At 58.4% G+C, this 52095-nt stretch carries 43 protein-coding genes and 1 pseudogene (1 of these 44 only partly in view); 17 read left to right on the top strand and 27 right to left on the bottom strand.

Features of this window, described 5'->3' with window-relative positions; translation table 11 throughout:
- Positions 1 to 89 precede the first annotated feature (89 nt).
- The gene (locus ACMGE0_RS27065) at positions 90 to 1127 is read left to right on the top strand and encodes a zinc-dependent alcohol dehydrogenase family protein (RefSeq protein ID WP_436818987.1); all 1038 of its coding nucleotides are present in this window, start codon (positions 90 to 92) and stop codon (positions 1125 to 1127) included.
- 325 nt (positions 1128 to 1452) lie between these two features.
- Here ACMGE0_RS27065 and ACMGE0_RS27060 read toward each other — a convergent pair whose 3' ends face one another.
- Complete coding sequence (locus ACMGE0_RS27060; protein WP_436818986.1) at positions 1453 to 2352, bottom strand: AraC family transcriptional regulator; 900 nt, start codon at positions 2350 to 2352, stop codon at positions 1453 to 1455.
- Positions 2353 to 2456: 104 nt separating this feature from the next.
- Here ACMGE0_RS27060 and ACMGE0_RS27055 point away from each other — a divergent pair, with 104 nt between their 5' ends.
- Positions 2457 to 3290 (top strand): SDR family oxidoreductase, encoded by an 834-nt coding sequence (locus ACMGE0_RS27055; protein ID WP_436818985.1) that lies wholly within the window; start codon positions 2457 to 2459, stop codon positions 3288 to 3290.
- A 1004-nt stretch (positions 3291 to 4294) separates the two neighbouring features.
- Here ACMGE0_RS27055 and ACMGE0_RS27050 read toward each other — a convergent pair.
- Entirely contained in the window at positions 4295 to 5572 is a 1278-nt protein-coding gene (locus ACMGE0_RS27050) for a LacI family DNA-binding transcriptional regulator (RefSeq protein ID WP_436818984.1), read from the bottom strand.
- Here ACMGE0_RS27050 and ACMGE0_RS27045 point away from each other — a divergent pair.
- The 9 genes from ACMGE0_RS27045 to ACMGE0_RS27005 all read left to right on the top strand — a co-directional run bounded on the left by ACMGE0_RS27045 (position 5493) and on the right by ACMGE0_RS27005 (position 16267).
- Positions 5493 to 7043: a sugar ABC transporter ATP-binding protein gene (locus ACMGE0_RS27045; protein ID WP_436818983.1), complete on the top strand. Its 1551-nt coding sequence runs from the start codon at positions 5493 to 5495 to the stop codon at positions 7041 to 7043. The genes ACMGE0_RS27050 and ACMGE0_RS27045 overlap by 80 nt on opposite strands.
- On the top strand, positions 7043 to 8047 hold the full coding sequence (locus ACMGE0_RS27040; RefSeq protein WP_436818982.1) for an ABC transporter permease: 1005 nt from the start codon (positions 7043 to 7045) through the stop codon (positions 8045 to 8047). Before ACMGE0_RS27045 ends, ACMGE0_RS27040 begins: the two co-directional genes overlap by 1 nt.
- Before the next feature lie 199 nt (positions 8048 to 8246).
- Positions 8247 to 9065 carry a sugar ABC transporter substrate-binding protein gene (locus ACMGE0_RS27035; protein ID WP_436818981.1) on the top strand — a complete coding sequence of 273 codons (819 nt, stop codon included), beginning with the start codon at positions 8247 to 8249 and terminating at the stop codon, positions 9063 to 9065.
- Between the two features lie 87 nt (positions 9066 to 9152).
- Positions 9153 to 10157 (top strand): Gfo/Idh/MocA family oxidoreductase, encoded by a 1005-nt coding sequence (locus ACMGE0_RS27030; RefSeq protein ID WP_436818980.1) that lies wholly within the window; start codon positions 9153 to 9155, stop codon positions 10155 to 10157.
- Positions 10154 to 11113: a sugar phosphate isomerase/epimerase family protein gene (locus ACMGE0_RS27025; RefSeq protein WP_436818979.1), complete on the top strand. Its 960-nt coding sequence runs from the start codon at positions 10154 to 10156 to the stop codon at positions 11111 to 11113. Before ACMGE0_RS27030 ends, ACMGE0_RS27025 begins: the two co-directional genes overlap by 4 nt.
- 105 nt (positions 11114 to 11218) lie before the next feature.
- Positions 11219 to 13138, top strand: coding sequence for a bifunctional 5-dehydro-2-deoxygluconokinase/5-dehydro-2-deoxyphosphogluconate aldolase (locus ACMGE0_RS27020; protein ID WP_436818978.1), 1920 nt, complete (start codon positions 11219 to 11221; stop codon positions 13136 to 13138).
- Between the two features lies 1 nt (position 13139).
- Positions 13140 to 14981: a 3D-(3,5/4)-trihydroxycyclohexane-1,2-dione acylhydrolase (decyclizing) gene (gene iolD, locus ACMGE0_RS27015; RefSeq protein ID WP_436818977.1), complete on the top strand. Its 1842-nt coding sequence runs from the start codon at positions 13140 to 13142 to the stop codon at positions 14979 to 14981.
- A 59-nt stretch (positions 14982 to 15040) separates the two neighbouring features.
- Complete coding sequence (gene iolB / locus ACMGE0_RS27010; protein WP_436818976.1) at positions 15041 to 15847, top strand: 5-deoxy-glucuronate isomerase; 807 nt, start codon at positions 15041 to 15043, stop codon at positions 15845 to 15847.
- 30 nt (positions 15848 to 15877) lie between these two features.
- Complete coding sequence (locus ACMGE0_RS27005) at positions 15878 to 16267, top strand: tautomerase family protein (protein WP_436818975.1); 390 nt, start codon at positions 15878 to 15880, stop codon at positions 16265 to 16267.
- Positions 16268 to 17004: 737 nt separating this feature from the next.
- Here the strand turns inward: ACMGE0_RS27005 and ACMGE0_RS27000 are convergent.
- The 9 genes and pseudogenes from ACMGE0_RS27000 to ACMGE0_RS26960 form a co-directional block, all read right to left on the bottom strand.
- Positions 17005 to 17097, bottom strand: a pseudogene (locus ACMGE0_RS27000) (transposase); the annotation flags it as partial.
- Between the two features lie 45 nt (positions 17098 to 17142).
- On the bottom strand, positions 17143 to 17781 hold the full coding sequence (locus ACMGE0_RS26995; protein WP_436818974.1) for an RraA family protein: 639 nt from the start codon (positions 17779 to 17781) through the stop codon (positions 17143 to 17145).
- Positions 17778 to 18392: a glutathione S-transferase N-terminal domain-containing protein gene (locus ACMGE0_RS26990; RefSeq protein WP_436818973.1), complete on the bottom strand. Its 615-nt coding sequence runs from the start codon at positions 18390 to 18392 to the stop codon at positions 17778 to 17780. The genes ACMGE0_RS26995 and ACMGE0_RS26990 overlap by 4 nt, the downstream gene beginning before the upstream one ends.
- Positions 18393 to 18406: 14 nt before the next feature.
- Positions 18407 to 19282 (bottom strand): SMP-30/gluconolactonase/LRE family protein, encoded by an 876-nt coding sequence (locus ACMGE0_RS26985; protein ID WP_436818972.1) that lies wholly within the window; start codon positions 19280 to 19282, stop codon positions 18407 to 18409.
- A gap of 90 nt (positions 19283 to 19372) precedes the next feature.
- The gene (locus ACMGE0_RS26980; RefSeq protein ID WP_436818971.1) at positions 19373 to 20860 is read right to left on the bottom strand and encodes an NAD-dependent succinate-semialdehyde dehydrogenase; all 1488 of its coding nucleotides are present in this window, start codon (positions 20858 to 20860) and stop codon (positions 19373 to 19375) included.
- 72 nt (positions 20861 to 20932) lie between these two features.
- Positions 20933 to 22438, bottom strand: a complete 1506-nt coding sequence (locus ACMGE0_RS26975) for a tripartite tricarboxylate transporter permease (protein WP_436818970.1) — start codon at positions 22436 to 22438, stop codon at positions 20933 to 20935.
- Between the two features lie 4 nt (positions 22439 to 22442).
- Complete coding sequence (locus tag ACMGE0_RS26970) at positions 22443 to 22892, bottom strand: tripartite tricarboxylate transporter TctB family protein (RefSeq protein WP_436818969.1); 450 nt, start codon at positions 22890 to 22892, stop codon at positions 22443 to 22445.
- A gap of 46 nt (positions 22893 to 22938) precedes the next feature.
- Positions 22939 to 24357 carry an MmgE/PrpD family protein gene (locus ACMGE0_RS26965; RefSeq protein ID WP_436818968.1) on the bottom strand — a complete coding sequence of 473 codons (1419 nt, stop codon included), beginning with the start codon at positions 24355 to 24357 and terminating at the stop codon, positions 22939 to 22941.
- Positions 24358 to 24417: 60 nt separating this feature from the next.
- Positions 24418 to 25293, bottom strand: coding sequence for a tripartite tricarboxylate transporter substrate binding protein (locus ACMGE0_RS26960; RefSeq protein WP_436818967.1), 876 nt, complete (start codon positions 25291 to 25293; stop codon positions 24418 to 24420).
- Positions 25294 to 25542: 249 nt separating this feature from the next.
- Between ACMGE0_RS26960 and ACMGE0_RS26955 the strand changes: the two genes are divergently transcribed.
- Positions 25543 to 26385 carry an IclR family transcriptional regulator gene (locus ACMGE0_RS26955; RefSeq protein WP_436818966.1) on the top strand — a complete coding sequence of 281 codons (843 nt, stop codon included), beginning with the start codon at positions 25543 to 25545 and terminating at the stop codon, positions 26383 to 26385.
- A gap of 370 nt (positions 26386 to 26755) precedes the next feature.
- Here ACMGE0_RS26955 and ACMGE0_RS26950 read toward each other — a convergent pair whose 3' ends face one another.
- The 16 genes from ACMGE0_RS26950 to ACMGE0_RS26875 form a co-directional block, all read right to left on the bottom strand.
- Positions 26756 to 27688, bottom strand: a complete 933-nt coding sequence (locus tag ACMGE0_RS26950; RefSeq protein ID WP_436818965.1) for a cucumopine synthase-related protein — start codon at positions 27686 to 27688, stop codon at positions 26756 to 26758.
- A 46-nt stretch (positions 27689 to 27734) separates the two neighbouring features.
- Entirely contained in the window at positions 27735 to 29723 is a 1989-nt protein-coding gene (locus ACMGE0_RS26945; RefSeq protein WP_436818964.1) for a hydantoinase B/oxoprolinase family protein, read from the bottom strand.
- 5 nt (positions 29724 to 29728) lie between these two features.
- Positions 29729 to 31768 (bottom strand): hydantoinase/oxoprolinase family protein, encoded by a 2040-nt coding sequence (locus ACMGE0_RS26940; protein WP_436818963.1) that lies wholly within the window; start codon positions 31766 to 31768, stop codon positions 29729 to 29731.
- Between the two features lie 40 nt (positions 31769 to 31808).
- Positions 31809 to 32699 (bottom strand): ABC transporter ATP-binding protein, encoded by an 891-nt coding sequence (locus ACMGE0_RS26935; RefSeq protein ID WP_436818962.1) that lies wholly within the window; start codon positions 32697 to 32699, stop codon positions 31809 to 31811.
- Positions 32696 to 33703: an ABC transporter ATP-binding protein gene (locus ACMGE0_RS26930; RefSeq protein ID WP_436818961.1), complete on the bottom strand. Its 1008-nt coding sequence runs from the start codon at positions 33701 to 33703 to the stop codon at positions 32696 to 32698. Before ACMGE0_RS26930 ends, ACMGE0_RS26935 begins: the two co-directional genes overlap by 4 nt.
- Position 33704: 1 nt before the next feature.
- Positions 33705 to 34541, bottom strand: coding sequence for an ABC transporter permease (locus tag ACMGE0_RS26925; protein WP_436818960.1), 837 nt, complete (start codon positions 34539 to 34541; stop codon positions 33705 to 33707).
- 9 nt (positions 34542 to 34550) lie between these two features.
- The gene (locus tag ACMGE0_RS26920) at positions 34551 to 35471 is read right to left on the bottom strand and encodes an ABC transporter permease (protein WP_436818959.1); all 921 of its coding nucleotides are present in this window, start codon (positions 35469 to 35471) and stop codon (positions 34551 to 34553) included.
- Positions 35472 to 35477: 6 nt separating this feature from the next.
- Positions 35478 to 36998 (bottom strand): ABC transporter substrate-binding protein, encoded by a 1521-nt coding sequence (locus tag ACMGE0_RS26915; RefSeq protein WP_436818958.1) that lies wholly within the window; start codon positions 36996 to 36998, stop codon positions 35478 to 35480.
- 185 nt (positions 36999 to 37183) lie between these two features.
- Positions 37184 to 38062 (bottom strand): TrmB family transcriptional regulator, encoded by an 879-nt coding sequence (locus ACMGE0_RS26910; RefSeq protein ID WP_436818957.1) that lies wholly within the window; start codon positions 38060 to 38062, stop codon positions 37184 to 37186.
- A 330-nt stretch (positions 38063 to 38392) separates the two neighbouring features.
- The gene (locus ACMGE0_RS26905) at positions 38393 to 39337 is read right to left on the bottom strand and encodes an ABC transporter ATP-binding protein (protein ID WP_436818956.1); all 945 of its coding nucleotides are present in this window, start codon (positions 39335 to 39337) and stop codon (positions 38393 to 38395) included.
- Positions 39334 to 40344 carry an ABC transporter ATP-binding protein gene (locus tag ACMGE0_RS26900; RefSeq protein WP_436818955.1) on the bottom strand — a complete coding sequence of 337 codons (1011 nt, stop codon included), beginning with the start codon at positions 40342 to 40344 and terminating at the stop codon, positions 39334 to 39336. The genes ACMGE0_RS26905 and ACMGE0_RS26900 overlap by 4 nt, the downstream gene beginning before the upstream one ends.
- A 69-nt stretch (positions 40345 to 40413) precedes the next feature.
- The gene (locus ACMGE0_RS26895) at positions 40414 to 41271 is read right to left on the bottom strand and encodes an ABC transporter permease (protein WP_436818954.1); all 858 of its coding nucleotides are present in this window, start codon (positions 41269 to 41271) and stop codon (positions 40414 to 40416) included.
- Between the two features lie 8 nt (positions 41272 to 41279).
- Positions 41280 to 42197, bottom strand: a complete 918-nt coding sequence (locus tag ACMGE0_RS26890) for an ABC transporter permease (RefSeq protein ID WP_436818953.1) — start codon at positions 42195 to 42197, stop codon at positions 41280 to 41282.
- 93 nt (positions 42198 to 42290) lie between these two features.
- Positions 42291 to 43310 carry an NAD/NADP octopine/nopaline dehydrogenase family protein gene (locus ACMGE0_RS26885; protein ID WP_436818952.1) on the bottom strand — a complete coding sequence of 340 codons (1020 nt, stop codon included), beginning with the start codon at positions 43308 to 43310 and terminating at the stop codon, positions 42291 to 42293.
- Between the two features lie 73 nt (positions 43311 to 43383).
- Complete coding sequence (locus ACMGE0_RS26880; protein ID WP_436818951.1) at positions 43384 to 45045, bottom strand: hydantoinase B/oxoprolinase family protein; 1662 nt, start codon at positions 45043 to 45045, stop codon at positions 43384 to 43386.
- A 5-nt stretch (positions 45046 to 45050) separates the two neighbouring features.
- A complete protein-coding gene (locus tag ACMGE0_RS26875; RefSeq protein ID WP_436818950.1) occupies positions 45051 to 47120 on the bottom strand; it encodes a hydantoinase/oxoprolinase family protein in 2070 nt (689 codons plus the stop codon).
- A 143-nt stretch (positions 47121 to 47263) separates the two neighbouring features.
- Here ACMGE0_RS26875 and ACMGE0_RS26870 point away from each other — a divergent pair, with 143 nt between their 5' ends.
- From ACMGE0_RS26870 to ACMGE0_RS26850, 5 genes are all read left to right on the top strand, one after another.
- Positions 47264 to 47905: a GntR family transcriptional regulator gene (locus ACMGE0_RS26870; protein WP_436818949.1), complete on the top strand. Its 642-nt coding sequence runs from the start codon at positions 47264 to 47266 to the stop codon at positions 47903 to 47905.
- On the top strand, positions 47877 to 48866 hold the full coding sequence (locus ACMGE0_RS26865; RefSeq protein WP_436818948.1) for an alpha/beta fold hydrolase: 990 nt from the start codon (positions 47877 to 47879) through the stop codon (positions 48864 to 48866). The genes ACMGE0_RS26870 and ACMGE0_RS26865 overlap by 29 nt, the downstream gene beginning before the upstream one ends.
- A gap of 37 nt (positions 48867 to 48903) precedes the next feature.
- Positions 48904 to 50409, top strand: a complete 1506-nt coding sequence (locus ACMGE0_RS26860) for an ABC transporter substrate-binding protein (protein WP_436818947.1) — start codon at positions 48904 to 48906, stop codon at positions 50407 to 50409.
- 192 nt (positions 50410 to 50601) lie between these two features.
- Positions 50602 to 52062 (top strand): NAD(P)-binding domain-containing protein, encoded by a 1461-nt coding sequence (locus tag ACMGE0_RS26855; protein ID WP_436818989.1) that lies wholly within the window; start codon positions 50602 to 50604, stop codon positions 52060 to 52062.
- Positions 52059 to 52095, top strand: partial view of a hypothetical protein gene (locus tag ACMGE0_RS26850; RefSeq protein WP_436818946.1) — the start only. The gene runs 446 nt beyond the window's last position; the window shows 37 of its 483 coding nt (coding positions 1-37); it begins with the start codon at positions 52059 to 52061; its stop codon lies off the right edge, out of view. Before ACMGE0_RS26855 ends, ACMGE0_RS26850 begins: the two co-directional genes overlap by 4 nt.

Here is a 52095-nt window from a genome sequence, read left to right as displayed (position 1 = left end):
CAGAAGCGTCCATTTCACAGGTATCGTTCACCTCATCGCAGCAATGATATGGATGCGATGAATGTCGATCCGACCTAAGGGAGGAAACTATGAAGGCTCTAGTATATTACGGACCAGGCAAAAAAGATTGGGTCGAAAAGCCGAAACCTCAAGTTTTGGAGCCCACGGATGTCATCGTGAAAATCACGAAGACCACAATCTGCGGCACGGACCTGCACATTCTCAAGGGCGACGTACCCAACGTGACGGAAGGAAGAGTACTCGGCCACGAGGGGGTCGGCATAGTCGAAGATGTCGGCAGTGCCGTGCGGAATTTCAGGAAGGGCGATTCCGTTCTCATTTCGTGCATCACCTCATGCGGGTCGTGCCCCAATTGCAAACGGCAGCTCTATTCCCACTGCGACGATGGCGGCTGGATCCTAGGTCATCTGATCGATGGCACCCAGGCTGAATATGTCCGCATCCGCCATGGCGACAATTCTCTTTATCCAATCCCGGACGGCGCAGACGAGGAAGCACTCGTGATGCTGTCCGACATCCTCCCGACGGGGTTAGAGATCGGCGTCCAAGCTGGCGGCGTGAAGCCCGGCGATACAATCGCCATCGTGGGTGCCGGGCCTGTCGGCATGTCGGCCCTCCTGACCTCGCAGTTCTATTCCCCCGGGCGCATCATAGTGATCGATAGAGATCCTGCGCGGCTTGGACTTGCACGGCAATTCGGCGCGACCGATACGATCGAGGTGGGAGCACAGGACGCCGTGTCTGAAGTCATGGGCATGACGAACGGAAAGGGTGTCGATGTGGCGATCGAGGCCGTGGGTATTCCAGCGACCTTCGATATCTGCCAGAAGACTGTGTCAGCGGGTGGAAGGATCGCAAATGTCGGCGTTCATGGGAAACCGGTGGATTTGCACATCGAGGACCTATGGATCAAGAACATCAGCATCTCGATGGGACTGGTGAACACCAATACCACGCCCATGCTGCTCAAAACCGTTCAGGCGGGGAAGTTCGACCCTCGCAAGCTCATCACGCACCGCTTCGAGCTTGATGATATTGTCAAAGCATATGAGGTGTTCGGTAATGCCGCGCAGGAGAAAGCCATGAAGATCATCCTGACCGCCTAGGGGCGCTCTGTAGTATCTGTCAGCCTGCACGCCCATGATCGGCCGAAGATCGAGGCCACAGGGTAGGAGCCTGCAGGCCTGCGGTGTGAAGAGGGTCTAGCGGCAGTGCAGCGAGAGAGAAACGACATCGCCCCCGCACTGTCACTCGGCTCATCGAGCGATGCGACCCCAGGTTAGCATTCTCGGCCTCGATATGGTTCAGAATAAAACTGACAGACTCTAGGAGTTGCCGGCGAAGAACTGGTCGCTGTGAAATAACTTCCTGGTGCCTTGTTGCACAGATTGGCGATTTGGCTGCCGAGAGACCTGCTGCCAAAACCGGCTGTCAGGCGCCTGCAGTGATGCGATATTTGCCGGGTGGCACGCCATGATACTTCCTGAAGGCCCGGCTAAACGCGGCCTCTGACTGATACCCGACTTCCGACGCCACAACCCGCAGTGGCAGTTTTCCGCCCTCGAAACGCCGTGCAGCTAAGGTCATGCGCCAAGCTGTAAGATAGCCCAGCGGCGTGTCGCCAACCCGTTCGGTGAACCGCCTTGCAAAGGCCGCCCGAGATAGTCCTGCTTGCCCGGCCATCGCCTCGACGGTCCAATCGGACTGTGGGGCGGCGTGAATGGCGCGGAAGACCCGGGCCAGTTGCGGGTCATGCATCGCAGACAGCCAGCCGGGTCCGTGTCCTTCCTGTGCCGCGGCGTTACGCAGGACGTAAATCAGCAGGCCGTCGGCCAGTCTTTCCACCAGCATTTCGTTGCCCTGGCGATGGCTGTCCAGTTCGGCTGTCAGAAGCTCCGAGAGCGCTACGATTCCGCGGTCGTGCTCGATGTCGGCTGCCTTGAGATGTACAAAGGGCGGCAAGGCCGCTGCACCGATCTGAGCGCGGATCGCATCAGGCCGAAACTGTCCGCAAAAGATTTCCGTCGCTTCACCAAGCTCGGCCGCATCGAAGCTTCGGCGGGCGAACTGCTCGACAGGTTCGGCCAATGTCTGCGGACTGTCGACAACTTCGTGAGCTACGCCATCGCTCAGGACAACCAGGTCACCCTCGTGGAGCTGCGTAGTGGGACGCCCGTCGATCCGCAGCCAGGCTCCGCCTCGCCGGATCAGATGGAAGGCCAGTGCAGAGCCGGCTTCGAGCCGAAAGCCCCAACGGCCGCAGGTCACACTCCGCGCCAGGTGATATTTGGGATGGGCGAACATACGCAGCCAGTCATCGAGCACGCCCACAATGCACCCTCGTTGAGACGATCTGCAATCAGATCGAGCGTTTATACCATTGCGCGTCTACCGACTCCATTGCAAGTTTGAACCACAACATCATGGAGGCCATCATGGCGAAAACAATTTTGGTAACTGCAGCGACTGGCACAGTGGGCCAACACCTGGTCCCGAGACTGCTGGCCCACGGGCATAACGTCAAGGCAGCTTCGCGGAGCGCCTCAAGCAGCCAGGACAATTCGGTCCTGCTCGATTTCGCAAGGCCGGAGACCTTTGAAGGTGCTCTGGCCGGCGTCGACGCCGCATATCTCGTGATTCCTTCCGGAACCGCCGACCCCCTGGCGCTCGCTGGCTTCATCAATGCCGCTGCTGCCGCCAGCGTAAAGCTCGTTATGCAGTCAGCTATGGGCGTCGATGCCAGCGAGGACATACCCTATCGCAAGCTTGAGCGGCTCGTCGAGAAGTCCGGCACGCCCTATGTCTTGCTGCGCCCGAACTGGTTCTTCGACAATTTCCATACCTATTGGCTCAAGGGTATCCTCGGTCACGGCTTGATTGCTTTGCCCGCTGGCGATGCCAGGACGAGCTTGATCGACGCACGTGATATCGCAGACGCCGCGGTCGCCGCCTTGACCACTTCGGACCATGACGGACAGGCGTTCACGCTCACGGGCGCCGAAAGCTTCAGCTATGCCGAGGCAGCAGAAATACTTTCTGCGGTGCTGGGCCGCACCATCCGCTACGAAGCCGTCGACACCACAGGATTCCTCAACCTTGCTGCAAAGTTGGGGCTTTCAGAAATGCATGCACAAATGCTCGCGCCGATCTTTTACCCTGTCGCCCAAGGCTGGGCGAGCGTTGATACAGGGGACACCTCCCGCCTCACGGGGCGCCCGCCTCGCCGATTTGTCGACTATATCGCCGATAACGCCGCGCGCTTCCGCTAAGAGTGTCGCGCGGGTTCATGGCTTTCGGGCGAAAGAGACTGGTGCGCGATGATCTCTCCAGTCTGATGCAGAATTGCTCGGGAGCTTAGTGGACCACGTTTGAACTACTCGCTCTTGATGGGACCCGAACCGGCGGCACCCCACATGATGGCTTAAGCCCTTGAAAGGACGACTTGCGGCGTAACGCCTATTTATGGAACTTTTTGGCTTATCGAGGCAAGGTCCACGTTTACCCTTACCGGCGCCGAAAGCTTCAGCTATGCCGAGGCAGTAGGAATCCTCTCTGCTGTGCTGGGTCGGACCATCCGCTATGAAGCTGTCGACACCACTGGATTCCTCAGTCTTGCTGCCAAGTTAGGGCTTTCGGAACTACACGCACAAATGCTTGCGCCGATTTTTTACCCTGTCGCCCAGGGCTGGGCGAGTGCGGATAGCGGCAACACCGCACGCCTCACCGGACGACCGCCTCGCCGATTTGTTGACTATATTGCCGATAACGCCTGGCGCTTCCGTTGAGACTTCCGTCTGGAGCGCTTTCGGGTAAGGAGACTGGTGAGCGATAATCTCTCCAGTCTCATACCGGAGCACGGAAATCATTTTTCGATAATTCCTGCTGTCACCACCGGAGCTCCGGAGCTAACTGTCGAATAGGCCATTCGCTAGAAGCCGAGGCCGATCCTGAATCGACAACTTGCTTGAGCCGCTGACGACCAGTCCGATTTCCGCCCCTCATCGGTCGTAGCGCGGACCACGCGTAGCAATGGATGAACCGAGGTCCATTCCTGATGCGACGGCTAGAAAATGTCAGAGCAGAGTTGAGCCTGAATGGCGCTCGTTGACTCGGACGCACCATCATCCTCGTCGGCGTTCTCGGTTTCATTGCCGCCGCCAAATCCTGATCCGCTAGATCTGACCGCCAATCGGGTCAGAAGGTCTCAAAGCAGTGTGCCGATCCTGGTGACTTGAACCGGGCGTCCCTGCCGTCACAGCTTGAAGATCAATGCTCAAATGTTTGCGGCGGTATATATGTCAAACGGCAGTAAATTCTGTGCGGTAGCGGTGCGTTCTCCTCTATTCAAAGCAGCGTCACCCATCGAGCGCACCAACGTGTCTGCGAGTTGGCGCGCCGGGTGAGACAGCACGACCTTCAAAAGTCCCTCAGCTAAACCGGCGCGTGTTTCATTGGTTAGCTCGTGGGCTACGACCACCAGTTTCTGGGCTGCGGCACTTCGATCCTCCCGAAGGGCTTGCATTACCCCTGTTACTCCGCCCCCTGCAACATAAAGGCCGACCCAGCGCTCTTGCGACGCTAGAAGTTGCTTTGTCAGCTCGTAGGCAGTCTGTGGCTCCTCCATCGTCGCCAACGTCTCGAGCATCCGAAATTTCGGTGCCGCCTCCCGGAAATACGATCGAAAGCCCATCTCGCAGAGTTCTTGGGCCAAATAGCGATGGCTCCCGACGAATACAGCTACCTCGCCTGGCCTTACGTTGAGGTGAGCAATGAACCAAGCTGCAGTTCTCCCCTTCTTTGCGCAATCATTACCGACGAAGCCTGCTCTTTCGGGGGCCGACACATCCGAAATCATCGTCACGACGGGGATGCCATCAACGGCAAGATCCGCAATCGCATGATTGACCTGTGGGTGGTCCGACGTGATCATCCCGATGACGTCAGCCTCGCGACTTAGCGCATGAATTGCGGCGGCTGCTTTGTCAGGACTGAGGTCGTCCATAAAGCGAACAATCGCTCGTCCGTGAGCATCGGGGTAGGCGTCGACAGCCTTCGTGAGGAGTTCGCTCCACATCTGGTAGAGCTTTCGGTGCTGTTGCTTGAGCAGAAAACCGAATTTGATGACCGGCTTGTCCGCTTCGATGCGCCGTTTGATCGCCGTCAGGCCGTGAAACCCGATGCGCTCAGCGGCCTCAAGAACGAGTTCGGCTGTCTTCGGTCGCACCGGGTGGCGGCCATTGATGACCCTGTCCACCGTTGAAATTCCAACATTTGCTGCCTTTGCCAGATCGGCAATCGTCGGTCGCGACACGCTATAATCTCCCATTTTATGAAAGTGACCATGAACGACTTTGAGAGAAACGTATAGACCTAAATTGACATAATTTGAGGAAGTCGACAAAGAATGGAGCCAGAAAGACGCCGACCGGCGCCGGGCTTGGGAGAGCCTGAATACTGGAGGAATATCTAAAATGACATATGCTGGAGGATCGCCGGCAACGATGGCGGCTGCGCCAAAGAGCGAATATGTCCTCGAAATGCGCGGGATCACCAAGGATTTTCCTGGCGTTAGAGCACTTGATGGGATGAGCCTGAAAGTACGTCGGGGCAGCGCTCATGTCCTCGTTGGGGAAAACGGCGCTGGCAAATCGACGCTGATGAAGATCTTAAGCGGCATTTACGCCATCGACGACGGAGAGATTTTCTTTCAAGGCGAGAAGCTCGACCATCAAAACGCGGCTGCAGCGCTGGATCGCGGCATTTCGATGATCCATCAGGAGCTCAGCCCGGTTCTCGACATGACGATCGCCGAGAACATCTTCCTCGGCCGTGAGCCCACAGTCGGTAAAAAGGGCGTCTTCGCCTCCTTCGTCGACTTCAATCAAATGAACGCCGACACGCAAAAGCTTCTCGACCGACTGGGCCTCAAATATTCGGCCGACACAAAGATGCGTGATCTTTCGATCGCGGCCATGCAGCTGGTCGAGATCGTCAAGGCAATTTCGCGGGAAGCATCCCTCGTCATCATGGACGAACCGACCTCCGCGATCAGCGATACCGAAGTTTTGATGCTGTTTCAACAGATCGCCGACCTGAAGGCAAACGGCGTTGCAATCATCTACATCACCCACAAGATGGACGAAATCTTCCAGATTGCCGATGACATCACGGTCATGCGCGATGGTCAGTTCATCGCCACAGGGCGCTCGAGCGACTACACCGAAGCAAAGCTGATTTCTCAAATGGTCGGTCGAACGATTTCGAGCATCTTTCCCAAGGAAGAGGTGCCGATTGGCGATGTGGTGCTCTCGCTGGACAATGTAGGCCGCGCTGATGTCTTCGAGAAGGTCAGCTTCACGGTGCGCGCTGGTGAGATCGTTGGCCTAGCCGGGTTGATCGGCGCTGGCCGAACGGAGGTTGCCCGGGTGATCTTCGGTCTCGACCAAAGTGATGCCGGCACCATTCGCCTCAATGGGGCGCCGATCAAGGTAGCCTCTCCCACCGATGCGATCCGACAGGGGATCGCCATGGTCTCCGAAGATCGCAAAGCAGAGGGCCTCGTGCTGTGCCGATCGGTCGGCGAAAACATCTCGCTCGCCAATCTGAAGAAATTCGCGTCCGGGCTGTTCATCAACGAGCGGCAGGAGGAAACAGCCGCCCAGCGTATGATCAAGATGCTGCAGATCAAGACCCCGAACACCGAGATGATTGTCGAAAACCTGAGTGGCGGCAATCAGCAGAAGATCGTGCTGGCGAAATGGCTGCTGGGCGATCTCAAGCTCTTGATCCTGGACGAGCCCACGCGCGGCATCGATGTCGGCTCAAAGTCCGAAATCCACAAACTGATGACTGAGTTTGCCCGCCAAGGCCTGGCGATCCTCATGATCTCGTCGGAACTGCCCGAGGTTCTTGGAATGAGCGACCGCGTCGTGGTGATGAGCGAGGGACGGGTTGCCGGCGAACTGACAAGAGGCGAGGCGACGCAGGAAAGCGTCATGCGCCTCGCAACGGGAGGACACTGATGAGCGTCGAAACAGCAACCAAAAGCGCGAAGCAAGGCAAGGCGTCGCCCCTGAGCAACGTGGACTTTGCGCGGATTTACCGCAAGTACGGGACAGTGCTGATCTTCATTGGCATTTGTATTTTGGCGTCACTTCTAAGCCCGACGTTCCTGACCGAAGCCAATTTGACCAATGTGCTGCGCCAGGTCGTGGTCGTCAGTCTTCTTGCCTGCGGCGTCACTTTCATCATCATCCTTGGCCATATCGACGTGTCGCTCGGATCGGTGCTGGCGCTTTGCGGTGTGATCGCCACAAGCGTCATGGCCATGACTGGCAGCGTGGTTCTTGCCGTCTGTGCCGGGACCGCGGTCGGCATCCTTACGGGCCTGATCAATGGCTTTGTCATCACATTCTTCCGGATTCCGTCTTTCATCATGACGCTTGCGATGACGACGGTCGCTCGTGGCGTGGTGCTGCTCTACACTGGCGGCTCGCCCATCACCGGTCTTGGCGATTTCAAGATCATCGGTCAGGGCTCGCTCGGCCCGGTTCCGATTTCCGTGCTCATCCTGGTGGCTTTTGTCACCTTGTCATGGGTTCTTCTCAACAAGACGAAGTTCGGGCGCTACGTCTATGCGGTCGGCGGTAATGAGCGTGCCGCTCGCGCTTCCGGCATCAATCCGGACAGCATCGTCGTGAAGGCCTTCATCTTCAACGGTATCCTGTGCGCCGTCGCGGGCATCGTCCTCATGTCTCGCATCAATTCCGGTCAGCCGGCCGGCGGCGTCGGCTACGAGTTCGATGCGATCACCGCGGTGGTCGTCGGCGGCACCAGCCTGATGGGCGGCACCGGAACCATCACCGGCACAATTATCGGCGCGATGATCATCGGCGTCATCAACAATATGCTCAATCTCCTCAATGTCAGCTCGTACTGGCAGCAGATCATCAAGGGACTGATCATTGCGATCGCTGTCATCCTCGACGTCTGGACAAAATCGGCCCGCAGCAAAAAGAAGGCCTGACGCCGTTCGGGCCGCACCACAAGGGCGGCCGGGACCAACTGTATGTGCGCCTCGCGGCGCTGAACGTAACCTAGTCTCAATTGGGAGGACCCCTATGAAACTTTTTGCTAAACTTGCTCTTGCTTGCGCCGTCTCTATCTCTGCTCTGTCGGCAGGTGCTGCTTTTGCCGCTGACAAATTCGTCGTCGGATATGCGAACATGGCCGATACCGACGTCTTCGTTATGGCACGCAAGAATGCCTTCATCGAGGCAGCCAAGTCCGATCCGGCTGTCGAAGTCAACTTCTCCGACGCTAACAATGACGCCAGCAAGCAGCTTGACCAGATCGACAATTTCATTGCCCAGAAGGTCAATGCCATTGTTGTCGTTCCCGTCGATTACCAGGGCATCGTCCCCGGGGTCGAAAAGGCCAACGCGGCAGGAATTCCCGTCATCGCGCTGGGTATTCAGTCGGCTGGCGGCAAGTACACCTTTGTGGGTTCCAAGAACATCGATGCCGGCCGTCTTCAGGGCGAGTTCATGAAGACGAACCTGCCGAAGGACGCCAAAATCCTCTACCTTGAAGGTACGCCGGGGCTCTCGCACACGCAGGAGCGCAAGAAGGGCTTCGAAGATGCGCTCGGCCGTTCCGATGTGGACACTCTCGCCAGCCTCTCGGCCAACTACGACCGCGCGGAAGGCATGAAGGTCACGGAAGACTGGATCCAAAGCTTTCCGAAGTTCGATGCAATCGTCGCAGCCAACGACCAGATGGCGCTCGGCGCTCTCGAAGCTCTCAAGGGTGCAGACCGCCTCAAGGGCGTCCTTATTTCCGGCGTTGACGGTGTCCCGGATGCATTGACGGCCATCAAGGCCGGTGAGATGTCCCAGACGATCTTCCAGGACGCAGCTGGTCAGGCAAAGGCCGCCTTCGAGGTCGTTGAGGGTATCAAGAAGGGCGAACAGCCGCCAGCCGAGAAGCTGGTTCCCTTCGCCTCCATCACCAAGGAAAACGTCGACCAATTCATCAAGAAGTAATTCCTCCCGGGCGTGTCGGGAATCCGTTCCCGGCACGCCGAACCGCTCACCTCTCCATCAGCCATTCGTCCGAACATAGGAAAAACCATGACAACAAGAATAGCAGTTATCGGCGCGGGCCTGATGGGCGCAGATCACGCGAAGATCGTTGCAGAAGAAATGCAGGGCGCCACGCTGCAGCTCATTTGCGATAGGGATGAAGGCCGCGCTCGCAAGGTGGCCGATTCGTACGGTGCGGCGGATGTCGGAAACGATCCGGAAGCGGCCATCCAACGAGCGGACATCGATGCGGTGATCGTGGCAAGTCCCGATTTCACTCATGCCCCCCTTTCGCTCGCCTGTATCGCAGCCGGAAAGAAGGTTCTTTGCGAAAAGCCCCTGTCACAGTCATCTGACGAATGCCTCAAGGTGATGAATGCCGAGATGGTAGCCGGCGAACGCTTCGTGCAGCTTGGCTTCATGCGCCGGTATGACCAATCTTATGTTGAGATGCAGCAGGCGCTGAAAAGCGGCGCGCTCGGTCGCCCGCTGATGATGCATAATTTTCATCGCAATGTGGAAACGCCTGCATCTGACTTCACGGGCGCGATGGCTATCACCAATTCGGCGCCGCATGAATTCGACGTGGTCCGTCATGTGCTGGGCACAGAATATGTGTCGATCTCGGCGTTTCAGCCGAAGCGTTCGGATGCCATGGTCGCTCCTGTCCTCATGGTTCTCGAGACCGCGGATGGGCAGCTGGTGAATATCGAAATCAATAACAACGCGGCCTATGGCTACGACGTGCGGGCGGAGCTCGTTGGTGAAAAAGCCTCGGTCGCGATGAACCAGGTCGCGTTTACGCGGATCGATCAACGCCTCGGCCAACACACCGGTTATGACGCCGATTGGCGCGGCCGGTACTATGACGCCTATCGTCGCCAGAACCGTGCTTTCCTGCGCTTTGTCGAGACCCGGAAATTCCCAGAGATCGCATCGAGCTGCTGGGACGGCTACTGCGCGGCCATCGTCGCGGAAGCAGGCGTCAAAGCGTTGAACGAGGGGCGCAAAGTCGCAGTAGAAATGATCAATAAGCCGGAGTTCTATGCATGAAACTGGGTTTCGTATCCGACAGCCTTGGCGGCGTCCCAATCGATCAACTGCTTGAGCACGCCAAACGCATTGGCGTATCCGGGGTGGAAGTGAACACCTGCGGATGGTCGACCGCACCGCACTTCAGTCTGAAAGCCATGCTGGGTAACCGCGATGCGCAGAAAGCCTTTCTTGATGGGTTTGCCGACCGCGGCCTGGAGGTGATCAGCCTTAACGCAAACGGCAACCCATTGCATCCGACAGACCCCACGCAAGGTGAAGGCCTGAAGAATACGATCCGGGTCGCCGGCGAAATGGGAATTAAAACCGTCTGCACCATGTCAGGTCTGCCTGCCGGCAGCCCCAGTGACACGATGCCGAACTGGGTCGTCTCGTCCTGGCCGCCGGAGACACAGGCTATCCTTCGCTATCAGTGGGAAGAGAAGTTGCTGCCATTTTGGGAGGAGATTGTCACGCTTGCGAAGGAGAATGGTGTCGAGCGGATCGCTTTGGAGCTTCACGGAAATCAGTGTGTATACAATGTGCCATCGCTCTTGAAGCTGCGTCAGGCCGTCGGCCCGACCGTCGGCGCCAACCTCGATCCCTCTCACCTCTTCTGGATGGGCGCAGATCCATTGATTGCCCCCGAAGCTCTCGGCGACGCGATCTATCACGTCCATGCCAAGGATACTTTCCTCAATGCTCCGAAGCAGGCTGTTACGAGCCTTCTCGAAAACGGAAGCCTGATGGATATCCCTGCTCGCAGCTGGTCCTATATCACGCTGGGCTTTGGGCACGGGGAAGAGTGGTGGCGTCAGTTCTGCTATCGCCTGAAGATGGCCGGATATGACGGCTGGCTTTCGATCGAGCATGAGGACGTGCTTTTGAATTCCTTGGAAGGCTTGGAGAAATCGGTTGCCCTCCTGCAAAGCGTAATGCCCAGCGCGGCAGCTGACTTCAGACCCCAGGCAATCTAGCCCCGGGGCGCGATAGCCCGACTTCAAAGACAAAACACTCGCGGCAATGTCTGACGCGGGCAGGACAGGTGTGGCCAATCCTCACCCCTAACCCATGAGACGCACATGAACAAAACACTTGATGTCATCACAATCGGGCGCTCGTCAGTCGATCTCTATGGCGCCCAGGTCGGCGGCCGGCTGGAAGACATGGGCTCTTTCAACAAATACATCGGCGGAAGTCCCACCAATATCGCTTGTGGGGCTGCGCGTCTCGGTCTGAAGAGCGCTGTGATCACCAAGGTCGGCGACGAGCATATGGGTCGGTTCATTCGCGAGCAGTTGGTCCGCGAGGGCGTCGACGTGCGAGGGGTGGCAACTGATCCTGAACGATTGACGGCCCTTGTCATCCTCGGGATCCGCGACGAGGAGCAGTTCCCACTGATCTTCTATCGGGAAAACTGCGCCGACATGGCGCTTCGCGAAGACGACATAGATGAGGCCTTCGTTGCACAAGCGCGGTCCGTGGTCGCAACCGGAACGCATCTTTCGAATATTCGTACCGAAGCGGCGGTTCTCAAGGCTCTCAGGCTTGCCAGGAAACACGGCGCCAAGACGGCGCTAGATATCGATTATAGACCCAACCTGTGGGGAGTGGCTGGCCATGGCGACGGTGAAAGCCGTTTCGTCGAAAGCCAAGCCGTCACCGCTAAGCTGCAATCAACTCTGCATTACTTCGACCTTATCGTCGGAACGGAGGAAGAGTTTCACATTGCCGGCGGGTCCACCGACACGATTGCGGCCCTTCGGAGAGTGCGCGCTGTTTCGAAGGCAACGCTTGTTTGCAAGCGTGGCGCCAAGGGTGCCGTCGCGTTCGAGAGCGAGATCCCCCACAGTCTCGATCTTGGACAGTCGGGTCCCGGCTTTCCGATCGAAGTCTTCAATGTCCTTGGCGCTGGAGACGGATTCTTTTCCGGATTGCTCAAGGGGTGGCTTGATGAAGAGACATGGCAAAAAGCATTGGAATACGCCAATGCATGTGGCGCCTTCGCCGTCAGCCGACATGGCTGTACGCCCGCCTATCCCAGTCTGAAAGAGTTGTCGTTCTTCCTGAAACGTGGCGTTACGCGTGCTGACCTGCGCAACGACGAGGAACTGGAGCAGATCCACTGGTCGACAAATCGCCACCGGCGTGTGAGCGGAGATTGGTCGACAATGCGGGTATTCGCCTTCGACCATCGGATGCAGTTTGAACAGATGGCCGGATATACCCCGCAAAAGGGCGGTGCATTCAAGAAGCTGTGCCTTGAAGCCGCGCTTTTCGTCCAGGACGGACAAACCGGTTACGGAATTCTTTGCGATAATCGCATCGGCCGGCAGGCTTTGCATGCCGCCACAGGTACGGGTCTATGGGTCGGACGGCCCTGCGAATGGCCGGGTTCGCGTCCGTTGACTCTTGAGCCTGAACTGGGACTCGACTGCGGAGGTCTGGAGGAGTGGGCACGCGATAATGTGGTCAAGGTCTTGTGCTTCTGCCACCCGGAAGATGATGCAGCGCTTCGAGCAAGGCAGGAAGAAACTGTCGGCCGCCTTTATCAAGCCGCGCGTCGCAATGGGTTGGAGTTCCTGCTGGAGATTATCCCGTCGAAAGTTGGCGTGGTCGACGAAATGACCAACGCCAAGTTGATCGAGCAGTTCTACGCGGTGGGCATCTATCCGGACTGGTGGAAACTCGAGCCGATGACATCGTCAGCCGCCTGGCGTAACGCCATCAGGGCGATCGAGGCGCATGACGGCAACACTCGCGGAATCGTCGTGCTTGGGCTCGATGCGCCGGAAGAGGAGCTTGCAGCCTCCTTCAAGATCGCCGCCTCGTTTGATCTGGTAAAGGGTTTTGCCGTTGGTCGAACAATTTTCGGCGACGTGGCACGCCAGTGGATGACCGGTGACACAACCGACGAGGCGGCCGTGTCGGAAATGGCAAGGCGCTTTACTCGGCTCTGCAACATCTGGGACTCTGCTCGTCAATCCGCGAAAGGGAACTGAAATGAATACGATCCGCCTCACAGCTGCCCAGGCGATGGTGCGTTGGTTGTCTCAGCAACTGAACGAAGACGGCGAGCGGTTCATCGACGGCGTCTGGGCAATCTTTGGGCATGGGAATGTCGCAGGCCTCGGTGAGGCCTTGCACGGTATCAAGGACAAGCTCCCGACTTGGCGTGGACAGAATGAGCAGACCATGGCTCACGCGGCGATCGCCTACGCCAAGGCGGCCAAGCGGCGGCGAGCCCACGCCGTGACGTCCTCAATTGGACCGGGTGCAACAAACATGGTAACGGCGGCGGCTCTCGCGCACGTCAACCGCCTTCCGGTTCTGTTGATTCCAGGCGATATTTTCGCAAATCGCCGTCCGGATCCAGTATTACAGCAAGTTGAGGACTTCGAAGACGGAACGGTATCGGCGAACGACTGCTTCCGTCCTGTCAGCCGGTATTTCGACCGCATCATGCGACCAGAACAGTTGCTGACCGCCCTCCCCCGAGCCCTTCGGGTGATGACCGATCCCGCGACGTGCGGCCCCGTCACACTTGCCTTTTGCCAGGACGTGCAAGCCGAGGCCTATGACTGGCCTGAAGAATTCTTTGAAGAAAGAGTATGGGAAATCCGCAGGCCGGAACCCGATGAACGGGAGCTTTACCGTGTCATCGAGCTCATCAGATCCGCGCAATGCCCGGTTCTCGTCTGCGGCGGAGGCGTGATTTATTCTCAAGCAGAGCAGGTGCTGAGCGAGTTCGCTACACGGCACGGCATTCCTGTTGTTGAAACGCAGGCCGGCAAATCCGCTCTGGCACAGGCCCACCCCATGAATTTTGGCGCTGCGGGTGTTGACGGTTCAGCCGCCGCCAACGCACTTTGTGAGCAGGCCGACCTCATTATCGGGATCGGCACCCGCTTTCAGGATTTTACCACCGGTTCTTGGAGTTTGTTCCGGAAACCCGGGCGTAAGCTGGTTTCGATCAATGTACAGGCCTATGATGCCGGCAAACATGACGCTGTCAGCCTTGTAGCCGATGCCCGCGCGGCGCTTGAAAAGCTCAGTGCCGGGTTAGTTGACTACAAGTCCTTCGCTTACGAGCCGAATGTCCGCGAGGACTGGCTGACGCTTGTCGACGCCCATTGCGCCGCGCCCACGGGTGCGACGGACGGCTATTTACCGACAGACGCGCAGGTGATCGGGGCGGTCCAGCGCGTCTCAACCGATCAGACCGTCGCGATGTGTGCCGCCGGCACCATGCCAGGCGCCCTCAAGCTGCTTTGGCAACCTGCGCAAGGCGGTTATCACATGGAATACGGCTACTCCTGCATGGGTTACGAGGTGGCTGGCGCCATGGGTGTAAAGCTCGCAATGCCGGAGCGCGAGATCATCTGCTTTGTCGGCGATGGATCCTACATGATGGCGAATGCGGAGCTGGCGACAGCAGTGATGCGCCGTATTCCCTTTACCGTCGTCCTGACCGACAATCGCGGCTATGGGTGTATCAACCGTCTGCAGATCAGCTGCGGCGGGGAGGAATTCAATAACCTCTACAAGGATTGCGAAATCGAGGCCCAGCCCGAAATTGACTTCGTGGTTCATGCCGCATCGATGGGCGCTTACGCGGAGAAGGCAAAGGATATTGCCGACCTGGAGGCCAGGATTGTTGCGGCCCGCGGGCGCGACCGTCCAAGCGTGATCGTCATCGATACGGACCCGAACCGCGGGCCAGGCGAAGCTGGCGGCAGCTACTGGTGGGATGTGGCGGTTCCTGATGTTGGAGTGACGGAAAAATCACGCAACGCGCGAGCACGCTATGCCGAACGGAAAAGAAGTCAAACCCTCGTCAACTAGACCCTTGAATGGCTTCGGATGCAACATATCGAACTGAACTCGTCCAATGAGGAGCAGAGATGCCCAATTTACTTCACAAGCCTTTTGGCACACACGGCAAGGTCCATGAGATCACGCCGCAAACGGCGGGCTGGCGCTATGTCGGTTTTTCACTTTATCGTCTGCGCCGAGGGGAACGCATAAGCGAATCCACAGAAAGCAACGAAGCGATCCTCGTGATGGTTGAAGGTAAGGCATCGTTTATTGCGGCCGGCCGGGACTGGGGTACGCTCGGAGATCGAATGGATGTCTTCGAAAAGACCCCGCCGCATTGCCTTTACGTGCCGAATGGCTCGACCTGGGAAGCGACCGCTGAGACGGAATGCACGATAGCCGTCTGCTCGGCCCCTGGCGCGGGCGGCCATGAAGCGCGCCGCATCGGGCCGGAAGGAATTTCATTGGCCGAACGGGGCAAAGGGACGAACACGCGGTATATCAACAACATTGCGATGGAGAACGAGGATTACTGTGACGCTCTTCTGGTGACAGAGGTCTTCACCCCGGCAGGACACTGGTCTAGCTACCCGTCTCATCGGCACGACGAAGACGACTTCCCGCGCATCACATACCTTGAGGAAACCTATTATCATCGGCTCAATCCGGCCGACGGTTTTGGCATACAGCGCGTCTATACCGATGATGGCGAGCTTGATGAAACGATGGCCGTGAAGGATGGGGATGTTGTGGTGGTCCCCCGAGGTCACCATCCCTGTGGAGCTCCCTACGGCTTTGAGATGTACTACCTTAATGTCATGGCCGGACCACAACGCAAATGGCGCTTTGTCGCGGATCCCGCGGTCAGCTGGATCATGCAGCGGGACGCCTGAACGAACACGCGACAAGGACGGAAAATCCAGATGCCCCTTATGAAGTTTCATGTCTATGAAGGTCGCTCCGACGCGGAAATCAGTCTCCTCCTCGATACCGCACATGATTCAATGGTGCGCTCATTCGGAGTACCGGAACGCGACCGGTATCAGATACTCAGCGAGCATAGGGCATCACATCTGCGCGCTTTGGATACGGGACTCCAAATTGGTAGAACGCACAAGTTCGTCTTGGTCGAAGTTGTTTCGCGTCCGAGGGACCAAGCGCAGAAAATCGCCTTCTACGACATTCTCTGCAAAGATCTGAGATCTAAGTGCGGAATAGACGCTTCGGACGTAATGATCTCGTTTGTCGAGAATAGCGACGCTGACTGGTCATTCGGTCATGGCAAAGCGCAATTCTTAACCGGCGATCTTTGAACTTCCACCTCACCTCGGCGACCATTGGCCGGGATGCGGTCATTCAGTCCGGTTGAAGGTAGCCGGTCATGCCGAAACATTTGCTCATCCGGTTGAACAAGTCCTTTTCGTGCTCTTGTCGACGCTGCCGTTCGCTAAGTCGCGGGTGGTTCGTTGCAATCTAACTCTGGATCGGACGCCATGGCGAGAACTTTGCGGTCTCGACGTCCAGGATCATCGCACCGGCGGCTTCTGCCTGATAAGCAACCTTGGCGTTGGCGAGACGTCGTGGACGATGTTCTGGGCCCGCAGATCTATCTACTGACGTACGGGCGACAGCCGCACGTCGCCGGTCACCCCTGCTGCTCGCACGCAGAGACCTGCTGATCGACATAACGCTTTAGCCAACCCCTCGTTATCGATGTTGAGGTAACCGAGGATATGAGCGGCCGTCGCGTCGCCTGGATAGAACCACGCTTCCGAACGAAAGCCGATCCGGGGAATGCTAGCTTCGTGATGTCGGCTTACTGTCTCGGTGTGAGCTGACGCCGAAGCCACTGGAACCCGTGTGAGAAATGAACTTTCTATTGGTCGTCGCCGTCCAGGCCAGGGATGACGGTGGCAGTCGTTCGACGGTCTCGTCAGCGTCAACGATGCGCCATGGCCCGCCATAGAGTGACGATTTTGAGATCGGTCGCGTATGGTTGCAAGGTTTCCGTGCTCCCCAACCGGCGGCTTTGCCCCACGACGTGCGAGCCCAGGGTTGATGTCGCGCCACCGACGAGCACGGTGCGCAACTGCTTGCTGTCATGCTTCGATATTTTGCCGAGGCGCTCCTTGCCACCGCTGGAGGCAAGGCTTTGGGCCGGACGATTTGCCGCCATTTCCGACACGATTTATGGTGCCACTGGAGGCTCGATCAGCCGTTGAGACAGTTCTTTGTCTCTTGCCTGTTCAAAAGCAAGGATCTCGCGGGCCTTGGCCAGAACTTGAACTTCATGCTCCTTAGAAACAGCAACGAGCCCATCGACGTTGATCGCGATCAGATCACCGGGAGCAATACGTACACCGGCAATGTCCAGAACTTCGCCGATCGCCGCCGTGTGCAGTCGGCCTTTGCTCCTCACGGGGGCTGTACCGCGGCAAAGGACTGGCATGTCCCATCCCTCCAAAGCCTCGGCATCGCGTGTTGCCCCATGCAGAACAACGCCACGCAGGCCATTGATCATGGCGCGAAGGGTATGTCCCTCGCCCCAGGTGACGATCTCCGTATTGCCGCCGACATCGATGACAAGAATGTCTCCGGGGCTGGCAAGGCTCAACGCCGCCTCCCCGTGTCGGATCGTCGTTTCGCCGCCGGGTTCGGAAACGATCTGGCGCAGGGTGAAGGCCCGGCCGAAAGCGGTGCCTCCTTTTCCACCGAGAAGACGGTAGCCTCCACCTGCGTTGCAGGCCAGGCCAAGCTCGTCCATGGCGTCGCTGATCTGCCCGACACCCAGACCCTCAGCGACCAGACTATCGAGCAGCGCACTCATTTCGGCAGCTTCGGCGCGGTCTGCGCGACGACCGGATTTTCCGAAACCTTGGCGAACCAAGCGGCAAGTCCCGGACGGCCTTCTCGCCAGGTGACACCAGCAAGACGAACGTCAAGCCAGCCAAGTGCGCAGATGAGTGCCACTTCCCCGATGGTGAAGGCGTCGGTCTCGAGCGAACCGGCTTCCACTTCCGCAGCATTGAGGGCATTGTTGACCTTCAGTGTCTGAACGTCGCGCCAGCCGGGCCACTGCTTGTCTTCCGGACGAAGACCTTCGATGCGCACCAACTGACCGGCATCGAGGATGCCGTCGCCCTGAGCGTTCCGGCGCAAAGCCGTCCACTTAGCCGCGCCGGTCGGGAAGAAGCTGGGCACGCCATCGAGCGCATCGAGATATTCCGCAACAACCGTTGATCCGTAAAGAACCGTGCCGTCATCCAGCGTCAGTGCCGGGATCTTGCCGAGCGGATTAACGGCAATGGCGAGATCGAGCGGCTGGAGCGGATTGACTGGTGCCGGAACAAGCTCGAGCTTGTCAGCCACGCCTTTGGTATGCGCGACAATCATGACTTTGCGAACGAAGGGCGAGATCCCGCCATAAAGAAGTTTCATATCGGTTTTTCCTTTCAGCCTCTGAACCTTGGCTCCGGCAGGCCCTTCACATTGACGTCTACGCGGAACAGGCCACCGGCATCCGGCTGGGCTGCCTTCAGTTCGTCGGTCAAGCCCTGCCAGGCAGTAGTGACATAGAGGACATCGCGGTTTGGCCCGGAAAATCCGGCGCAGGTTACGTTGCTGACCGGCATTTCGATCACCCGGTCCACGGAGCCGTTGGGAGCGTAACGGACGATCCGCTTGCCGGCGAATTCGCAATTCCAAATGAATCCCTCGGCATCAACCATCGAACCATCGGGGCGGCCGGGATTGGCGGTCAGATCTGCAAAGACGCGACGATTGGAGATGACGCCATCATCGATGTCGAAATCGAAGGCCCACATCATCCGCTTCGGCGTATCGGCGAAATACATGGTCTTGTCGTCGGGGCTGAAGCAGACGCCGTTCGGCGTATTGATCCCGTCGAAGAATTTTGTCGCGCTCAGATCTGTGCCGATGCGATAGAAACTACCGTCATCCTGACGAACTTTGTCGTTCATGCTGCCGACCCAAAAACGGCCATTGCGATCGCAGCGACCATCGTTGAGGCGGTTGTCGGGCAGGTCTTCTTCGGGATGGAACAGCTTGATGCGTTCGCTGACACCCGGATCGAAGGAATAGATGCCATCATCCTGGGCGAGGATCATCCCGCCGGATTCGCGGATCGCATAGCTGCCGAGCGCCCGTCCGCCTGTGAGGTAGACCTTGTGTTCTCCCGTCGTGGGATCGAAAGACTGTATGCGCGGACGACGCACATCCATCCACCATAATAGATTGGTGCGATCGCACCAGACCGGCACCTCGCCGACCTGGTCACCGGACTTCACCACGCACTCGATCTGCGTCATTTTCTTTTTCTCCTCATTGCCTTTCGGCTTGCTGTTTTTGCCGCCCGAAAGCGACGACGATCAGTTCCTAGCATCCTGCGAGCTGTTGTTTCAGACCTCCTGCCCACCAAGGCAGACGTATTTGATTTCAAGGTAGTCATCGGCCCCGTACCGGGAGCCTTCGCGTCCGAGCCCGGATTGCTTGACGCCGCCAAAGGGCGCGACTTCCGTCGAGATGAGGCCGGTATTGACGCCGACGATGCCGACCTCGAGTGCCTCTGCCACCCTGAAGATGCGGGCCATGTCTCGTGCATAAAAATAACCCGACAGGCCAAATTCCGTGTCGTTGGCGAGCGCAATTACCTCTTCCACTGTCTCGAAACGGAAGACCGGCGCCAGCGGGCCGAAAGTCTCTTCGCGCGATACAGCCATCGTTGCCGTTGCACCACGGATGACGGTCGGTTCGACGAACAGCGGACCCAAATCTGAAACTCCGCCGCCAACGACGATCTCGCCACCCTTGTCGAGTGCATCCGCAATGTGTTCGCGAACCTTGGCAACACTCGCCGCGTTGATCAGCGGACCGATCGTCACCCCGGCATCAAGACCATTGCCGACCTTGAGTTCGCTTACCTTAGCGCTGAATTTCTCGACAAAGGTCTCGTAGATCGCCGACTGGACGTAGATCCGGTTGGCGCAGACGCAGGTCTGGCCAGCGTTACGGTATTTTGCAGCCATCGCACCGTCTACGGCGGCGTCGATATCGGCATCGTCGAACACAATGAATGGCGCATTGCCGCCGAGCTCCAGGCCGAGCTTCTTGATCTGGTCTGCGCCCTGGCGCATCAGGATCCGACCCACTTCGGTCGAGCCGGTAAAGGTGATTTTCGCAACGTCAGGATTGGACGTCATCTCCTTGCCGAACTCCGAACTGCTTCTTGCGGTTATGACGGAGAAGAGACCTTGCGGAATACCCGCGCGATCGGCCAGAACCGCCAGTGCGAGCATGGAAAGCGGCGTCTCGGCTGCGGGCTTCGCGACCATCGCGCAACCGACGGCCAATGCCGGCGCCACCTTGCGGGCAATCATCGCGTTCGGAAAATTCCAGGGGGTGATAGCTCCGACCAAGCCGACAGGTTGCTTCATCACCAGAATTCGAAGATTTTCCGCATGGCTCGGGATGATATCCCCGTAGATCCGTTTGGCTTCCTCGGCAAACCACTCAAGATAGGATGCGCCGTAAAGAATCTCGCCGCGCGCCTCGGCCAATGGCTTACCCTGCTCACAGGTAAGGATCAGGGCAAGATCGTCGGCATTGTCGATCCAAAGCTGATGCCAGCGCTTCAGAACCACGGAGCGGTCCTTGCCGGTTCGCTTTGCCCAGAGCTTCTGCGCCTGTTTCGCGTCGACCACGGCCTGACGAGCATCTTCTGCGGACAACGCCGGCAGGCTCGCCAGAACCTCTCCCGTTGCAGGGTTCACCACATCAAAACGTGTGCCGTCCGCTGCATTCTGGGCCCATTTCGAGCCGACCTTGGCGGCTTCCACAACCAGCGTCTTATCCTTCAATCGTGAGAGCAATGTTTCGTGAACGACCATCGTTGGGGTTCCTTCAGACACAAAATCCATTCATCGGCCGGACGCCAACGGCAACTAAAGCTCGGGCTCAGATCAGGCTTCTTCGGCAAACACCTCTTCGCGCTTTTTGCGGAACTGCGGCAGCACGACCGTCAGCAGCAGGCCAACCGCGATAAGCAGCATCGTCGCAGAGACCGGACGGGTGAAGAATGTCGTGGCATCCCCCTTGGCAAGGAGCATTGCACGCTTGAGGTTCGACTCCAGCATCGGCCCGAGAATGAAGCCGAGAAGAAGCGGCGCCGGTTCACATTTCATCCGCATGAACAGGTAGCCGACGAGGCCAAAGACTGCAGCGGTCATGATCTCGAACGTCTGGCTCTGAATGCTGTAGAGGCCGATCACGCAGAACATCAGGATTGCGGGATAGAGGAAGCGGTAGGGAATGGAGATCAGCTTCACCCAGATACCGACAAGCGGCAGGTTCAGCAGGACCAGCATGACATTGCCGACGAACATCGACGTGATCAGACCCCAAAACAGCACCGGTTGCTGGGTGATGACCTGCGGACCAGGAGCGATGTTGTGGATCATCATTGCACCCATCATCAGCGCCATCGTGCCATTCGAGGGAATGCCGAGCGTCAGCATGGGGATGAACGAGGTCTGCGCCGCCGCGTTGTTGGCCGCCTCGGGACCTGCCACACCCTCGACCGCGCCATTGCCGAAGCGTTCCGGATGCCGCGACACCTTTTTTTCAAGCGTATAGGCCGAGAAGGACGCGAGCGCCGCGCCACCGCCGGGTAGGATGCCGAGAATGGAGCCAAGCAACGTGCCACGCGTGGCGGCAGGCAGTGCCTCGCGGAACTCCTGGCGCGACGGCCAAAGGCTGGAGATCTTGTGTATGAGTGGAGCATTGGTGGTTTTGTCACCAACATTGGCGATGATATCTGCGAAGGCGAACAAGCCCATGGCAACCGAGACAAACTCGATGCCAGTCGTCAGTTCCAGCGAACCGAACGTGAACCGGTAAGCACCACTGTTGTTGTCAATGCCGACGCTGCCCAGCACGAGGCCGACCAGAACCATGCCGATCGCCTTCATAAGCGAGCCGTGAGCAAGGATCACCGCGGCCACAAGGCCGACCACCATCAGCGAGAAATATTCTGCAGGTCCAAAGGACAGCGCTACTCCTGCCAACAAAGGGGAGAACCCGGCGACAAAGAACGTGGAGACAGTACCGGCAAACACGGACGCCAAGGCAGCGATGGCGAGTGCAGCGCCGGCCCGACCGGCATTTGCCATCTTGTGGCCGTCGATTGCCGTGACGACCGAAGAAGCTTCCCCTGGCAAATTGACGAGGATAGCGGTAGTCGATCCACCGTACTGTGCGCCGTAGTAGATGCCCGAGAGCATGATCAGGGCCGCGACAGGATCGAGCGAATAGGTGAGCGGCAAAAGCATGGAAATGGTCGCCAGAGGTCCGAGCCCCGGCAGTACGCCGATGGCAGTTCCGACAACGACACCAATGAAACAGTAGAGAAGGTTTGCCGGTTGCAGCGAGGTTCCAAAGCCGATCATCAGGTTTGAAAAGAGGTCCATGACGTCAGCTCCAGAACAGAGGGATGCGCATGTCGAGACCGACGATGAAGATCAACCATGCTATCAGGGTCAGTCCGATCGCCGACAGGATTACGGAGGTCGCCCGATTGTTTCGCCCGGCCAACGCGGAAACCAGTACCAGAACGGGGATCGACACAAACAATCCGGCCGTCAGCAGGAGCAGTCCCGAAGCGAGGATCGCAGCGGTGATGACAAGAGCGGAGCGCCATTCGAATGGTTCTGCCTGCTCCTGTGCGGAACGGACTGCATGAAAGGTAACGACGAGCCCGACGACCACCAGCAGCGAGCCAAGGCCCAGAGGGAAGAACCCCGGCCCCATCTGGGACAGCCTGCCGAGCGGATAACCGAGCGACTGCCAAGCAACGAATGCTCCGAACAACGTGAAGAAGATCCCCGATTGGCCGTCGGGTGTCCTATAGAATTTCTCTCTCATCGCTTCCTCCCGAAGCGCCGCTTTGTCCAGCGGCTGGAAATCTTTCTTATTCGGCCGCGACAGAGTTGCCGTTTGTCGAAGGCACGAGCGTGCGCAGCAGTGCAGCCACATCCGGAACGGTTTCGAGCGCCTTCAACGCATCAAAGGCCTGTTGGGCAACGCCGGCATCGACCCCGCAGCTTGCAGCGCAGTCGAGGAATTTGTCGTTCAAATCAGACCAGGTCAGCGGGCGCTTGGGGTGACCGGGCGAGATGTCGACGCGCCGGTTGATTGTCCGACCATCAGAAAGCGTGGCCTCGACAACAACGAACCCACGAGTGCCGGCGCTCTTGTTGTGATAATTGGGGTCCTCCGCACCGCAGGCCTCGTCCTCAATCACCTCAATCTTGTCGTAGAGCGCCCAGATTTCCGGACGCATCACTGCCGGGTCCTCAAAGGACGCGATGGTCAGGCGGCGATCGAGCATCGCGACGGCGAGCCCGTAAGGCATGCTGAACTTGCCTTCGAGACCGGTCTTCGGACGGTTGAAACGCAGCGGCAGAAGCGCTCCCGGCACCACGCGGCAGACAAGCTTGTCGAGTTGACCGAGCAGAGGGCCAACTTCCTTTTCGATCTCCGCAACACCGTCGATCGCCCGATGGGTGGCGTAGCAGGTGGGAAACTTCTTCAACGCAATGCCAGGAGAGACGATCGTCCATGGTTGACCAAGGAGCGGAAGAACCTTGCTGGCGTCGCTTTCTTCAGTGCCATATGCAGACAGGTATCCACCCTTGTCTTCAATTGCTGACAGGGATGCGGTGAAACCGGAGCGCACGAGATCAACCGCAATGACCGCCGATTGCGCCGCCCAGCCCGAATGGAACGGCTTGGTCATCGTGCCGAAATTGGCCTGGATGCCCGAAGCAGTCGACGCCGCGAGGCTGAGCGCCATCTGCGTCTGTTCGACGGTCAAATCGAACCGGCGGGCGAGTGCCCCGACCGCGCAGAACAGCGCGATCGTACCTGTCGTGTGATAGCCACGCTGGTAGTGCCGGATCCCGACGCCCTGCGACAGCTTGGCGCCTGCCTCGAGTCCGACGATATAGGCGTCAATGAAATCCTTGCCGGAGATAGGCGTGTCATAGGACTGAGCGATCAGGGCGGGCATGATGACGGCGGCCGGATGGCCCGGCATCATGGACAGCACGTCGTCGAAATCGAGAGCAGCGCCAAAGGTTCCGCCCACGAGCGCTGCGACAGGCGCCGACGCGTGCTCATTGGTCCCGATCAGCGGCACCGACCCCTGCCCCATGCGGGACACGTAGTCCAGCATGGGCGGCGCGACATCGCTGCCGGCGCCCGACATGATGACGGCGACCGTATCGAGGATCACCCGCTTGGCGAGCTCGGCCGCATCCGGCCCGGCATCCGACGTATCGGCATTCTTGATGAACTCGGCAAGGCCGAGCGACAGGGTGACGCTCATGCGTTCGCTCCTTGAGGTGCCGACGCGCGGCTTTGTTCAACTATTTTTCGAGAGTCGATCTTATTGGGTGATCTTAGCGTTCTTAATCACGGTGCCCCACTTCTCGGCATCGGCGTTTACCATGGCCTTGAAGTCGGAAGGGGTGCTGCCGACGATCACGGTCGCTGAATTTGCCCACTTATCGATCAGCGCCTGGTCCTTCAGCGCGACGTTGATTTCGGCACTCAGCTTGTCGATGATCGGCTTGGGCGTGCCTGCAGGTGCGAAGATGCCCCACCACAGACGGACATCGATGCCAGGAAAGCTTTCAGCCAGTGTGGGAGTGTCAGGAAGAACTGCATCACGCTTGGTATCGGTGACCGCAAGCGCCGTGCTCTTGCCGTCCTTCACGTAAGGCAGCATGTTGACCACATTGGAAAAGCCGAGATCAACCTGACCGGAGATCAGGTCAAGGCTGGCTTGAGCGATACCGTCATACGGCACGTGTACGAGCTTGATGCCCGCCGCAGCCTGGAACAGTTCGGCGGCGAGATGCGCAGCACTTCCCTGACCGACGGATGCGTAGGTGATTGAGCCAGGCTCGGCCTTTGCCTTGGCAACGAGATCCGTAATGGTCTTGAGGCCCGTCTTCGGATGGGCGGTGATCAGCATCGGCGTGAAGCCAAGTTGAGTAACCGGCTCAAAAGCCTTCAACGTGTCGAAAGGAAGATCGGGGCGAAGTGCCCGGTTCATCGCATGAGTCGCGACGCTGCCAACGAGGATCGTATAGCCATCCGGCTTTGCGGCCGCGACAAACTGGGTGGCGACAACGCCGTTTGCGCCCGGCTTGTTCTCGACCAAAACCGGCTTGCCCCATTTCTTCGACAGATGCTCGCCGATCGAGCGGGCCAACAGATCCGGTGGGCCGGCCGGCGGAAACGGTACGACGATCGTCACGGGACGATCGGGATAGATGTCTGCCGTCTGGGCATAAGCCGCAAGCGGTGCAAAAGAGCAGGCTGCGGCAAACGCAATGCCGGCCATGAATGTTCTGCGGGTGGTCATATGAATTCTCCTCCTTGGCATCGATTTCCCATGTCGATTTAGCGTTTGTGCCACTATTTGGGAAAAACATCAAGTACGGAATATTGCGATATTGCGACTTTTCTGTATTGTGACCGCAGCATGCACGTCGGGATTGAGTCTATGGAAAAAACGAGTATCGACCGCGCCTTCGCGATTTTGGACCTGCTCGATGAAGACACACCAACGATTTCGCCTGAAGAGATCAGCGCCAGGCTGGATCTGACGCGATCGACGACCTATCGTTATCTGCGCGTTCTGTGTAACGGCGGATTGCTGGTTCAACTAAGCCGCGGCAGCTACTCGCTTGGGCCACGCATCGTCGAGTTGGAGCGCAAGATTCAGATTAGCGACCCAATGACGTCCGTCGGCAACAAGGTCATGCCGGAGTGGGCTAAGCGGGTGCCGGACAGCGTGATGATCTTGTGTGGTCTATGGGGCGACCGAGTCCTGTGCCTTCGCCAGGAGAACAGTAGCCCCTCGGAAACTGCTCCACTTCGTTTGATGCGCGCCAGAGGCCTTCCTTTTTCCCTGTTCAAGGGGGCAGCATCTTTGGCAATCCTTGCCAATCTTCCTCCTACGCGGATCAAGTCACTCTATCTCCGCTTCGGAACCGAGGTTTCAGCGGCGGGCCTCGGAGATAGTTGGAGCGAGTTCAGGCGCCGCATGCAGGGCATCAAGAAGGCTGGCTATAGCATTACGATCGGGACATTCGAGTCAGGGCTCGCTGCGATCGCGGCCCCGATCTTCAACCAGGAAGGAGCGGTGATCGGCAGCCTGACGCGCATTCTCAAGCGAACCCACTCCGAAACAGATGAGCAATTGGCAACGGACATCCGGGAAGCCGCACAACAATTTTCTCGCGGGCTTCAAGCGGGAATGAAAAGTCGAGTAGAGGCTGAGAGCTCCACAAATCCTGGGTATGGAGACGCGGAATTGTTAGGCAGCTTGACGGAACATGTTTGATTCGGCGTTCCGGGTTACCTACGCTTCAGTTCACGCTTTAGGCTGTGAAGTCGACTCGCGAACAACAAGCTCGAAATCAAGTTTCGTGGACGGTAGTTTTCCCAGCCGAGGCATGGCTCAAGATATAACTTCCCGCTAATGGCGATGCCGCGGGGAAGTTGTGTCGGGACTGCGATGATGACACGTCCACCTTCTGCCGCTCGAGCAACGTTTGCAAGCAGGAACAACGCAAAGAGTGATGCCCACGGCTCATCCACGCGGATCGTCTTCACCCAAAGAGCCCGCGTATCCGACATAGAGAAAATATCTTCCAGATCGAAATTAATCGGGACCTCAACGGAGGAAGTTAACTACACATTAGTTTCCAAAACTAGATCCGCTCGACGGTCAACCAGATGGGTTCTTTGCTGCGATAGGATGACTCCCACACGGCAGCGCCGACGGCTGCGAGTTTTGGAACGTCCTCAGCCAGAACGGATCCAATCACCGGTGCGAAAATATCCTCTGTCGTTCTTCCATACTGGACGATAAACTTCTGTCCGGTACGGCCGTTGTATCTCAGTCTTCCGGGAGGAGCTAGGCGGATTTCCTCCTTGAACGGCGTTGGAGCGGTCGACACCAGTGGGGTGTAGGCCATCAGGGATTCGCCGGCGACCATGGCGTGGGTCTGCAGGCAGGTGAACGGCATAGCCGCCAAAAGTTCCTCGCAAAGCTCGGTATTGCCCGAAGTCGCCAGAAAAGCCCGGACTTCTATTCCAATCGGCTCCCATCGCAGGCGGATCAGTGTTTCGGTGGGTTGCAGTGTGTCCACCACGGGTGGAAGTTCGATCTGCTCACCATCCGGATAACGCATCGAATCGCCGATTTCCCAAGGAAACCAGTGGTAGGCCCAGCCATACAGAAGGTTTGAATAGCGAAGGAATTTCGTCAGGGCCTGATCGAATTGTTCCTGATCCAGCGTCGGCGCTACTGTGAGGAGGCCGTGACCCAACACCTTCAACTCCCCGAACCCGCTGTATCCGAGGTAGTTCAAGACCGTCGGAAACATTTCGGCGGCCATTGCACGCGAAGCCTCGACGTCGCGACGCTGCCGATGCAGGATCAGCATGGGATAGACGATATACATCGTAAAGTCCCGCAGCATGCCGTGGGCAATGTCCAGCGTCGTAAAATAGCTTCCTTTTCCACCGGGCCGCGCCTCCAGCTGGCCGGTGCGCAATTTTTTATGTTCATGCGGCTCTTCGCGCGCAACGCGCGCGGTCGCGGCGTCCAGATCGCTCAGAAGTGCTTCAAAGCTGGTCATGTCATATTCCTCGAATTTGTATGTTTTTCCGCAAGGCCGACGCCGATCACTCTGCTGCGACGCGATGCGGCGTGCCGTTCAGATAGTTCTCGGCATCATCGATGGACTGAAGCACGGCGGCTCGGGTAACCTGCTTGCCGGCAAGGGTCAGTTGCTCCCGAACGAACTCGATTGTCTTGTTGCGAACGGACTGAGGCATTGCCAGTATTGTCTGAGCGAGGAACGATCGGATTTCGGGAGTCCAGATCTCATTGTACTCGTCGCGTTCCGGGCCGTACGAAAATGCCTCGATTTCTTTCCTGCCAGCCATCGTCAGCCGCAAGGCATCGGTCGCATCGACGTCGACTTTGCCATCGGCAATTTCGACACCGTATGCGTTGCGTGCAACGGCTGGCGACAAAAGACCCATCCTCACATCGCTGAGAACGAGTTCGGGTGATCTATCCAGCGGGTTGCCGAAGCCGCCACCTGCTGGTGAGATGATCCGCACCACATCTCCGCGATCCATATGCAGGACGCGGATCTTGCCGATCGATTTCTCGTCGGCGCGGCCTGGATTGGTGATGACTTCGCCAAGCTTGCCCGCAAATCCACCGTTGAAACCCCAGGGTCGGAACTTGAACCTGTTCATCCCGCGAACCGTCATGGTCGCCTCGTGGCCGGTATTTTCGATCTCCATTACGAGGGCGGCCCCGCCACGCCACTGACCCGGCGACTGGGTATCCGCGAGTAGATGGCAGCGCCGCATATGCATGACGGTCTCGACCTCAAGAACTTCAGTCGGAATACTTTTAAGTGCGCCTGAACGCCCATCCACACCGTCAATGCCGTCCTTGCCATTGCGTCCCCCGCCGCCGCCGATAATCGGGTTAAGAACGCTGACACGTTGATGCCCAGTCTGGGGATCTCTTGCATTGGCGACGATAATGCCAACCATTCCGGCACCCGCCGCCATCACGCCATGCGGCAAAGCCTGGTTTAGGCAGCCCAGGATTACATCGAACACACGTGTGCCAGCGGCAACACGCGATCCCATTGCTGCAGGATATTCGGCGTTGATGACTGTGCCGCGCGGCGCCTTGGTCTTGATTGGTCGCAACAGACCGGCATTCTTCGGCGCGCTTGGCTCCATGCTCATGATGTAATAGGTCAGAGCTTGGGTCACATAAGGGTGGGTACGATCGCCGATGATGAAGTTATAGGCCGCCGCCACCTGAGGATCGGTGCCTGTGAAATCGATCTCTATCTCGTCCCCGTCCACGGTCATGGTCGCAGTGATATGCGCGTGCTGGTTCTCCTCAATCCCTTCCAGATAGTCGGAAAACGAATAGGTCCCATTTGGGATACCCGAGATCACCTGCCGCGCCTTGAGTTCGGCGAAAGCGATCACCTCGGTCATTCCCTCCTCGACCGCATCGGTGCCATAGCGGTCGCAAAGCTGGTTCAACCGCTTGTCCATGCTTTTCATAGCAGAAAGCATTGCCTGGAAATCTCCCCACATCTCGTTGGGAATACGGCTGTTGTCGAGGAAGATATTCTTGGCGTCGTGGTTGAGTTTGCCGCGTTTGAAAAGCTTGATCGGGCGTACGCGAAGACCTTCCTGGAAGGACTCCGTGAAGGTTGGAGAAATGCTGCCCGGAACCGCACCGCCGATATCGGAGGCATGGACGAAGGACCATCCGAACGCAATCAGCTTGTCTTCGCGGAAGACCGGGTAAATCAGCGTAACGTCCATCATGTGGGTGACGAGACCGTCTGTGAAGAACGGATCGTTGGTGATGTAGCAATCGCCCGGCTCGAAATTCTCGCGGCCGATGCGATCGAGCGTTTCCTGAAGCGGCAGGCCAATGAATACGGTTACGCCGGATTGGCTGGGATAGGCGAAAATATCACCTTCGGGCGTCGCAAGGGCGCACTGATAGTCCTGCACCAGCTTGACGAAAGTTGTGTGAGCGGTTCGATGCAGAACGGTGGAGGCTTCCTCGACAATGGCCGTGAAGCGGTTGTTCATGATGGCGGTACGAACGGGATCCATGAGATTTACTCGCGGGTAAGGATGAGATCGCCAAAGCCGTTGACGGTGGCGCAGAACATCGGAGGAATGAGAATGGTCGTATCGGTTTGCTCGATAATAGCCGGCCCGGGAATCGCTGTGTCGTGGGAAAGCGAAGAGCGATCATACACGGGAGCAGCATGCGACTTGCCACCGATCTGGATGGTACGACTTCCTTTGGCAGCCGCACCTGATGCGGAAGAAGTGACCTGCTCTATCCCCGGCGCCGCCAGCGATCCCGATATGCGAACGCGGATCTGCAGAATTTCGACCACGGCTTCACGATCGCAATGCGTGTAGAGGCGCTGGTGCTCGTCGTGAAAGGCGTCCGCCAGACGCAGAAGCGACCCATCGGAAAGGCTATGCTCGTCGAACTTCACCTGAAGCTGGAAGGACTGGCCGCGGTAACGCATTTCGGCAAAGTGATCGATTTCGATCGCGGCGACCTGATGGGCCTCGACCTGCTGTTGGAGCCATTGCCTTGCCTCGCCTTCCAGTTCGCCCAGCCGAAACGCAAGTTCGGCAGCGTCGATGTTCAATCCCTGCACTGTCATCGCGAGATCGTGGATCAGCTTGGCGACAAGGCCTCCCGATGCGCAAAAAACCGATGGTGTCGGTGGGATGAGGACCCGGCGTATACCCAGTTCGGCAGCGAGAAGTGGTCCATGCAGCGAGCCTGCTCCGCCATAAACGACAAGCGTTACATCTTCCGGATCCACTCCATGACGAGCAAGATAAGGCAGGACGCGCGCCACCATATTTGAGGTGGCGACCGTGAGTGCGGCCTCCGCGCAATCCACTTTTTCCTGATCCATCGTTGCGGCAAGCGCGGAAAACGCTTCCCCGGCTGCGGCAGTATCCAGCTTCATCTTGCCACCCAGAAAATAATCCGGGTCCAGGTAACCGCATAGAAGGTAGGCGTCCGACACGGTGGGCTCCGTGCCGCCATGTCCAAAGCAGGCAGGGCCTGGCCGTGCTCCGGCGGATCGGGGTCCAACCCGCAACACGCGGCCGTCGAGTGAGACGATCGATCCTCCGCCAGCGCCGACGGCCTCAATTTCAGTCACGGGCATGCTCAGCGGAAAATCACCCACTTCGGCGCTGCTTGAAATTGTCGCCTGGTTGTCGCGGATGAGCGCAACGTCGGTGCTTGTACCGCCCATGTCGAATGTCAGATATTGACCACCATTCAGCCGCTCGGAAACCGACAGAGCAGCAGCGACGCCTGATGCAGGGCCCGAAAGCAGCGTTTGAACCGGAAAGTTCTGCGCTTCACCCGCAGCCATCGCACCGCCATTCGAACGGGTAATGAAAAGCCTTGCCTCGGGCAACTTATCGGCAAGATAGCGTTCGATGTCGCCGATATAGGTCTTCATCTTCGGCTTCACATAGGCATTCAAAACGGCAACGATTGCTCGCTCATATTCGCCGATTTGGGGCCAGATCTCGCTGGAGATCGAGACTTCGAAATCACCGAGATCAGCCTGGATCGCTTCACGGGCCGCGATCTCATGAGCGGGATTGCGATAGGCATGATAGAAGGCGATGGCGATGCCCGTCGCACCGTTGTCACGCGCCTGGCGTGCGACGGCTTTCACCTCCTCGATGTCGAGCGGCGTGCGGACGGAGCCGTCCGACATCAGCCTCTCGTTCACTTCGAGTACCAGGTTCCGCGGCACCAGCGGCACGGTACGCTGATTGAAGAAATCGGTTGGCTGCTTGAGGCGCAGCCGCTGCAGATTGAGAATGTCCCGGAAGCCGGCCGTGGTCAGCAGGGCGATCGGAGGCGCAGATCTCTCGATAACGGTATTCGTGCTGACGGTGGTGCCGTGCACGACCGTGATATCCTCGTCGTCGTTGAAGCCTATCCTAGCCAACATCTGGTTGACGCCGTTTTGGAAACCTTCGGCGTAATTCGGTGGGGTCGATGGGACTTTAAGGGAAAGTGTCCGGCTTTCGCCGGCATTGGATCTCCAGGCGATGACATCCGTGAATGTACCGCCGATATCAATTCCAATCCTAAGCATTGGATAGTCCTTTACTGAAGCATGCGTCGTTCAGACGATTTCAAACAAGCAGGAAATGGCCGGGCGTTTTTTCCTCGAGGCGTTCGCCTGGAGGATGCTGGGCGGGATCGTAGAGCAGTCTTTGCCTGGTGCGCTCGGTGTCCGGATCGGGAACGGGAACGGCGGAAAGCAAGGCCTGCGTATAGGCGTGCAGGGGATTGTTGAACACGGATGCGGCGGGGCCGATCTCTACGATCCTGCCACGCAGCATGACTGCGACGCGGTCGCACAGATACCGGACCATGCTAAGGTCGTGGGCGATGAACAGGTAGGATAGCCCCATTCGCTGCTGCAGTTCCTTGAAGAGGTTGACGATCTGAGCCTGAATGGAGACATCAAGCGCCGTGATCGGCTCATCAGCCACGATGAACGACGGTTCGGAGGCGATTGCTCTGGCGATGCAGACGCGCTGCCTTTGCCCGCCGGAAAACTCGTGCGGAAACCGCTTCATCAGCGTTGGATCGAGCCCGACCGTTGAAAACAGTTCGGCGACCCGCTGCTCCCGTTCGAGCCTTCCCGACAAGCCATGAAGACGCAGGGGCTCGGCCACGAAATCCCCTGCCCGCATACGCGGGCTCAAGGCCGCGTAAGGATCCTGAAACACAACCTGCATGGACTTTCGCAGCGGTTTCATTTCGCTGCGTGTGGCGTTTGTAATATCCTGGCCATCGAACGAAAGCTTGCCGCCACTCAGCGTTTCAAGCCGCAGAACCATGCGCCCGAGCGTGCTTTTTCCTGAGCCGGATTCCCCCACGAGACCGACAATTTCGCCCCGACCGATATCGAGGGAAACATCGTTGACCACCGGTACGGGCCGGCTGTTCAGGATGCCGCCCGTATTGTAGATTTTCGTCACGTTCTCTATCCGGACGAGCGGTTGGGAAGTGATCATGTGCGCGTCCTTGTTTCTTCGATCCGCGCTTTCAGGTCGTACCAAGCCGATACCTGGTGACCATCGACATCGCCGACCGGACGCAGGACCGGGCGCTCCTCGAAGCATCGCGCAGTGGCGAACGGATTACGTTCCGCAAAGGGATCGCCCTTGGCCAGTTGAAACGGATTGGGCGGCTGGCCCGGTATCTGGTAAAGCGCCTCTTCCGCCAGTTGATCCGCCCGCGGCAGGGATTTCAGAAGGCTCCACGTATAGGCGTTGGCCGTATTGTAGAACACGGACCGCACCGGGCCTCTTTCCATGATCTGCCCTGCATACATGACCTGAACCGTCTCTGCGAAACCCGCGACCACGCCGATATCGTGGGTAATCCAAAGAACCGACATGCCGAAGCGATCCTTCAGCGAGCGAATGAGATCGATCACCTGCGCCTGGATGGTAACGTCGAGCGCGGTGGTCGCCTCATCGGCGATGAGAAGGCGCGGCCCGCAGGCCAACGCGATGGCGATCATGACGCGCTGGCGCATCCCGCCGGAGAATTGAAATGGAAAACTGCGCATCCGGCGTTCCGCGTCTGGAATGCCGACAAGCTCCAGCAATTCCTTTGCTTTGTTGCGTGCGGACGCCCAGTCGAGTCGCTTGTGCCGAACGAGCACTTCGCTGATTTGGCGACCGATCGTCAGCACCGGATTGAGCGACGTCATCGGATCCTGAAAGACTACGCCTATCTCGTTTCCACGGATATCGCGCTGCTCCTTTTCTTTCATCTTCAGGAGGTCGCGTCCTGCGAATAGTATCTCGCCACTTTCGACCACCAGACCCCGCGGCAAAAGTCCGAGCATCGCGAGAATATGCATGCTCTTGCCACTACCGCTTTCGCCGACGACACCCAGCGTTTCGTTCTCGAAGAGGTCGTAGCTGATATCGTTGACAGGGTAGCCGTACTCATTGCCACGCTGGATACGGATCTTGAGGTTACGGATCTGGAGAAGAGGTTCAGCCATCTCACGTCACCTTCGGATCGAGAAGGTCGCGCAGCCAGTCGCCGGTCAGGTTCACGGCAAGCGCAGTCAGGAAGATTGCAGCGCCGGGAAAGATCGCGATCCAGGGGGCTGTGGACATATAGGCACGACCTTCTGCGAGCATCCGTCCCCAGCTTGGGGACGGCGGTTGGACGCCGAGGCCGAGAAAACTCAGGGCAGCCTCGAGGATGACGACACGCGCGAGTTCGATGGTCGCGATCACCAGAGCGGCTGAAATTACGTTGGGCAAAATATGGGTAAAGATGATCCTGAGATCGCCGAGCCCAATCGCATGAGCAGACTGGATATATTCCCGCTCCCGCACGACAAGAACCTGGCCACGAACCACGCGGGCATATTGAACCCAACTGGTCAGCGCCAATACCAGCACGAGGTTTTGGAGACTGGGGCCGACCGTGCCGACCACGAGAAGTGCAAGCAGGCTGAGCGGAATTGAAAGCTGGATGTCGACGATCCGCATCAGGATCGCATCGACCCACCGCCCGTAATAACCCGCTATCAGGCCGATCACGATACCGATAATGCCGCCGAGAAACACCGCGGTTGCGCCGATCATCAGCGTGACCCGTGCACCATGGATGGTTCTCGAAAGGATATCGCGCCCGAGTTGGTCGGTACCAAAGAGGTGCAGCCCTTTCCCAGTGTCGAATGACGGCGGCAGCATTCGCGCCATCAAGTTATTGGTCGCTGGACTTGCCAAGCCAATATATGGGCCGATCAGCGCAGTCGTGATGAGAAGCACGATCAGCGATACGCCGGCGAGGCCTGCAATACTGCCAAATTTGGAGTGAGATCGCATGAGCTGAGCCTACTTTCCGAGCCGGATGCGCGGATCGAGAACGGTGTAAAGAAGATCGACCAGGAAGTTGATGCCGACAAAAATGGTGGCGATCAGAAAAACGCCGGCCTGGATCACCGGGAAGTCCTTGCTGTCTATCGCCTGAACAAGCAGGCGGCCGACGCCCGGCCAGGAGAAAACCGTTTCCGTGACTGCGGACCCGCCGAGAAGCTCCGCAGCCAGAAGTGCAAGCATGGTGATGACGGGGATCAAGGCATTGCGAGCCGCATGGACTGTAAAGATCGTTCTACTCGTCAACCCCTTCGCCTTTGCAGTCCGGATGTAGTCCTCCGAGAGAGTCTCGATCATGCTGGATCGGAACAGCCTCGTTATGTTGGCCGCAACAAAGATACCAAGCGCTGCGGTTGGCAGTACCAGCGATGCCGCCCCAACCCAGCCGCCCGTGGGAAACCACCCAAGCTCGACGGCAAAGAACATGATCAGCAATATTCCAAGCCAAAAGACCGGAGTGGCCTGCCCTACCAATGCCAGGCACATGATTGGAAACTCGAGGAACCTGCCGCGGGCAAGTGCTGCGCCAAATCCGGTGATTGCGCCCAGAATACTCCCGACCAGCAACGCGCTCCCGGTGAGGGTTATCGTTGCTGGCATTCGCTCCAGCACCACGTGCATTGCCGGGCGGAAATACTGGTACGACAACCCGAAATCGCCCACGATCGCATGACGCAGGAAATCCGCGTATTGAAAGAGCATGGGACGTTCCAGACCCAGGCTGTTTCGAAGTTCCTGGATCTGAGCATCCGGTGTTCCCAGCGGCATCAAAAGAACCGCCGGGTCACCCAGCATGCGCGTCACCACGAAGACGATCGTCACGATACCCCATACAGCGAGCAGCGACTGACCTATGCGAACAAGGAGGTATCGTGACATGTTGGTTTACTTGAGCATGACGTCGGATGCGCGAATCCAGTCGTCTCCACGGGCCTTCCACGTAACGCGCGGAGAGGTGGCATAGGTGAACGGCTGCGCCACCAGAAAGATGACGGGGGCCTCGTTACACATAACCTCCGTCGCCTTCCGGTAATGTGTCAGGCGCTGTTTTGGATCGGTAGTGCCTCGACCTGCTGCCAGAGCGGCATCGTATTCCGCATTGTTGAAGTAGGCGGTCGGGTTTTTCGATCCGTAAAGACCAAGCTGGCCATCGGCATCCAGGGTTGGCCAGGCCTGTCCCATCAGCGCCATTGGTCCCATTTCCCCACGGGAATAAGGCTGCACCCAAGAACTGAAGTCTGATTCACGAATGACCACGTTGAGGCCGACTTCCTGCAACTGGCCGGCCACGACCTGGCTGATCTCGCTTGCCATGAAATAGCGGCCCATCGGTACCTGCAGCTCGATCTGTGTGCCGGCGGCAAGCCCGGATTCTTTAATAAGCTGCTTGGCCTTCGTCGGATCGTAGGCATACGGCTTCAGATCGGAATTATACCCGAAATAAGCTGGCGTCATGATCTGACAGGCACTGATCGTGCCGAGCCCCCCGAGCAAACCATCGACGATGGCCTGCTTATCGATAGCATAGTTCATGGCCTGTCGCAGTTTGACGTTATTGGCGAACGGCGGCTTGTTGGTATTCATGCGAACGACCATCGATCGGCTGCTCGGAACCCATCCCGCGCCCGCCTTCCCACCTTTTTTCAGACGATCGACCTCTTCGAGAGGAATATCGAAAGCGAGATCGGCCTCGCCCGTAGAAACGGCAGCAACACGCGCTGATGGTTCGGGAATGACCTTGAAGACCACGTCACTGAAAGGCGATGCGACGCCCCTATAAGTCTCATTTTTCTCAAGCAGCAGTCGATCGCCGGCAACGAACTGCTTCAGCTTGAATTCACCGGTTCCGTAAACTTCGGTCGCCGGATTATGCCTCTCCATCCATTTGGGAGACAGGAAGAAGATCATCGAGAGCTGGTCGGGCAGTGTCGGATACGCACCTTTCGTGTGGATCTTGACGCGGGTCGGGCTGACAACCTCAACTTCGGAAACCGGGTCAAACCAAGCACGGTTGCGGGACTTTGTTTCAGGATTGCGAATGCGATCGATATTCCACTTGACGACGGCGGCATCGAGCGCCTCTCCGCCTGCGAACGTGACGCCAGCCTTGAGATCGAAAACCCAGGCACTATCGCCTTCCGGATACCACTTTTCGGCAAGCACGCCGACAAGCTTTGAATCTGCGTCACGGGCAACGAGTGACGAATAGAAGTGCGCGGCAATGCTGACGTCAGTGCCAACGACCTGCGCCTGTGTGGGGTCGAGAGTATTGACGGACGACGACAATGCGATCGTCAGAGTTTCCGCGTGAGCAGATAGCGCAGCACTGGATGCCAGGACGGTGCCGGCCGCGACAACGCACCGGCGGACTTGGTGGCCACTTAAGCCACAAGACATATTTATCATTCTCGTTCCCCTTTGCCTTTTCGACTTGGATGCAGCTGGTCGCTTACAAACACCAAAATTATTATTCAGCTTCTGAATAATAGCAAGTCCAAACAATAAGCAGCCGCTGCCTTTTTGGTGAGCAATCAAATCAACCGAATTTGGCTTGCGGAGTGTCGAGCAAAGAATAAGGATACGAGGCCGTATCAGTCGACATTCTGGACTGAGCGTCTCTTGACGCGGCTATCGACGAAACGGCGAATATCATCGTCAACGGAAAGCATGCCATAAGATTCGCGCAGCTTGAAAAGCGCCGGTCCGAAAGCATCTTCGATCTCGGCCTCGAATTTCGTCATGATCTCCGCAAGATAGAGTTCATGACGCAAAAATACGCCGGCAAGATAAACAAATGACCGGTTCTCGGAATAGGCGCCATTCAGCCCGGATGGTTCACGGACGACCGCCCGTTTGAAATCGACGGAAAGCAGAAAGAAGTCTGGCCCGATATTGGCACCATTCCCTTCATGCGGCCACAGACGCACCTTGCCGGTCTCGCGCAGTTTCGGCTTCTCGCCGTAATAGACGAAAAGAATTTCCACACCTCTTTTTGCTGCAGCCTGAAGAGCTTTGTGAATCCTGGATGGCAAGGGCGATGTTGCTTTTAGGAGAATTTGGGATTCGGCGTCTTCGATCGTCGCCATGATGCGTTTGTCGATAGCATCGGGAGTGGACAACATCTCGACATAGTCGTCATTTTCCTCTGACGTGAGGCTACTCATTTTTTCAGTGAGTTCTTCGCAGATACGCGTGGTCCTGTTCGCCATCGCCTCAAGGAATTGCCCCGGGTGAACGGCTATGTAGCGGGCGGGCTGTCCAGACACTTGCGTGGCAGCTCCCTTTTCCGTCAGGGACCGCATCACATTGTACGTGTTGGGAACCGCGAGCTTGGCTTGCTTCCCGAGCTCGTAGGCCGTCGCGGGCCCCACCTGAACCAAGGCTACATATATTCTGGCTTCATGCTCGGAAAACCCGATCAGCCCCAATTTCTCGATAATATCTGTAAAATCCGCCTTGCCTGCACTCATATCAAAATAGCCCTCTAAATCGAGGGGAACATACTAGAATATTGTTCAGCGATTAATTAACAAAAATTCCGGCAAGCGCTTGCTGGAGATTACTCCCAGTCGTCGTGGCCTTCACGCAGTTCCCAGCGGCCGCGAACGTGCTGTCTTCTGTGCTCTCTGATCATCACGGCAAGATGAACGATATCGCTCCCCACCTCTCCGCCACGACCCGGCGCGGCGCTCAAAGTCGATGACCGCGTCGAGGCGATCGGCCATTCGAGAGAGTTTTGCAGGAATCGTCGGGGCAGATTACAATGCGCGGGCTCGAAAGGGTTTTCATCGCCCGCATGGCTAAGCCAACACGAAATGCTGATCGCCCACCGGCCGCAAAACTGCGTCCGCAGGTGTCGGATGACCGGTCACGTCGAAAGCAAGCGGCTTGCGATTGCGCTCGATCTTCGGATCTGGCACCGGGATCGCAGACAGAAGGGCCTGCGTATAAGGATGCTGCGGATTATCGAAGATCGCCTCGCAAGGGCCGATTTCGACAATCCGGCCGCGCAACATGACGGCGACGCGATGGCAGAGGTAGCGGATCATCGACAGGTCATGAGCGATGAAGAGATAAGTCAGCCCGAGCTCGTCCTGAAGATCCTGGAAGAGATTGACGATCTGCGCCTGGATCGAGACATCCAAGGCAGTGATTGGTTCGTCGGCGACGATAAAAGCCGGATCTAGTGCGATCCCGCGAGCAATGCAAACGCGCTGGCGCTGCCCACCCGAAAATTCATGCGGGTAGCGCTTCATGAAAGACGGATCGAGCCCGACTTTGCGGAAAAGCCCCGCGACCTTGTCATTCCGCTCCGATCTGTTTTCTCCAAGGCCATGCACCACGAGTGGCTCGCCGACGAATTCGCCCACCGTCATCCGCGGATTCAGCGACGAATAGGGATCCTGGAAGATGATCTGCATGTCGCGCCGATGAGGCTTCAATAGCGACTTCGACAGGCCGGTAAGATTTTGTCCCTTGAAGATGATGTCGCCGCTGGTGGGCTCTTCGAGTTGCAGCAGAACGCGACCGGTTGTGCTCTTTCCAGAACCGGATTCTCCGACAAGACCAAGGGTTTCGCCCGGAAATATCTCGAAACTGACGTTGTCGACGGCTTTCAATGCCGGCGGGGCTCGACCGAGCAGACTGCGCCCTCCACCGAATGTCTTGCAGAGACGGTCCGCTGTCACGAGCGGCTTTGCTGGCGCCGCCATGTCCTTGTCCGCGACATCCTTGTCCAGGCTCATACCGTGACCTCCTGTCCCTTCAACTCCTTGCGGAGGTCGTACCAGACAGCAGCCGTGTGACCTTGTACGCTATCTTCCACCTGGGCGAGCGGGGGCGTTTCTTTCCGGCAGCGTTCCGTCGCAAACCTATTGCGTGGGGCAAACGGATCGCCAATAGGCTCATCAATCAGATTGGGGGGGGTGCCGGGTATCTGGTAAAGGCGCGTCGTGCCTCGTTTTCCGCCATGGGGCAGCGATTTCAGCAGTCCCCAGGTATAGGCGCTGCGCGGATCCTCGAAGACCGCGTCCACTGGTCCGCGTTCCATGATCCTCCCGCCATACATCACCTGGATCGTATCTGCGAGGCCTGCGACAACGCCCATATCGTGGGTGATCCAGATAACCGTCGTACCCATCTTCTTCTTCAGGTCCTTCACGAGATCGAGGATCTGCGCCTGTACCGTCACGTCAAGTGCGGTTGTCGCCTCATCGGCGATGAGCAGTTTCGGATTGCAGGAAATGCCGATCGCGATCATCACCCGTTGGCGCATGCCTCCGGAAAACTCGTGCGGGTACTGGCTTATGCGCGCACGGGCGTTGGGGATACCAACAAGATCGAGCAATTCCACGACACGCTCGCGTGCCTGGTTTTTCGACAAGTTGAAGTGCCGCCGCAGCGGTTCGGCGATCTGCCGTTCGACTGTCAGAACCGGGTTCAGAGAGGTCATCGGATCCTGGAAGACAAAGCCGATTTCTTTGCCACGCAGACTATAGAGGTCCCGCTCCGGCATCTTCAGCAGGTCACGGCCGTTAAAAAAGACCTCGCCGCTGACGATGCGACCGGGGGGACGAGCGATCAGCCCGACCATGGAGAGGGCATGAACGCTCTTGCCCGAGCCCGACTCACCCACGATACCAAGGGTCTCGCCTTCTTCTATCGTGTAGGAGACGTTGTTGACAGCATGCACGGTGCCAGCCGGCGTGTCGAAGGCGACAGTGAGGTTGCGGATATCGAGAAGCGGTGCCATGGCGTCAGACCTCCGAACAACCGTTAAGGGCATGAGCGGCCGACAAGGGCGGGCGTTGAGTAATTGCATTCATCGCACGGTCCTCAGTTTCGGGTCAAAATAGTCACGTAGCCAGTCGCCGAGGAGGTTCACGCTCAAGACGGTGAACAGAATGGCGAGCCCCGGGAAAGTGACAATCCACCACGCAGTGGTGATATAGACACGGCCGTCCGCCAGCATCCGACCCCAACTTGGGTTCGGCGGCTGCACACCCAGACCGAGGAAGGAGAGCGCGGCATCCATGATGATGATGCGCGCCAGTTCAAGCGTGGCGATGACCAGCACTGGCGTCATGACGTTCGGCAACAGGTGCTTGAGCATGATCCGCCAGGTACCGGCACCGATCGCGTGGGCGGAGAGGATGAACTCGCGTTCGCGCAAGGCAAGCACCTGACCGCGAATGATGCGGGCGTAACGCAGCCAACTCGTCAGAGCCAGAACGATGACGAGGTTCTGTGTCGATGGGCCGACGGCGGCCACCACCAGCAGCGCCAGCAGCATCAACGGCAGCGCAAGCTGGATGTCGACGACGCGCATGAGGACGCGATCGACCGTGCCGCGGAAATAGCCGGCGACGATCCCGAGAAGAGTTCCGACCACACCGCCCAAGATGACCGCGCCGGTCGCAATCAGCAGCGTCGTGTGGCTGCCGTATAGGATGCGGGACAAGATGTCGCGTCCTAGTTCATCCGTGCCGAGCGGGTGCGCGCCGGGTGACACGATGCCGGTCCAGGTCGGTGCGACCATGCGCGACGTCAGGCTCGAACGGGTGGGCGATGACAGCCCCAAATACGGCGCCAGAATTGCTCCAGCGATGAAGAGCAGGACGAGCACGAACCCGAATAATCCGGCGCGGCTTCTAAAAAGGGCGGAAAAGAAAGATCTCATGACCGCGCTCATCCTCGACGAATACGGGGATCGAGCACGCCGTAAAGCAGATCGACCAGCAGGTTGACGAAAACGAAGATGGCGGCGACGAGCGTGACGCCGGCCTGGATGACGGGGAAATCCTGCGCCTGGATCGCTTGCACGATCACGCGCCCGACCCCCGGCCAGGCGAAAACCGTCTCGATCACCACCGAACCGCCCAGCAGCTCTCCGGCGATAATGCCGATCATCGTGACGACAGGTATCAGCGCATTACGAGCGATATGCCAGAAGAACACAGTGTGCGGCAACAGGCCCTTCGAGCGAGCGGTGCGGACATAGTCTTCCCGCATGATATCCAGAAGCGACGAGCGCAGCAGGCGCGCGATGGAGGCGGAGACGAACACCGAAAGCGTCAGCCCGGGCAGTATGTAATGCAGCCAGGTGCCGGCCCCACCGGTCGGGAGAAGACCAAGCTCCACCGAGAACAGCAGAATCAGCATGATGCCGAGCCAGAAGGTCGGAGTTGCCTGACCGAGCAATGCCGCGATCATGACGACGAGTTCAGCCACGGTGCCACGCATCAACGCGGCAACGGCGCCTGCCGCTGCACCGATGAGCGTGCCGAAAATCAATGCCAAGCCGGCAAGTGACGCCGTTGCCGGCATACGCTCCAGAACGACGGCTAGCGCCGGACGCGTGTGTTGAAAGGAGATGCCGAAGTCACCCTTCAGCATAGACACGAGCGAATGGAAATATTGTTCGAGCAGTGGGCGATCGAGACCCAATGCGACGCGCAGGTTGTCGATCTCCAGCTGACCCGCGCCCACCGGAACAAGCAGCAGGGCGGGATCGCCGAGAATACGGCTGACGAAAAAGACGATCGTCACGACGCCCCAGATCGCAATGAAAGCCTCAATGAGCTTGCTTAGCAGATAACGCGTCATGTGCGTCCCCCGGCTCGTGCGGTGGCGAAGAGCGATCTTGCCTGTTGTTTGTGAATCATCGTCATGCTCTTCCAGAGATACGAGGCCGGAAAGTTAAGCTACCCATGAAAGAAGATCATTCTCATCTTCGAATTTTCTTCCGTACAGCGCGTTGACGACCACGAGGCCCGCCTTGTGGAGGGGCACGGCGACGCCGCGCTTTTCCGCGAGCGTAATCACCGGTACTATGCCGAACGGCACGTCCTCGGTGATGAAGCGCGTGTCGGTCGTCACCGGGCCTGGCGGCCCCTTGCGCTTTTCGTGAACCGCAGCGGCCATCTGCGCAAGCGACATGCCCGGCTCGAAACCGAAGGTAAGATGGTAGTGGTCGTATACCGTGCGCACCTTCACGCCATACGCTTCGGCCACAGCCAGCCTCTCGGCATCAAGCGCCTCGATCATGCGTGCCACCGACGGCGTGATCGCGTCGTAGTTGGCCCAGTATTCGGCCTTTTCGATGCGGGTGAAGTTGCAGAGCGCGCTGGCCAGATGGATTGGCGGGTTGAGGTTGCTGAGCGCAATCGCCGTGATATCGTCAACTTCTGTGAATCGATCGCCGAACAGCTCCCGGCAGATGCCAATCCCGGAACCATCACCGCCGGCAGGCAGAGCCGCTGCTTCCAGCCTGGAGCGGACACCGCCGATGGCAACACTTCGCGGACCGGCTCGACGGGACATCAGCGCCGTCGTCGCCCATGCCACCACGCTTGCGGAAACTTCCCCAGCCTTCAGCCGCTCCCAAAGATAGGCCGCGCTGAGAGACAGCTGCGCACTAACGATGAACGTCTGGCCGCTTGTTGCAAAGGGGACGATGGCATCGATGACCGTCTTGTGACCGTAGCCGGGCACTGCGATGATCACGACTTGGGCATGATCCATCAGGATCTGCGGGTCGGGAGCAATGACTGGACGGAAATGAGTTTCCAGAACGCCTGTCACCTCGAGTTCCTCGCCATGCAGGTCGCTTGCGCTCTTGCCCGATGGCGACCACAGGACCGGATCATGACCTTCCTGGGTCAGCCATGCTGCGTAACCGAGGGCAATGCCGCCACATCCGACGATACCTATGCGCATGCCTGTTCCCCTTGTTATTGGCATCTGCTCGTTGGGCATCGGCGCGCCGAAACGCATGGCGCGCCTTGTCAGTTCAGCATTCGAGACCGTAGATCTCGCGGGCAGCTTTTTCCGAAATTCGGCCTTCGCGCAGATCTTTGCGGACCAGCTCGCGATCGCGCTGTTTCGGATCGCCGTAGCCACCTCCGGAAGATGCAACCATAGCAACCGTTTGCCCGGGGCCGACCATGCCTGAGCGGCGCTTCAGAGGTGCGACGCCTTCACCCAGTTCGACTTTGGTCGTCCGTCCTTCCTGGCCGCCGAACAGACCCCATGGTGGGATAACCGCGTTCGTACCACCGGCAGAAATCGTTGCGGTGTGATCCAGAATCTTGACCTTGCGACGCATTGTCATGCCCCCGCGGAACTGGCCGGGACCACCGGAATCTTCCACAAGTTCGTATCGTTCGACCATGATCGGGTGCTCGTATTCGAGCGCTTCGATCGGGATGTTGGCGGTGTTGGTCGTATGCACCTGCACGCCGTCCAGCCCATCCTTGTGGGCACGGGCGCCCATCGAGCCACCGCACATTTCATTGTAGACATAGAAACGGCCTGTGCGAGGATGCGTGCCGCTAAAGGTTAGCAGACCACCGCCGGTGCAAGCCGCGCATACCTCTTCAGGTATAGCCTTCGAAAGTGCCGCGAAGATGAGATCGACCAGACGCTGGCCCGGATCGGTACGGCTGTAAACCGCGGCCGGTGCGACAGCATTGAAGAGCGTACCCTCTGGCGCCGTGACGTGAATCGCCCGATGGAAGCCAGAATTGGCCGGAATATCGGGGTCGACCAAGGCCTTCACGGCGAAATATACCGTCGCCAGTGTCGCCGTCATCACCATGTTGATCGGTGCGCGGACCTGTTCGGGATTACCGGCAAGATCGAAGAAGATCTCGTCACCCTTCACTTCGATCCTCACCTTGAGGTCCATGACCTCATCGACGAGGTTACTGTCGAAACGGCAGCTATGTTCATACACTCCATCGGGAATGCGAGCGATACCGGCGCGGGTCTTGCGGTCGGCATAGTTCAGCACCTCGACGCCGGCAGCGGCGACGACTGCCTTGCCATACTTTTCGCAAAGCGCCTGATAGCGCTGTACGCCAAGGCGGTTGGCGGCCATCTGGGCCCGAAAGTCGTTGATGCGCTCGCGCGGCACCTGGCAGTTCAACAGGATAAGATCCATGATGTCCTGCTGCAACACGCCCTTGCGGTAGAGCCGGATCGGTGGAATGCGCAGGCCTTCTTGGAAGATATGCGCATGACCGCGGTCGACGAAGTCCGAATGGTGGGCAAGATTGGTCACCCAGGCGACGATCTCACCTTCGACAAAGACCGGCTCGAGGAAGACGATGTCGTTCAAATGCGTGCCGCCGCCCGTGTGCGCGTCGTTGCCGACGAAGACGTCGCCGGGTTCCACGGTCGCGAGGTCGCAGTTCTTCAGCACGTATTCCGCAATACCGAGCAGCGAGCCGAGGTGGACGGGGATGCGTTCGGCCTGGGCAAGCGTGCGACCTTCGGCATCGAAGATCACCGTGGAGCAGTCCTGCCGCTCCTTGATATTGGTCGAATAGGCGGCGCGAACGATCGCCTTGCCCATTTCCTCGACGATCGTCGATAGCGCGCTGCCGATCACTTCCGTCGTGACGGGATCAACGGCAGGCAGTTTCCCGGTTACTGGAACAGTCTGGTTCATGGCGCTTACTCGATGATCAGGTTGAGCTGGGCGTCGACGGTTGCCGACTGGTTGGGAAGGATGAGCGTGGTCGAATCCATCTGCTCGACGACTGCAGGTCCGGCAACGACATGGCCGGGGCCAAGAAGGGTCCGGTCATAAAGAGGGCATGGGGTGAAGCCGCTAAGTTCGGGCAGATAGACAGTGCGCTCACCCACGATCCCAGCGTTGACATCGGTGGTGGCTGCTGGATAGGAGCTCACCTCCGCCTTGGGCACATTGCCGATTGCTTCAATGCGCAGCGTGATGATCTGGATCGGCTCTTCTGCCGCGACATAACCGTAGAGCTGCATGTGCGCCCGCTCGAAACCGGCCTTCATCGCATCCAGCAATCCCTGGCCTGACAGTCCTTCCGGGCGCTCGACCGTCAATTCGTAACCCTGACCGCCGTAACGCATGTCGATTGCGAGCGTGAGCCGGCGATCTTCCGCCGGGATTTTTTCCTGCTCGAACCATTCCTCGGCACGTTCGCTGAGCTGTGCGAAGCCTTCGTCGATCGCCGGCAGCGACGCAGCGGCGAGTGGCGCCATGCGGGTCAGCGAGATATTGGTCCGCAGATCCGCCTGCAGCAGACCCAGCGCACACATGATACCCGGATGCTTGGGAATCATCAGGCGCGGGATTTCGAGCTCCTTGGCAAGGCGGGCCGCATGGATAGGGCCGGCGCCGCCGAAGGCAAGCATGGTATAGTCGCGCGGGTCGTAGCCACGCTCGACGGAGATGACGCGGATCGCCTTGGCCATATTGGCGGTGACGACGCGGATAATGCCCTGTGCCGCATCCATGACGTCGATGCCGAGATCGGCCGCAAGACGCGCGACCGCGCGCTTGGAAGCTTCGGCGTCGATCTTCATGCGACCGTTGAGGAGATGGGTCTGGTTGAGGACACCGAGAACGATATTCGCGTCTGTCACCGTCGGCTCCTCGTTGCCGAGGCCATAGCAGACCGGGCCGGGATTGGCGCCGGCGCTGCGCGGGCCGACCTTCAGAAGGCCGTTGTCGACATAGGCGATCGAGCCGCCGCCGGCGCCAACCGTGTGAATGTCGAGCATCGGCACCTTCAACGGATAACCGTGAACGACGATGTCATTGGCCATTTGCGGCCTGCCGCCGTCGATCAGCGAAACGTCGCTCGATGTGCCGCCCATGTCGAAGGTGATGAGATTGTTGCTGCCTGTCGCCTTGCCGATCTCGAGCGCTGCCGTCACGCCGGCGGCCGGGCCGGAAAGAACGGTGCGCACCGGCTGCTTCTTTGCCGTGTCACAGGAAATGACGCCGCCATTGCTCTGCGTGAGATGCGGCTCCGCTTGAACTCCTGCAGCTTCCAGACGCGGTGTCAGTCGGTCGAGATAGCTGCGCATGATCGGACCGAGGTAAGCGTTGACGACCGTGGTCGAGACCCGCTCGTATTCGCGGAATTCCGGGGCGATCTCGTGCGACACGCTGATGAAGGCGTCGGGCATTTCCTCCCCGACGATCTCGCAGATACGCTTCTCGTGAGCCGGTTCGACAAATGAAAAGAGCGTGCAGATGGCGATCGCCTTGATGCCCGCTTCCTTAAGTTCCCGAACGGCCTTGCGGACATCGTCCTCGTGGAGCGGAACAGCAATGGTTCCATCGAAGAGAACGCGCTCGCGCACTTCCTTGCGCATGTCGCGGGTGGCGAGCAGGGGTGGCTTTACCGTCTGCAGCGAATAGAGTTCCGGGCGCTTCTGTCGGCCGATTTCCAACACGTCGCGGAAACCATCCGTAGTGATGAGGCCACAAGGAGCACCACGTCCCTGGATGAGCGCGTTCGTGCCGACCGTGGTCCCATGGCCGAAATAGGCAACCGCATCCGGATTGGCACCACCGCCAGGAAGAGATTGCAGGCCTTGGATGATGCCGTTGGCAATGCCCTCGGACGGGTCGGCAGGCGTCGATGATACTTTCCAGACGAACATCTCCTGCTTTATTTCATCGAGGATACAGACATCGGTAAAGGTGCCGCCGGAGTCGACGCCGATGCGGTAACGGGAAACTTCGTTCTGTGCCACGATACTTTGAACCACCGTTGAATGGGAATATTTCACCAGATTGGCGCCAATTTCGGGTAGTGTCAACGCAACAATTGGCTGCTAGGATAAAAAACGCGAACCGCCCCACCGCAGAGGACGGCAGACAAGGCAGGAAACGGAACATGGAAACAACGACCGAAAGCAGCAGCATAAAAGATTCACGACCCCTGATCGAACAGATCGAAACGGATATCTATAGCGGCAAACTCGCGCCCGGTATGTGGTTGAAGCAGATCGATCTCGAGGAGCGGTATCAATGCACGCGACTGATGTTGCGCCACGCGCTGGAACAGCTGCAATCGAGAAAGATCGTACAGCGGGTGCCCAACCGCGGCTACTATGTTCCGCCGGTGGATCAGGCCCATGCCAACAACGTTCGCAGAGCCCGTGCGCTCGTGGAAAAGTCCATCGTAGAAGAGCTAATCGCCAACATTTCCGGGGAATCCCTCGCCCGCCTTTCCTATCTTGCCAGCGTTTTTTCCGAAACGCTGAAGACCGGGACAGTCACTGATCAGGACGAGGCAAATCTTGCGTTCCACAGGGAGCTGCTGACTTCCTGCCACAATCCGGTGATGGTTGAAATCATCTGGGACCTGCGTCGTCGCGTTCCATTGGCCGCCCAGCGGGCCAGCAATACTCCGGCCGAACTTGAGCGCGCAGCAAGAGAGCATTTCGAGATGATCGAATGCCTGCGGACCCGTGACGCCGAGAGGTTGCGAGCGGTGACTGAAAAGCATGTCGGAGTTCGTCCCTCTCAGAACTGATTCCGTCGCGCTAATCGTTCGCGCAAAATTTTGTTTGAAATTGGCGCCATTTCATGTTCTCATTTTCATAATAATTCTGGGCGGCAAGAACTGCCCTCGTAACAGGGGAACATTGTCCATGCCTACAGTTGAACTCAACGGAGCGAGGTTCGTCTACGACGACATCGGTAGCAAGGACGCGGAGGTGATCTTCGCGCTCCATGGCGGTCGCGGAATTGGTGACCGCAAGGGTGAATTCAACGCCTACAAGGCGCTTTCCGACCATTACCGCCTGATCGCTTACGACCAGAGAGGCTGCGGGGAAACGAGCCTGACGCCACCTTATAATTTCGGACAGTTCGCCGACGATCTCGAAGCTTTCCGCCGCCACTTCTGCGGCGACAGAAAGATTATTCTCCAAGGCGGATCGTTCGGCGGCATGATCGCGATGACCTACGCGATCCGCCATCCGCACGGGCTTTCGCGCCTGATCCTGCGGGGTACAGCGCCTAGCCATCATAATGAAGACGATGCTTTCGTCACTTTCAGACAGAGGTTGCACAAAGCGCCCAGCGCATCGATCGCGATGCTCGAAAAGCTGTTCTCGGACAAGGTGAAGGATGACACCGAGCTCAGGTTGATCTGGCTCGCGCTGCAACCGCTCTATTACGAAGAGTTCGATCCCGACGCGGCGCTGGAGCGGACGCGGACCATGCATCTGCATGCCGAGACCCACAACGCGCTGTTTGCCGAACGGGTCTACGATGTCCGCGATCGGCTGAAGGACATCGACGTGCCGACACTGGTGATCTGCGGCGCCGAGGACTGGATCTGCCCCCCAAACCATTCTCGCTACATAGCCGAACACGTTCCGAAGGCCGAACTCCTCGAGGTTCCGAACGCGAATCACGCCGTTCACGTCGAGGCCAATGCCACTGTCGTTTCCGCAATTCGTGACTTTCTGACACGGACCGCGGCCTAATCCCTGTTCCCTTTCAACCGACGCAAGGAAGACCGAAATGCGCTTTCCCAAGACCGCCCTCGCCCTATATGGCGCGACGTTCCTCTCCATCGCCTCGGCGCCGGCATTTGCGCAGACCGCGGATTCGGTGACGATTGCCCTAAGGGTCTCTGTCAACACGCTTGATCCGCATATGAGTGCATCGGTCGGCTCCGACCTCAGCGTCATCAGCCACATCTACCCGGCGCTCATCATCCGCGGCCCGGACCTGAAATTGAAGAGTGATGTCGCCAAGAGCTGGACGATGGTCGATGCCAACACCTGGCGTTTCGAATTGGTCGAGGGCGCTCACTTCGCAAACGGTGAAAAGATCGACGCGTCAACGGTGAAATGGAATATTGACCGCGTTCTGGACAAGAGCGTCGGAGCGCGTATCGCAGGCTGGTTCAGCCTCGTTTCAACCGCCAATGCAATCAATCCCACCACGCTCGAAGTGAAGACCTCCTCGCCCTATCCGGCGCTTGCCGATCAGCTCTCGATGTTCTTCCTGCTCCCTCCCGAATGGGCAAAGACCCACAAGCCGGCAAACGAAACCATGTCCGGCGGCCCTTACATGATCAAGGAAAACGTGCCCGGCGATCATATTACGCTGGTGCAGAACCCCGAATACTGGGGCGCGAAACCGGACTTCAAGACCGTCAATTTCCGGATCATCCCGGAATCGGCAGCGCGTACGGCAGCGCTTGAAGCCGGCGAAATTGACCTCATTACCGGCCTGCCGACGACTGAAATCAAACGCATAAATGACAGCGGCCGCGCTAAGGCCGATGCGATCGACTCGATCCGCACCATGCTCGGCAAGTTCAACCACCAGAAGGCACCATTCCAGAACCTCAAGTTCCGTCAGGCGCTCAATTACGCAATCGACAAGGAAGGCATCGTCGCCTCGATTTTCGACGGCAAGGCAACGGTTTCCGACTGCCAGCTTCTGACGCCAGCCTATTTCGGCTACAATCCGGACCTCAAGGCCTATCCCTATGATCCGGACAAGGCGGTCGAGCTGCTGAAGGAATCCGGCGTCGATCTCAGCCAGCAGATCGAGATCGAAGTCCCAACGGCGACCTATCTCCAAGGTGAAGAAGTGACGCAGGTTCTCGCCTCGCAGCTTCAGGAAGTCGGCCTCAACGTCAAGATCACTGAGATCGAGTTCGGCGCATTCATGAACAAGCAGATCAAGGACCGTAACCTCGCCCAAGTCGCCGTGCAGGGCTTGGCATGGCCGACGATCGACGCCGATGGCATGCTGACGATGTTCGCCCCCGGCAACGTCTATGACTATTGGAACAATGCCGAATTCGGCAAACTGCTTGATGCCGGCCGCGCGTCCACCGTTCCCGATGAGCGCAAGAGGATCTATGCCGATGCCACAAAGCTGATGTGCGACCAGGCTGGGGCGCTCTTCCTCTACGCCCAGCCGGCCACCTATGGTGTTTCTAAGCGTATCAACTGGCAGGCACGTGGCGATGATTGGGTACGCGCCTCCGATATGAAGCCCACCAACTAGCGCTTACGGTTGCAAGTGTACTGTGTGAAAGCTGTGATTTCGCCGACTGAGTGTCGGCGAATTCATCTGATAAAGAGGCAGGTGGCCGAAGACAGCCGCGACATCAGAGTGTTCGTCGCCTCGCATCGGGCTGATCCTGTTCGATCTTTGGAAGACAGGTGCAGTATCCGGCATGAACCACGGAAATGGACTATGAAGCAGACCACGCAGTCGGCAGGCCTTTTTGCGCTGGAAGCTCGGCTTGCACGGGATCTCGAGTATCTCGAGCTTCCCTCCAAGCCCTGGGTTCCTCCGCATTGGCATGAAGGCAACCCGGTTCGCGACGTCATCGTTATCGGCGCCGGCATGTGCGGGCTTGCGGCAACGGCAAAGCTCGTTCTGTCAGGCATCACCAATGTCGTGGCCTATGATGCGGCACCGGCCGGTCTGGAGGGACCATGGGTGACGTTTGCCCGGATGCAGACCCTTCGTTCGCCTAAGGCTCTTCATGGTCCCGCTCTTGGCCTGCCGCAATTGACCTTCCGTGCCTGGTTCACGGCCCAATGGGGCGACGAGGCTTGGCAGTCGCTGGACAAGATCCCAAAGGACCAGTGGATGGATTACCTCGTCTGGTATCGCAATGTGCTCAACCTGCCGGTCCGCAACGGTGTGCGGATGACCGGCATCGCGCAGGTCGGCGATATGATTGCTATCGATATTGAGGGCGCCGAGACCGGGCGGATCATGACCCGCCGTCTGGTTCTCGCCACTGGCCGCTCCGGGCTCGGCGGCTTTGCCGTGCCTGACTTCCTTGAGGGCGTTGACCGGGCCTACTGGGCCCATTCCGCCGATGACATTGATTTCGAGGCACTGAAAGGAAAGCGTGTCGCGGTAATAGGTGCCGGCGCCTCGTCGATGGACAATGCGGCCACGGCGCTCGAGGCTGGCGCGGGCTCTGTGGACCTGCTGATCCGCCGCAAGCAAATGCCACGGATCAACAAAATGACGGGCATCGGCAGCCAAGGTGTGGTGCATGGTATGCATCAGCTGCCGGATGCTTGGAAATGGAAATTCGTTGATTACACCGCCTCTGCCCAGACGCCGCCGCCGCGCTCTTCGACGCTGCGGGTATCCCGTCACGAGAATGCCCGTTTCTTTCTCGACTGCGGGATCGTCGCAGTCAGCCAAGATGCAGACGGTCTCCTGGTCGAGACGACTCAAGGGAAGATACGCTATGACTTCCTCATCGCCGCAACCGGTTTCTCGAACGACTTCGACGGTCGTCTGGAATTCGCCGCGCTCGCACCGCATATCCGCAAATGGTCGGACGGTCGCCATACGCCTGAAATGGGACCGCCGCGTAAAGGCATGTCCGAGGCGCCGGATCTTGGTCCGGCGTTCGAATTCCGTGAGCGTGTTCCAGGTTCCTGCCCCATCCTCGCGCGCATCCACTGTTTCAACGACGCCGCCATGCTGACCCATGGCAAAGTGTCAGGCGACATTCCGGCCGTCAGTGCCGGCGCCGAGCGGCTTGTCCGAGGGATTGCCGCATCGCTGTTCGCAGATGATGTCGAGATCCATTTCGCCAATCTTGTCGCCTACGACACGCCCGAACTGCAAGGCGACGAGTGGGTGGACTCAACACCCTTGCTACAGAAGGAGACTGCGTTGTGATTGACGCCATGGACAGGGTTGCTGGCCTTTCGC

Origin of the sequence: Neorhizobium descurainiae (assembly GCF_051400715.1) — a bacterium.
Classification (GTDB): domain Bacteria; phylum Pseudomonadota; class Alphaproteobacteria; order Rhizobiales; family Rhizobiaceae; genus Neorhizobium.
The sequence above is the reverse complement of the archived record's forward strand: the minus strand, read 5'-3'. Positions and strand labels throughout refer to the sequence as shown.

Excerpts from the sequence above, each read along its gene's own strand:
- ACMGE0_RS27065 (WP_436818987.1), top strand. The coding sequence starts at position 90 with ATGAAGGCTCTAGTATATTACGGACCAGGCAAAAAAGATTGGGTCGAA.
- ACMGE0_RS27055 (WP_436818985.1), top strand. The coding sequence starts at position 2,457 with ATGGCGAAAACAATTTTGGTAACTGCAGCGACTGGCACAGTGGGCCAA.
- ACMGE0_RS27045 (WP_436818983.1), top strand. The coding sequence starts at position 5,493 with ATGACATATGCTGGAGGATCGCCGGCAACGATGGCGGCTGCGCCAAAG.
- ACMGE0_RS27040 (WP_436818982.1), top strand. The coding sequence starts at position 7,043 with ATGAGCGTCGAAACAGCAACCAAAAGCGCGAAGCAAGGCAAGGCGTCG.
- ACMGE0_RS27035 (WP_436818981.1), top strand. The coding sequence starts at position 8,247 with ATGGCCGATACCGACGTCTTCGTTATGGCACGCAAGAATGCCTTCATC.
- ACMGE0_RS27030 (WP_436818980.1), top strand. The coding sequence starts at position 9,153 with ATGACAACAAGAATAGCAGTTATCGGCGCGGGCCTGATGGGCGCAGAT.
- ACMGE0_RS27025 (WP_436818979.1), top strand. The coding sequence starts at position 10,154 with ATGAAACTGGGTTTCGTATCCGACAGCCTTGGCGGCGTCCCAATCGAT.
- ACMGE0_RS27020 (WP_436818978.1), top strand. The coding sequence starts at position 11,219 with ATGAACAAAACACTTGATGTCATCACAATCGGGCGCTCGTCAGTCGAT.
- iolD (WP_436818977.1), top strand. The coding sequence starts at position 13,140 with ATGAATACGATCCGCCTCACAGCTGCCCAGGCGATGGTGCGTTGGTTG.
- iolB (WP_436818976.1), top strand. The coding sequence starts at position 15,041 with ATGCCCAATTTACTTCACAAGCCTTTTGGCACACACGGCAAGGTCCAT.
- ACMGE0_RS27005 (WP_436818975.1), top strand. The coding sequence starts at position 15,878 with ATGCCCCTTATGAAGTTTCATGTCTATGAAGGTCGCTCCGACGCGGAA.
- ACMGE0_RS26995 (WP_436818974.1), bottom strand. The coding sequence starts at position 17,781 with ATGAGTGCGCTGCTCGATAGTCTGGTCGCTGAGGGTCTGGGTGTCGGG.
- ACMGE0_RS26990 (WP_436818973.1), bottom strand. The coding sequence starts at position 18,392 with ATGAAACTTCTTTATGGCGGGATCTCGCCCTTCGTTCGCAAAGTCATG.
- ACMGE0_RS26985 (WP_436818972.1), bottom strand. The coding sequence starts at position 19,282 with ATGACGCAGATCGAGTGCGTGGTGAAGTCCGGTGACCAGGTCGGCGAG.
- ACMGE0_RS26980 (WP_436818971.1), bottom strand. The coding sequence starts at position 20,860 with ATGGTCGTTCACGAAACATTGCTCTCACGATTGAAGGATAAGACGCTG.
- ACMGE0_RS26975 (WP_436818970.1), bottom strand. The coding sequence starts at position 22,438 with ATGGACCTCTTTTCAAACCTGATGATCGGCTTTGGAACCTCGCTGCAA.
- ACMGE0_RS26970 (WP_436818969.1), bottom strand. The coding sequence starts at position 22,892 with ATGAGAGAGAAATTCTATAGGACACCCGACGGCCAATCGGGGATCTTC.
- ACMGE0_RS26965 (WP_436818968.1), bottom strand. The coding sequence starts at position 24,357 with ATGAGCGTCACCCTGTCGCTCGGCCTTGCCGAGTTCATCAAGAATGCC.
- ACMGE0_RS26955 (WP_436818966.1), top strand. The coding sequence starts at position 25,543 with ATGGAAAAAACGAGTATCGACCGCGCCTTCGCGATTTTGGACCTGCTC.
- ACMGE0_RS26950 (WP_436818965.1), bottom strand. The coding sequence starts at position 27,688 with ATGACCAGCTTTGAAGCACTTCTGAGCGATCTGGACGCCGCGACCGCG.
- ACMGE0_RS26945 (WP_436818964.1), bottom strand. The coding sequence starts at position 29,723 with ATGGATCCCGTTCGTACCGCCATCATGAACAACCGCTTCACGGCCATT.
- ACMGE0_RS26940 (WP_436818963.1), bottom strand. The coding sequence starts at position 31,768 with ATGCTTAGGATTGGAATTGATATCGGCGGTACATTCACGGATGTCATC.
- ACMGE0_RS26935 (WP_436818962.1), bottom strand. The coding sequence starts at position 32,699 with ATGATCACTTCCCAACCGCTCGTCCGGATAGAGAACGTGACGAAAATC.
- ACMGE0_RS26930 (WP_436818961.1), bottom strand. The coding sequence starts at position 33,703 with ATGGCTGAACCTCTTCTCCAGATCCGTAACCTCAAGATCCGTATCCAG.
- ACMGE0_RS26925 (WP_436818960.1), bottom strand. The coding sequence starts at position 34,541 with ATGCGATCTCACTCCAAATTTGGCAGTATTGCAGGCCTCGCCGGCGTA.
- ACMGE0_RS26920 (WP_436818959.1), bottom strand. The coding sequence starts at position 35,471 with ATGTCACGATACCTCCTTGTTCGCATAGGTCAGTCGCTGCTCGCTGTA.
- ACMGE0_RS26915 (WP_436818958.1), bottom strand. The coding sequence starts at position 36,998 with ATGATAAATATGTCTTGTGGCTTAAGTGGCCACCAAGTCCGCCGGTGC.
- ACMGE0_RS26910 (WP_436818957.1), bottom strand. The coding sequence starts at position 38,062 with ATGAGTGCAGGCAAGGCGGATTTTACAGATATTATCGAGAAATTGGGG.
- ACMGE0_RS26905 (WP_436818956.1), bottom strand. The coding sequence starts at position 39,337 with ATGAGCCTGGACAAGGATGTCGCGGACAAGGACATGGCGGCGCCAGCA.
- ACMGE0_RS26900 (WP_436818955.1), bottom strand. The coding sequence starts at position 40,344 with ATGGCACCGCTTCTCGATATCCGCAACCTCACTGTCGCCTTCGACACG.
- ACMGE0_RS26895 (WP_436818954.1), bottom strand. The coding sequence starts at position 41,271 with ATGAGATCTTTCTTTTCCGCCCTTTTTAGAAGCCGCGCCGGATTATTC.
- ACMGE0_RS26890 (WP_436818953.1), bottom strand. The coding sequence starts at position 42,197 with ATGACGCGTTATCTGCTAAGCAAGCTCATTGAGGCTTTCATTGCGATC.
- ACMGE0_RS26885 (WP_436818952.1), bottom strand. The coding sequence starts at position 43,310 with ATGCGCATAGGTATCGTCGGATGTGGCGGCATTGCCCTCGGTTACGCA.
- ACMGE0_RS26880 (WP_436818951.1), bottom strand. The coding sequence starts at position 45,045 with ATGAACCAGACTGTTCCAGTAACCGGGAAACTGCCTGCCGTTGATCCC.
- ACMGE0_RS26870 (WP_436818949.1), top strand. The coding sequence starts at position 47,264 with ATGGAAACAACGACCGAAAGCAGCAGCATAAAAGATTCACGACCCCTG.
- ACMGE0_RS26865 (WP_436818948.1), top strand. The coding sequence starts at position 47,877 with ATGTCGGAGTTCGTCCCTCTCAGAACTGATTCCGTCGCGCTAATCGTT.
- ACMGE0_RS26860 (WP_436818947.1), top strand. The coding sequence starts at position 48,904 with ATGCGCTTTCCCAAGACCGCCCTCGCCCTATATGGCGCGACGTTCCTC.
- ACMGE0_RS26855 (WP_436818989.1), top strand. The coding sequence starts at position 50,602 with ATGAAGCAGACCACGCAGTCGGCAGGCCTTTTTGCGCTGGAAGCTCGG.